Raw genomic sequence first — 50,442 nt, forward strand, 5'->3', positions numbered from 1 at the left:
TCGGCGCCCTCACCGTCCACGCCTTCCCGATGCGGCCCGCGGGCGACGTGCTCGGCGTACTGGCCATCTACCTCCTCCACGCCAATCGACCCGCCGAGTCCGACGAGACCGCACAGTTCCTGGCCGACACGATCGGCGCAGCCCTGTTACGCGACCCAGTTCCCTCCGGTGGTTCGGGCCAAGACGACGGAATGTGGTCGGTCCGCGCCGAGGTCCACCAGGCCACCGGCATGGTCATCGCCCAGTTACACCTGCCGCCCGATGACGCGCTCGCCATCCTGCGCGCCCACGCCTACGCCCACGACACCACACTGGCCGACATCGCTCACCAGGTCGTCACCCGCCAGCTCGACTTCCAAGGAGACTCATGACCAGCCACGCCACCACCCAGGCACCCCTGCCGGATAGGGCGGTCCGTGAACTGGCCGCCGCCACCGCAACCCTCGTCACCGACCACGACATCCTCGGCACCATCACCAACCTCCTCAACGGCTGCGCCGACTCCGTCGGCGCCGCCGCGGCCGGCATCATCATGGCCACCCCCGACAGCGGCCGCCCCGAATTCCTCGCCGCCACCAACCACCGCGCCCAGCACCTCGAGGTCTACCAAGTCCAGACCGACCAAGGCCCCGGCATCGACTGCATCACGACCGGCGGCACCATCACCGTCTCCGGACTACAAAACATCGGTAACCGCTGGCCCACCGTGCACGACGCCTTCCGCACCGCCGGTTTCGACGCGGTCCACGCCGCCCCGATGAACTGGCAGAGCCGCACCCTCGGCGCCGTCAACCTCTTCTTCGACACCAACCACCACCCCGGCGACCAGACAGCCCTGATCGCACAAGCCTTCGCCGACATCGCAAGCCTGGTTATCATCCACACCGGCGACCTACCGCCCACCCACATCACCGCCCAGACCCGCGCAGCCCTGGACGAACGCAGTGTCATCGAACGCGCCAAAGGCGTCATCGCCTACACCGACAATGTGCCCATGGACACTGCCTTCGACTACCTGACCACCCTCGCGCGCGAACAACAACAACCACTGACCGTCGTCGCCACAGCCATCATCGACCAAGCCGCAAAAGGCCCACTCCACCGATAAACCCAGTCAAGACATCTCCTCGGGCTGTCCGCCTCAAAGAGATCGCCCACCACGCCACTTGACTGTCCAGTGAAGGAAACCGTCCCACTTCTATTCATACCTCGAACCGCCAGGCATACCGTGCTGCCCAGGCAACTGATCGATCGCCGGGCTAGCTCCACCGCTACCGGCCCGAGAAGATCGGACGCCAGCTTGGCCACCGTCCCAGTGTTGCTCTAGGCAAGCGTTCTGCGCCAGCGGCAGGCCCGGCGCGAAGCCGTACCGTCCACCGCAGGTCGCTCAAGGTCCCACGGCGCTCAGTCTCCTCTCACTTGAGCCCTCAAGACCTAGGAGGCAGACGGCCGGCGACTTCGGGCGCACCATTCTCCGCGTGTGTTTGGCGAGGCAGCGCTTCTCGGGGTGACCGAAGGCGCGCCGATCCTCACCCTCGAACCCGTCACCCGCGGACCAGCACGGCCGCGCACCGACGCCCGACTTCCTGGCTGCCCTCGAGGACATTCACTACGGCACTCAGCGAAGGTGTAGAGACGAGGTGCACGCGATTTGTCAGGCTCGGGCATGATGTATGCGGTCGGGGCTCTCGCGTCGCGGGAGAGCCACGGTGAGATTCGCTACGCCATGCCCGGGAGTCTTGGTGACGTCTTCTGATTCTGCTGCGCCGCTCGATGCCGACGCCTTCGCGAAACTGGCCGTCGAACTGCACGGTACCGACGGTTTCGATGAGACCGTCGAGGCTGTGGTGCAGTTCGCGCTCCAGGCCGAGAACTGCACCTACGCCGGCGTCGCACTAGCTACTGCAGCCGGCGGTGTCGAGGTGGGCGCTGTGACCGACCCGCTCGTCGAAGCGCTCTACACAGCGCAGATCACCGACGATGACGGGCCGATGCTGACAGCTTTGCGGTCCGGAGCGACCGTCTATATCGCCGACGTCGACGCCGAAGACCGCTGGCCGCGGTGGCGGGCCCAGGTTGCGGAGGGGAAGATCCGCAGCGTGCTGCACGTGCCGATGCGATCCGGTCCGCAGGTGATCGGGGTGCTTTCCCTCTACACCTTGCACCCGGACGCCTTCACTCGGGACGACGAGGCGGTCGCGCACATCCTGGCCCGGCACGCCTCGGTTGCGGTAGCGACCGCGCGGCACGAGGAAACGCTGGCCCGGGCGGTGGATGCCCGCAAACTGGTCGGGCAGGCGATGGGCATCCTGATGGAGCGCTTCGGCCTCAGCGACGATCAGGCCTTCGCCTTGCTGCGGCGCTATTCCCAAGACACCAACACCAAACTGCGCGACGTCGCACAGGAGCTCATCGACACCCGCCGACTCCCGCCGGCACGGGTCATCGAACCGCGGGCGGATGCCTCGGCCTGATGCCCGGCCCCGGGAGTTCTGTGAACAGCCAGTCCACAACTGCTCGACATCCAGCGGCTGCAGGACGGTCGCAGCTGCGTCTTGCAACGGTTCGCTGCTGTCTGAGGGTCGGCGGCGAGTTGGTTGTACCGGGCCGTCCGGCTCAGCCGCTTCAGCGGGCCGGCTGACCGGCGTACGGATCACCGTCAGCTGAGTGCTGCGAAGAGGGGTTGGATCAGGACTGCGTTGGGGTGGCCCAAAGGGACGGCGAGGACTGGCTGGTCGGAGTTGGTCGCGTAGATGTAGATCATGCCGGCGTGTGGCACGGGTGGGTGGACCGAGTTCCAGTCCAGGGACAACTTCGGACGCTTGCAGCTGATGCCATCCTGGTTCACCTTGATGCTGCCGCCGATCGTCACTGTCTCGCCCTGCCTGACCCTGTTGACCAGGTCGGTGAGCAAGCGTGGTTCGACGACCTGCGCCGACAGGTTCACCAGGAACGTCCACCAGTCCGGCAGCTCGTCTCGGCGGCCCGACCGCGAGTCGGTCACCGTGACCGCCGGCGCCGCCTTGTGCGGGTACTTGCCGACCTCGAAGTGCCAGTAGGTCGTGTAGGTGGTCGGGAACATGAAGCGCTTCTCGGTGACCTGCTCGACCCAGTAGCAGACCCACTCGATCTCGTCGAGCGGCATCGACCGCCGGCCGTAACTGATCTGCTGCCCGTCGGCCTGGAGCGAACTCCAGCCGACCTTGGTGTCGAGAACCGGGATCTGGCCGGGCTGCGGTTGCCGGTCGTGCTCGCTCACGTGATGCGCCTTTCAGGTCGGTAGGGGCTGATCGCGCGTGAGACGCGTAGCAATTACGTCTGGTTCCGCTGTACGTGTGGGTGTACCCGCGTCGAGACGGCCCAGGGATGGTCTCACCGCCCAAGCCGGCCGCGCCAGTGCCTCACATGACACCTGTTATCACCAGTTGGGTTAGCAACAGATGCGGGAGACTCGCTCGACAGAAGTTGCGATCGCTGGCCTGCACCGTTCCCACTGATGGTTCGGCTCGCTTCAGCCGCGCGATCCAGCCAGGGTGGATCCATGGCGACAGACAAAATGCCCAGGCACTGGTACGAGGATTACGAGCGTGGCCGGCCCGGCTATCCAGAGCAGGTCGTTGATCTCGCCGACCTCGCGCCGTCGGCAACAGCCCTCGAGCTTGCTGCCGGGACGGGCAAGCTCACCCATCAGCTGGTTTCGAGGATCGCGCACGTGGTGGCCGTCGAACCGGACCCTGGGATGCGTCGCATGCTCGTTGCGGGATGTCCGGGTGTCGAGGCGATCGATGGCACTGCGGAACAGATTCCGTTCGCGGACGACGCCGTCGACGCAGTCTTCGTCGCCCAGGCCTTCCACTGGTTCGACCACGAATCCGCGTTGATGGAGATCGCACGAGTCCTGCGACCGGGCGGAACCCTCGTGGTGGTGTGGAATGTGGCGAACGGATCGGTCGTTCCGTCCATCACGGCTGTCGAGAAGCTTCTCGCCCCCATCTGGCCTCGGGACTACGACTTCCCGCTAGACATGATGAGTGGCGACTGGACACCAGGTGCGTGGAACCTGCCCTTCGCCCAAGAAGCCTTCAGCCAGATCCGCGAGACGCGGCTGGCGAATCCTCAGACCGTCGACCCGCACGGGCTGGTCGCCTTCTTCGGCTCCATGGGCTGGGTCGCGAACCTTCCAGATGAGGAACGGCAACCACTTGTTGACGCCATGAGGTCACACCTCACCGCCACGGAGTATCTGCTGCCCTGGCAGACACGCGTGCAGTGGACGCGGCTCAACAAGCCGCAGTGACCGGAGGCGGTGCGGCTAACTGCGTCGAACGGCAGCCCACAGCCGCTCAGCGATCCCATCGGTCTCGGCCGAGCTACACCCGGCTCAGCAAGCCTCCCGGAGTTCGCACGGTCCGTTCAGCGAGCTGATGCGAGTATTCGGCGTAGCGCTGCTCTCGACTCGAGATCCCTACCCGGGCGAGCAGTTCGAGTGCAACACGTGGGTCCACGGATGGCCAATCCGAGCCCTCCGCGCCACCCGCCGACAAACCGGCCTCACCTGCGCCGAAGTCGCCAACACCCCCCACTGGCCCAAGCCGGCCAGGCGCATTGGGGCGTTGGATAGCCTACGGCCTGGAGGCGTGGTCTGTGATCATTGCGGCGTGAGCGAGCCAGTTTCGAAGGTTGCCGGGCGTCGGCGCGGGCCGCGGCGCGACGCACTCGACAACCGGGATCGCGTCCTGGCGGCGGCCACCATTGCCGTTCGGCGTGAGAGGGCCGCTGTACCGATGGCGACCATCGCGGCGGACGCCGGCGTCGGGACCGTCTATCGCCATTTCCTTCACGCGATGCGCTCCTCGGGTCGATTCGGCGGACCACCTCCCAGTTGCTGCCGCGGGCGGAAAGGTTGCCGACCCGCAGCACGGACATCGGGCTAATGTTTTCGTGTGACCGGGACCGCGTTGGGGGACGACGAGTTCGTGGTGCGCGCCGATCAGTACCGGCCGGAGCTGCTTGCCTATTGCTATCGAATGCTCGGATCGTTGGCCGATGCCGAGGATGCGGTGCAAGAGACTTACGTGCGCGCCTGGCGAGCCTTCGACTCGTTCGAAGAACGGGCGTCGTTGAGGACCTGGTTGTATCGGATCGCGACGAACACCTGCTTGAGCGCCTTGACGCACCACGGCCGGCGGGTGCTGCCGTCCGGGTTGGGGGCTCCGAGTCAGGACTCGTCCGGCCCGCCGAATTCGGTGGATACGAGTGTGACGTGGCTGCAGCCCTTTCCGGATGACCGGTTGCCGGACTCGAGCGATCCGGCCGCGATCGTCGCAGCCAGAGACACCGTGCGGCTCGCGCTCGTCGCCAGCCTGCAGTACCTGCCGCCCCGCCAGCGCGTAGTGCTCATCCTTCGCGAGGTGCTCGCCTGGAGTGCCGCTGAGGTTGCCGAGCTGCTCGACATTTCGGTTGCGGCCGTGAAGAGCGCTCTGCAGCGGGCTCGGGCACGGCTGGACGCTGTGGCGCCGGTCGCGGACCAGGTAGGCGAGCTGACCGAGCCGCAGAAGCGCGAGCTGCTCGACCGCTACGTCGCCGCGTTCGAGACGGCCGATCCGGCAGCACTCGAACGGCTGTTGCGCGCCGACGCCGCGCTCGAGGCGCCTCCGTTGCGTCGGTGGTACTCCGGGATCAGGTACTGCATGCCCTACATGCGACAGCACGTGCTGGGTTCGCCAGGGCACTGGCGGATGCTGCCGGCTAGTGCCAACGGCCAGCCCGCGGTCGCCGCCTACTACCGCGGTGCGGACGGCAGCTATCTCCCTTACGGGATCGTGGTGCTCACGGCAGATGCGGACGGGATTTCACGCATCACCGCGTTCGGCGACGGAGATCTGGTCACAGCATTCGGGTTCCCGGCGGTCCCGCCAGACGCGTAATTCGTCCATTGGTCACGAAGGTCGACCGAAATCTCCTGACTCTGACCGATTCCTTCTGGCCGCGCGGTCGGTCTGTAGTGCGACGGTTGCCGAAGGGTCGGCAACCCCACACAAGGAGGTTCGTCATGCGCAAACTGACTGTTTCGACCCTGGCCTCGCTCGACGGCGTCATCCAGGACCCGGGCGGGTTCGGCGAGACCGACCAAGGCGGCTGGGCAAACCAGTACTTCACCGACCAGGCGCGGCAGGAGGCGCTGGACCGTTTGCTGGCCAGCGACTACTTCCTGCTGGGGCGGACCACCTACGAGCTGATGTACCGGTCCTGGGGCAACGTCAAAGACGGCGGCCCGTACCTCGACCGGACGAACGAGATTCCCAAGCTCGTCGCATCAACAACGCTGACCGGGTCGCTGCCCTGGAACGCGACGGTGATCCACGGCGACGTGGCCGAGGAGATCGCCCAGCTCAAGCAGCAAACCGGTGGGGACATCGAGATGTACGGCAGCTCCACGCTGGTGCAGACGCTGATGAAGCACAACCTGATCGACGAATACCGGGTCGCGGTCCACCCGCTCGTTCTCGGCAGCGGAACGCGACTGTTCCCCGATGGTGGTGTCCCGACCACCCTCCAGCTCAACGATGCACGGAAGCTCGAATCCGGCGTGGTCGAGCTGATCTACCTGCCAGCAGGCCGGCCGGCGTGATTGGCGCAACCGACCCCAAATTGCGTGGACGCAAATTTGCGGACGCGCAGAAATTTGCTAAGGTGCCGTCATGTCCACCATCGACGACGAAGAGGCCGGTCTGCGGACGCGGAAGAAGTTGGAGACGCGGGCCGCATTGAGCGCGGCGGCGCTGCGCCTGGCGCAGGAGCACGGGCTCGACAACGTCCGCGTCGACGACATCGCCGCCGCGGCGAACGTTTCGCCCCGCACCTACAACAACTACTTCTCGAGCCGGGAACAGGCCATCTGCGTCGCCCTCGCGACAGAACGGACGCTGCGTGCCGGCGCGGCACTGCGTGCGATCACGATGGATGACCGCCTCGAGCAGGCTCTGCCCCGGACGATCATCGACGTCTACGGCGAAGAACCCGACACCGCGACCGTCGAGCTGGTGAACTCTGCTCCAGCGCTGCGGCGGGAGTACGTGCAGACGTTGGTTGCCATCGACAACCGACTGGCAGAGGTGATCGCCCCACGCACAGGTTCCGACAGCCTGGCACCACGCGTCATCGCCGCCGCGATCACCAACGCTCTGCGCATTGCCATGGAGGACTGGCTGGCTGCGGAGACGTCGGTCGCCTTGACGGACCTGCTGAGCGGCTGCCTGGCACCGCTCTTCCCAGCACTACATGCACTGGACCACAACCTACCGAAGGGCCGGCGATGACCGAGCGCAAGGCTGACGTTCTTCCCGTTCCGGGCGCGAGTCTGTACTACGAAGTGCGCGGAAGCGGGCCACTGCTGCTGATCTTGGCGGGCGGCGACGGCGGCGCGAACGCATCAGACCTCCTGGTCGAGCAATTGGCCGGCCACTATGCCGTCGTGACGTACGATCGCCGGGGTCTGTCGCGCAGCACCCGACAGGACGAGGCAGATAACCTTGACCTCACGGTGCACGCCGACGACGCCGCCCGCATCCTGGAGTCCCTGACCGATGAGCCCGCCGATGTGCTCGGGTTCAGCATCGGAGCCCTCATCGGGCTTGATCTCGCCGCGCGCTACCCCGCCCGCGTCCGGCGGTTGGTCGCACACGAGCCGCCCCTGACCCAACTACTCCCCGAGGCCGATCGCACCCAGGCAGTCCAAGCACAGCAGGCGATCGAGGACACCTACCGCGACGCCGGCCTGCTTCAGGCAATGCAGCGTTTCGGGGCGATGACCCAACTCAGCTTCGATGACCGCGAACCGGGCGTCGAGCTTCCCCGACCGAGCGCTGACCGGGCGACGAACCTGAACTTCTTCCTCACCCACGATGCGCCCGCGGCACGCCGGTACCGTGCAGATCCCGACCAACTCAAGGCTCTCGCGGGAAAGATCCAGCCTGCCGCCGGAACCACCTCGCGCAACATCTTCCCCCATAAGTGCGCCGTCCGCCTGGCAGAGTTGCTCGGAACTCCGCTCGCCGAGTTCCCAGGCGGACATTCAGGCTTCCTCACGCACCCCCAAGCCTTCGCCACAGTCCTTCGCCGGCACCTCGACAGCCCGGCCGCTTGATCAGCCGACGTGGATGCCGGGGCGGCGGGTGGGGTCGTCTTCGTGCTGGCGGATGATCTCGCGGACGACGGGGGCGGTGTCGCCGCGGCCGAGGATGAGGTAGCGCAGCAGGTGGCTGAGCGGGTTGCCCTCGGACCATTCGAAGTGGCAGTGCGGCCGGACGCCGGTGGTGTCGCGCAAGGTCAGCAGGATCGCGGCGATCGCGTTCGGCGCCGCGGGGCTCTCGGTCCGCAGGATCCGGTAGCCGCCGACCTCGACGCCAACGACGCGCAGTACGTCGCTGAAGGTGGAGGGGTCGACGACATCGATCTCGAGGAACAGCACGTCGGCGTTGCCGGGCACCGGGTCCATCGCGCGCACCTCGGCCTCCTTGGCCGCGTACTCCGCCTCGTCACCGGCCTGGCGGCGATTCGCGATCAGGTTGAGCGCGCCGTCGTTGGCGACCGAGTCGGTGATGAACCGGCGGGCGGTGTCGTCGAACTCGATCCGGTCCGCGCGCAGTTCCGTCGTACGGGCGACCCGGGAGATCAGCGAGACGGTGATGATACCGGCGATGAACAGCCCGGAGATGGCGATCCCGTCGGGCTTCTCCCTGATGTTCTCGACCAGCGCGTAGAGCAGCACCAGCGTCAGCACGGTGAAGGCGATCGTCTGCCGGCGCTGCCGGCGATGCGCGGCCGAGACGGTGACAGCCACGGCCCCGGACACCATCATCGCCAGGATGCCGGTCGCGTAGGCGCCGGCCTGCGCGTCCACGTCGGCACCGAACGCGATCGTGATCGCCACGCTGATCGCGGTGTAGACGATCACGACCGGCCGCACCGCGCGGCCCCATTCCGGTGCCATCCCGTACGCCGGGAGGTAGCGCGGAACGATGTTGATCAGCCCGGCCATCGCCGAGGCGCCGGCGAACCACAAGATCAAGACGCTGCTGATGTCGTAGGCGGTACCGAAGACCTCGCCGAGATGTTCGTGGGCGAGGTAGGCCATCGCGCGACCGCTGGCCGCGCCGCCGGGCTTGAACTCGTCGGCCGGGATGAGCACGGTGGTGATGAAGCTGGTCGCGAGCAGGTAGACGCTCATGATCAAGGCCGCGACGGTCAGCAGCTTCTTGGTGTTGCGGATCCGGTCGGCCAGCCGCTGCTCGGCGTCCTCGCCGTCGGCCGCGACCAGCGGCATCATGCTGACGCCGGTCTCGAACCCGGACAGACCGAGCACCAGTAACGGGAACGCCACGATCGCGGGACCGATCACCCCGCCGACGCCCTCGCGGCCGGCCGTCAACGCGTCGACCCAACTCGACAGCGCCCCACTCGTCGTGGCGACGTCGTACAGGCCGACCGCGACGACGGCGGCATTCAGCACCAGGAAGATCCCGACCAGCGGAATCGCGACACCGACCGCTTCGCTGAAACCGAGCAGGAACACCCCGCCCAGGATCAGCAGAAGCACCACGGTGACGACGACTTCCTGCCCGTGCAGAAACCCCGGTATGTACGGGTTCTCCAGCAGATGCACTGTCGCGTCGGCCGACGACAGCGTGATGGTGATGATCCACGAGGTCGCCACGAAGCCGAGCAGCACCAGGACGAACAGCTTTCCCCGCCAGAACGGCAGCAGGTTCTCCAGCATCGAGATCGAGCCCTGACCGTGCGGGCTCTCCTTCGCCACCCGCCGGTACATCGGCAACATGCCCAGCAGCGTGAGCGCCACGATCAGTAACGTTGCCAACGGCGACAAGGCGCCCGCCGCAAGAGCCGCGATGCCGGGCAGGTAGGACAAGGTCGAGAAGTAGTCCACGCCGGTCAGGCACATCACCTTCCACCAGGCCTGCGGCGACGCGTGATCTTCCGACGCCTCAGGCCCGACCGGCTGCACCCGGTGCCGCAGCAGCCATCCCGTCACGCCTCCGGACGGCGCGCGGGACATACCCGGCCCATCGACACTCGCAGGGACGATCAGCTTCTCAGACGTTGTCACGCCCCACAGGATGCCTGATCCCCCAGGCCACCCCCGAACCACCCACTGTGTGTCGTGCCACCGAAGGCTCACGGCCGCCGCGGAGCTGCCAGTCAGCTGGTGAGGAGGCATTAAAAATGTCTGGTTCGGCTGGGAGACTGGGGCGGTGATTGATCCGACTGCGGCGAGTCCGCATAAGAGCAAGCCCGAGGGGCAGGCGGCCGTGTCGGGGGTGCGGATGCCGGCGGTTCGATGGTTTTCGCCGGTGCAGCTGTTCAGGACGTCGCGAGAGGCGAGCGCCGGTACGGAGTTCGCGAGGTTCGCCGACAAGCGGGAGACGCAGTCCGGCGTACCGCTGGAGTTCTACGACCTGACGGACGGTGTCACCGACGCGTACACCATCGACTACGTCGCGGACACCGGAGACGGCTTCAATGCGACCTTTGCCGTGGCCGCGCAGGTCAATGGACTGTTCGGTGCACCCGAGCCGGCGGACCTCCTCGTTCTCGGCGGCGACGAGGTCTATCCGGTCGCCTCGGTCAGGAACTACGAAGACCGGTTGGTGGCGCCGTTCGACGCGGCCCGCCCAGCGGACGCCTACGGCCAGGCCCAGTTGATCGATGGCGCGTTCGTCGTCGCTCTGCCCGGCAATCATGACTGGTACGACGCGCTGGTGGCGTTTCGCCGGAACTTCTGCGAGTCCTGGATCGGACGACCCGCGGCGTCAGGTCTCGTGCCGACCAAGCCGGGGGCCTGGCGCGACGTCATCTTGAGCAGACAAGCGATCCAGTCGCGCTCGTACTTCGCACTCAAACTGCCGCACGGCTGGTGGCTGTGGGGGATCGACAGTCAGCTGGATTCTCATATCGATGCCGTTCAGCTCGACTACTTCTCCCGCGCCCGGGAACTCATCTCCGAGACCGACCGGGTCATCCTCTGTACGGCGCGACCCAGCTGGCTCGACCATGCCACGAAAGACGATCGGTACTGGACCTCGAACCGTGAGGTCCTGGTCTGGTTCCTCGACCGGATGTTCGGCAACGGGGAGAACCCGGGCAAGCCTGATCGCCGTCACCAGGTGCCCATCATGCTCAGCGGGGACAAGCACCACTATGCCCATTATCAAAGGGAATCCGAGTCGCCCGAGTCACCTGAACACCTGGTCACCTGCGGCGGTGGTGGCGCCTATCTCTCGCCGACCCATCCGTTGGAAGAGTCGCTGCCGGTCGACTGGCAGCTGGCCGCGGGGACGCCGACCGACTACGTGTTGAAGAAGGCGTTCCCCACCGCAGCGGACTCAAGAGAACTGCGGAAGAAGTGGCCGCAGATCCCGTTCCGCAACGGCGGCTGGTGGCCAACCCTGGTGGGTGGTGTTCAGGTCGTCCTCGCCGTCCTCCTCACCCTCGCGATCAGCAAACACAACGCGACAGCATGGGTCTTCTCCGGACTCGTCGCCCTGGTCGTGCTCGGCGCCCTGACCGCATTCAACCGAGGCTTCACCTCACCGTGGCTGCCGACGTACAAGAGATTCGTCCCAGGGATGGTCCATGGCTTCGCGTACGTCGGCGCTGCCGTGGGCTGTGCCTTCATCGTGCGTTCCGTGCTCACCGAATGGTCGTGGGGCCGCGGCCTCGTGGCAGTGATCGCCTACCTGTTCTTCGGCGCACTGGCAGTCTGGGGATTCGCCCTGTACCTGCGCATCGCCGACCACTTCGGATTCCACGAGGACCAGCTCTTCTCCGCCCTGCGCATCGAAGACCGCAAGTCCTACCTGCGGCTGACCATCTCGCCCCCGACCCACCCCGCCACCACAGGCGACCTCCGTATCGACGCGATCGGCATTCCCGCAGTCCACCGCCAGAACCCGGCCGGCCCCCTCCAACCCTCCCCCACCGAACCCATCGAAACCTTCCATTGGCCCACTCGACCGTCACAGCACCCGAGCTGACGGACCATTTCGCGTTTCGGTTCAGGTGAGCCGATGGCGGCCTAGTCTCGCCAGCAGCGGCGGTGCCGAAGGGCGGTGGCGCCTGGGAGGAGTGGGGTGGATGGACATCAATCGGAGGCGGTTGCTGGCGCTGGGGGCCGGGGCGGCGGTTGCGGCGACTGCGGGTGGGGTGGCGACGCCCGCTGTGGGAGCGGTGGACACGAGCGGTGCGGGCGGTGTGCCGTCGGATGCGGCGCTGGCGCGGTCGCTGGGGTTGCGGAGTGAGTACGCGAAAGGACAGCACTACGTCATCGGTGGGCACGGTGAACCCCTGGTGCTGCTGCCGGGCTGGCCGCAGACCTGGTGGGAGTTCCACAAGATCCTGCCTGCGCTGGCGAAGCGGTACACGGTGATCGCGGTCGATCTTCGGGGCATGGGCGGATCCGACAAGCCCGCCGACGGGTACGACAAGAAGACGATGGCGCGCGACGTCCACGAGCTCGTCCAGCACCTGGGCTACGACTCGGTGAACGTCGCCGGCCACGACATCGGCGCGATGGTCGCGCACAGCTTCGCGGTCAACCACCGGGCGGCGACGCGCAAGGTCGTCCTGATGGATGTCGGGCACCCCGACGAGTCCCTCTACCAGCAGCCCTTGCTGGTCAAGCCGGGGCAGGGATTCAGCCTCTGGTGGTTCGCCTTCAACCAGGTCCAGGGCCTGCCGGAGCAGCTGATCACCGGACGTTCGCGGTACCTGGTCGACTACTTCATGGACGCCTTCCCGCCGGACCCATCGATGATCGACGAGCTCTCGCGGCGGATCTACGCCCACGCGTACGCCGGTCCGCAGGCGATCCGTGCCGGCAACGCGTGGTATCAGGCGTTCCACACCGACGTCGTGGACTTCGCCACCTACGACCGCATCACAGCACCGTTCCTCGGGTTGACCTCGGAGTACAGCTACGACTTCATGAAAACCGTCTGGGCCGGCCAGGGCACCGACGTACGGGTCCACAAGGTCCCGGGCACCGGCCACTTCCTCGCCGAGGAGAACCCCCAGGCCGTCATCGCCGAACTAAAAGCCTTCCTGGGCTAACGACGGCCTCAGCACCCTGTGCAGCCCTGGGTCTGGTTCGGGAGAGCCAGATCCAGGATCTGTCATCACCGACCTGTGGTGCCTGCTTCTACGACGTCTCCCGCGCCTGCCGATCCGCCGACTAGACGCGGGCTGCCCGGCGGACAAAGATCAGCGCGAGCACGATGGCCATGACTGCGAGGGCAGTGATGCCGGCCGCGTGGATGCCGTCGACGAACGCGTTGCGGACCTGGTCGAAGAACCGCGGATCCTGCGACGCCTGGCCGAAGCCGTCGACCCAGCTGCCCTCCGCATGGCCGGCCGAGGCGGACAGCCGCGCGCGGTACACGACGGTCGCCAGGCTGCCCATGATCACCAGGCCGGTAGCGATGCCGATCTCGTTGGCGGTCTGGGCGAGCGACGCGGCCGAGCCGGCCTGTTCCTGGGGTGCATGGGAAATGATGTCGTTCATCAGGAACGGGAACGCGGCCCCGATGCCGGCCGTACTCAGGACGGCCCCACAGACGATGAAGGCCACCCCGGACCTGCTCGGCGGCAGGATCGCGAGCGGCACGAAGCCGGCGGCCATGATCACCAGACTGCCCTGGACGACGCGCATCGGCGGGATCCGCCGGCCGAGCCAAGGCCCGGTGTTCGAGGCGATGATCATCGCGATCGTCGACGGAATCAGCCACAAGGCGGACTGCAACGGCGTGAAACCCAGCGCCGACTGGAGGTAGAAGGCCGCGAAGATCGAGGTTCCGCCCATCAGCAGTGCGGTCAGGAAGAGCACGATCATCGCGCGACTCACGCTGGGTCGCCGGAGCAGGGTCAGATCGACCAGCGGGTGCTCGAGCGTGCGCTGACGGCGTACGAAGATCGCGCCCAGGGCGACGCCGATCGCGGCGAGGCCGACCGCCTGCCAGAGTTGCGCGCCATTGACCGCCCACTTCAGCGCGCCGGCGATGGTGAGAATCGAGGCGAGGCAGAGCGCGGCGCTGCGCAGATCCAGCGGCGCGGTGACCTGGGTCTGCGACTCCGGCAGTAGTCGCGGCGCGGCGAGTAGCGTCACCAGCATCACCGGTACGCCGAGCAGGAACACCGAGCCCCACCACCAGTACTGCAACATCACGCCACCGATCAGCGGCGCGACCGCCATCCCCGCGAGGAAGCAGGTCATGTAGACGCCCATCGCGGAGATCCGTGCCTTCGGGTCGGCGAAGAGCTGGCCGATCAGCGCCATCGAGGCCGGCATGATCGCCGCGCCCGCGACCCCCATCACCGCCCGGGCGACGATCACCATCCACGGCTCGGTCGAGAAGGCCGCGGCCGCCGACGCGAGCGCGAACACCGCGGCGCAGGCGACGATCAGCCGGCGCCGGCCGATCCGGTCGCCGACCGCGCCCATCGTGATCATCGTGCCGCCGACCATGAACCCGTAGATGTCGTTCATCCACAGCAGCTCGGTCGGCGACGGGCGCAGCGCGGCGGACATCTGGGGCAGCGCGACGCCGAGCACGCTGATGTCGATCGCGATCAGCAGCGACGGCAGCGACAACAAGGCCAGCGCGAGCCGCGCCCGGCGCGCCGGCGCCCCCTGGCCGACGGACCCGTCGAGCACCCCGGTCATGCGCCGACGCCGTACTGCGAGACGACGACCTGGCCATCGAGGACGGTCGTCTGAATGTGCTGGAGGTTGTTGCGGTGCTCCGGGTGGGCGAACAAGGGCCGCCCGCCGCCGAGCACGACCGGGTGGACGGCGATATGGAACTCGTCGATCAGCCCGAGCTCGGCCAGCGCGCCGGCCAGCGCCGACCCGCCGGTGAGCAGCAGGTCCGCACCGGGCTCGGCCTTCAGGTCGGCGACCTCCTGCGCGAGATCCTTGCCGATCACCCGGCTGGTCCACTCGTCACCGGCGTAACTGTGCGAGACCACAATCTTCGGCGTCGCCCGCCAGAACGGCGCGAACGCGGTGGTGTGCGGGTCGTCGCTGATCGACTCGGCGTTCGGCCAGAAACCGACCATCATCTCCCAGACCGGCCGGCCGAACAGCAACGTGTCGACCCGCTGGTCCAGAGCCTCCGAGTACGCCGAAAGCTCCGGACCCATCCGCGGCCAGTCGAACTCCCCGTTCGGCCCGTCGATGAAGCCGTCGACCGAGGCATGGACCCAGTACACGATCTTGCGCATGCTCTTTCTCCTTCAGTGCGAGTGTGGTGGTCACCCATCGGTCGGACCCGATCGCCACTTCTTGACATCGCACTTCAGTCTTTCTGCCCGCGCCCGCCGCCTGCCAGATCCAAATGTGGACACTCCCCGAGGACCAATGTCATCGGGGAGTGTGCGGGCCGGGTCAGTTCAGGCGGCCGACGGCGACCTTCGCGATCGACTCCATCGTCTGGCCGGCCGGGCCCCAGGTACCGGTGACCTCGATGATGCCGAAGTTGGTGCCCTTGGAGAAGACGATCGCGCCGCCGCTGGCCCGGGTCTCGCTGCCGCGATACGACAGCGCCCAGGTCGCCGTACCGGAACCGACCGGCGAGGAGCTGGTCTTGCCGTAGTGGAAGTCCCACGGCGACGAGCTGCCCTGGCAGCCGCGGATTCCGCTGTCGAGCAGCGTCTTGGCGTAGGCCTTGGCCTGGGCCGGCGTCTCCGCCTGGGCGACCGACTCGTAGAGCGCCACGTTCTTGTTCTTCCGGCTCGTCCAGGCGGCCGTGAACGGCTTCTTGGCCCCGGGCAGTACGGCGGTCCACGGGTTGCCCTCGCCGAGGCAGCCGGAGAAGTCCTCGTCGCGGTTCAGCGTAACGGTCGCTGTGTCCAGGGTCACCTGGATCGCGCTCAGGTCCTCGCTCTGGATCAACTGGCTCGAGCCCAGGGCGACGAAGGTGTCACCCGGATCGGCCGTCGCGATGCTCGGCCGCCAGCCGAGGCCGATAGAGGCCACGGAGGCCGCGAGCGCGCCGGCCATGACGGTAGCGGCAAAGGTACGAAGAACTCTGCTGGACATCTTGAGGACCCCTTCTCTGGTCGTGCTGGTGAGCACGGCTTGTTTGTCGTCACCACCAGAGAGGGGACGGGTCGCGGTTTTGTTGGATGCGACTTTTTTCAGTCGAGCCGGCCGGCCGCCGTGCGGCTCAGGCCGGCCAGCTGCTGGGAGGCGTTGCCGCCGGCAACCACGCACGCGGGCTCGTCGCCGGCGCTCGCGCAGAAGTTGATCTCGAACACGCCGACGTGGATGCCGCGCCGCATGACCGCGATCCCACCGTCGATCTTTTCGCCGCTGGGTGCCTTGCCGGTCGTGTTCAGGCTGCCGTCGACGCTGCCGAGCCAGCTGACAGTGGTCACCGGGTCGAGGTTCTCCTGGTGCGTCGGGCCGTAGACCCAGTGCCCCGGCTCCTTCTTCTGGCAGGCCTCGAGCTTGCGGAGAACCTTGGTGTAGCTCTCCGCGGCCTCCTCTTCGCTTTTAGCAGCGATCACCTGCTGATAGGCGACGATTTTCTCGGCCTCCCACGCTCGCTGGACCGGCGGACCGCTCACCGCGACGTTGTCCAGCGTCTCCATATTGTCGCAACCCACCAGTTCCAGCCGGACGTCCGGCGGCCGCTGGGTCACCGTCAGGCCGACCTTGCGGAAGTCGGCGTCGGTCAGCATGTTCGCCGCCACAACCGGGCCCCCGTCGGGCGCGCTGGAGGTGTGCGGAGAGCTTGGCCGGGGAGTTGTCTTCAGCGTGGTCGGCGTCGGGCCGGGCTTGCCGCCACCGTCATGGCCGCCGCGGTCGGGCAGCACGAAGGCGCCCACCAGCGTGCCGAGCGCGGCCGCGGCGCTGAGCACGGAGACCGCCAGCCTGGTCTTCACGAGAACCTCGCCCCGTCCACCCGTAGTCGCGGCTCCATGAACTTGCGGGCCCGGTGGATCCGGTCCTTCACGGTGCCCATCCGGGTCTTGGTCAGGTCGGCGATCTCCTGGTAACTCAGCTCACCGAGGTCGCGCAGGATGAATGACTCCACCAGAGCAGGATGACTCTGCTCCAGCTCATCCAGCGCATCGAGCAGGTCGAGCCGGGTGCCGGCGATCACGCTGGTGGTCCGCGGGTCGGGCGACTCGGGAACGGCGCTCACCCCGCTCAGCGCATCGGCCCGGTCCCGGAGCGAGCGATAGGTGGACCGGGCGGAGTTGGACGCGATCACGGTCACCCACCCGAGGAAGGACCCACGTCCGGCGTACGACGTGAGCTTGCGGCTGATGATCAACAGGGCATCCTGAGCGGCGTCCTCGGCGTCGGCGTGGTGCGGGAGGAACTTGGTGCACCGGCGTAACACCACCGGCCGGACCCGGAGCAGCACCTCGTCCAGAGCCGCCTGGTCGCCGCCCTTGGCCGCCTCCACCAGGTTCTCCAGAGCATCGTCGTCCTGCATCACTATGTAGGTCTCCACTCTTCCGCTGACTGACCGGCAACTTGGTACATCATTAGCCATGATGAGACACATCGGGCGCTATCGCTTGGACCGCAGCGTCGGCTCCGGCGCCTTCGCGACCGTGTGGAAGGGGTACGACCCCGAGCTCGAGACGACCGTCGCGGTGAAGGTGCTGGCCGACAACTGGGTGCTGCACGCCGACGTCCGGGAGCGTTTTCTGAGCGAGGCGCGGGTGCTGCGCCGGATCGAGAGCAGGCGGGTGATCCGGGTCCACGACGTCGGCGTGGACAACAACCGGCCGTACTTCGTGATGGACTACATCAACGGCGGTACGCTCGCCGACCGGGTCGGGAAACTGGAGCCGGACGAGGCGGTGCGGCTCGCGGCCGAGGCGGCGGAGGCTGTCCACGTCCTCCACGAGGCGGGTTTCATCCACCGCGACATCAAGCCCAGCAACCTGCTGCTCGACGAGACCACCGAGCCGGTCCGCGTCCTGGTCGCCGACCTGGGCAGCGCGAAACGCCTCGCCGACGCCAGCGGCTACACGGTCACCGCCGGTACGCCGGCCTACATGGCCCCCGAACAGGTCGGCGGCCTCGGCGACTTCGACGCCCGCGCCGACGTCTACTCCCTCGGCGTCCTCACCTGGGAACTCCTGTCCGGCGATCGCCCGGAAACCACCTCGCACCGACGTCGGCCGCGCAAGCCGGCCGAGATCACCGGCATCCCTCCGCGAGTGGCCGAGCTCCTCAACAGCGCCATCGACCACGACCCCGCCCAGCGCCCTCGTGACGCCCAGACCTTCGCCCAGGCGCTGATCGCAGCAAATGCGGAGACCGGCCGCGTACGCCGTACCGGGTGGTCGGCCTCGCTGGTCTGGACCACCTCGCTCGTCGTCTTCGCACTCGCAACGATCATCGCCTGGCTGAAGATCTGACCACGTCCCCGGCGCCAGGAGTTCCGGACCCGACTAGCTGTTCCAGACCTCGAAGGATGAGATCTGACCGGCGATCCAGCCGGTGTTGGCGGTGATGTTGAGGCGGAAGTAGCGCTGGGTCGTCGGGGTGAAGGTGATGGTCACCGTGTTGTTGTTGCCGGGGGCAAAGGAGTAGCCGGCGGACCCGACGACGGTGCTGAAGGTCGTGCCATTGGTGCTGCCGAGAACGGACAGGGTCTGAGTGCGCTGTCCCCACCCGGCCGGCAGTTGCAGGACGATCCGGCCGGCGCTCTGAGCGGAGCCGAGATCGACCTGGAGCCACTGTGGGAAGGCGTTGTTCGCGCTCTCCCAGTACGTTGCCTGGTTGCCATCGGTCGCATTGCTCGACTGGTAGACATCGTTGTGGCTCGACTCGCCGGTGGCCTTACCTGCGGCGAGGTTGGTGTTGGGCGTATTGCCGCCGGTGCCGCTCGAGTACACCTCGAACTCCGAGACCTGTCCCGCAGGCCAGCCACTGTTGCCGGTGATGTTGACCCGCAGATAGCGAGCGTTCGTCGTCGGAACGGTGATGTTCACGACGTTGGCCGGTGAGGTGAACGTGTAGGTCGCGGACGCTACCGGCGTACCGAAGTTCGATCCGTCGGTGCTTGCCTGGACCGACAATGTCTGGGTGCGCGTGCCCCAGGCCGACGAAGGCGGTAGCTTCAGCGTCACCTTGCCGACGCTGCGCGCGGCTCCGAGGTCGACCTGCAGCCACTGCGGGAAGGCGTTGTTGGCGCTCTCCCAATAGGTGTTCGCATCGCCGTCCGTTGCCGTGCTCGCGGCCTGCGTGCCGTTGACCTGGCTGCTCGCCGTTGCAGGCTTGCCGAGGGCAAGGTTCGTATCGGTCCCGATCCCGTTGCCTGACAGGGAGATCGAGGTCGGGCTGTTGTTGGCGTTGCTCGTCAAAGTGACGCCGCCGGCACGTGCTCCCGAAGCGGTCGGCCGGAAGGTGACGGTGACCGTGCAGGACGCGCCGACTGCCAGAGTCGTGCAGTTGTTGGCCTGGCTGAAGTCGCCCGAGGTGGACACGCCGGAGACGGAGGCTGACGCCGTACCGGAGTTGGTCACCGTAACCGCTTGGGTCGCCGAGGAGCTTCCCACCAGCGTGTCCGCGAAGGACAGATTGCTCGGGTTCGGGTTGAGGATCGGCCCGGGGGCGACGCCGGTGCCCGAGAGCGCGACCGTGCTGGTGACTCCGGCTGCGGTGACTGTCAGGTTGCCGTTCCGGCCACCGGCTGCGGTCGGGCTGAAGGTCACGTTGATCGTGCACGAGGCGCCGGCCGCGATGCTGGTGCCGCAGTTGTTGGTCTGGCTGTAGTCACCGGTGACCGCGACCGAGCTGACCGGTGCCGCGGCGGTACCGCTGTTCGTGACGGTGACAGGCTGGGCGGAACTCGCTGCGCCGGTTGCCACGGAGCCGAAGCTCAGTGCGGTCGGGCTGACCGAGATCTGCGAACCGTTGTCCGGCAGGTACGGCGGGAACGCGGGCGAGGTGATGTTCTGGCACTGCCCGGGAGCGAAGATGCCCGAGTTGCCGCCGCCATCGGTCAGTGTGAAGCCGACGCCGCAGTTGTAGATGGGTCCGGGCGCCTGTGTGCCGGTGGCCGTGCTGTTGGTGATGGTCGCCGAGCCACCGACCTGCTCCTGGACCACCCAGGTCCCGGTGTTCTGGATCGTCGCGTTGTTGATGTGCACGTTGGCGATGTTCGAGCCCGAGACGAACTGGATCGCCTCGAACGGGCTCTGCTGGATCAGCAGGTTGTCGACGTTCGTCAGGCCGGTCATCGCACCGTCGCGCGCGTCGAACCACAGTGCTCCGACGCCGAAGTTCCAGTTCGGGTCCAGTCCCCCGGATCGGATGATCGTGTTGCGTAGTACGTCCGTGCGGCCGAGCATCGTCGAGCCGAACCGCTGTGCGACGTGGATCCCGCCGCCCTGGGTGAGGCCGGCGTCGATCACCCGGTTGTCGGTGACGAAGTTGTCGTGCCCGCCGTAGATGGCGATGCCGTTGGCAAGGATCGGGTACTGCACGGTGTTGTGGTCGAACGAGTCGTTGACGTCGGCGTTCTGCTCGGCCCAGGTGGCCAGGCCGTCGTCACCGAGGTTGCGCAGATCGCTGTTGGTGACCTTGGAATTGGTGACGCCGTTGTGGAAGTTCACCCCGTCGGCCGTCACGTTGCGGATCCGCATCCCGCTGAAGACCAGGTTGGTGAACGGGCCGTCCATCCAGGCGCCGACCTTCTCGTGCTCGATCCACACCCGGTCGACGGTGGAGTTGTTCAGCGCGCCGCCGATGCCGTTCACCTGGGCGCCGTCGTTGCGCTCCTGGACGTCACCGAAGATGGCGAAGTCCGACAGGTGTACGCCGCTGCTCGCGTTCGGCGCGTAGTTGCCGTAGAAGCCCGGCGCGGCACCGACGACGGTCGAGCGCCACATGCCCGCGCCCTTGAAGGTGATGTTGTTCAGGATCAGGTGACCCGGGATCTTGAACGTTCCCGCCGGGATCCACACGGTGCCACCCGGACCGGCCGCGGCCATCGCCGAGTTGAACGCGTTGGTGGAATCCGCGGCACCCGTCGGGTCCGCGCCCTGACTCGTCACCGAGACCGAACCGGCCGGCTGGGAGAGCGCACCCGCGACGTTCTCGAAATCCGCGAAATCGATCGTGTACGACGAAGCGGTGTCCTCCGCGTCGACCTGCAACCGGAACTTGGTGCCGGCCGGGTAGGTGGTCGAGAACAACCGGTGTGCCTCGTCGTAGAAGTGGTGCGGGTTGCTCCCCGGCGAGTTGGTGAACGGATAGCCGCCGTAGTACCAGCTGTACGCGTTCGTCAGGGTGACGTTGGGCTGCTTGGTGCCGTTGACGTAAAGCGACAGTGGCGCGGTGTAGACGGAGCCGCCGCCGGTGTCCGGGATGCTGTAGCGGAAGACGATCGAGTTGGTCGCGGCGGGCGTCGTGAACTCAACGAACTTGCCGGTCCCCTGCAGCGTTACCGCCTTCCGGTACGACGCCTCCGCAGCCAGCGTGTTGTACGCCGCACTCGGCCCGATCACGGTCCCATTGGTCGACGAGTTCTCAGCCTGTACTTCGACGTACGGCAAGGTGGCTCCGACTCCACCGGACGCCACAGCCCACGCCGGCGCGGCAGCAACAACTGTGATTCCAGCGGCGACCAGCGCACCGCAGAGGGCCCCGACGCGAGCCCTCCCACTCCAGTTGCTCAATCGGGACATGGGCGGCTCTCTTTCGACGGGGGCGTGGCGAGACCGTAACGCCACGGACACATCGACGCAATATCTCAATCAATCTTTGCAAGAAACAGACCTCGCCCAATGCCTGGGATCGGGAACCTAGGATCTGAGCGTGATCGATGAGCTGCTGGACGACTTCATCCGGGCCGATCGGGACGACGGGCTCGGCGTCTACGGGATCTGCGTGTACCGGGAGGGGGAGCCGCTGGTCGAACGACGGACCCGGTCCGACGACCGGGTGAACCTGTACTCGGTCTCGAAGGCCTTCACCTCGGTGGCGCTGGGGATGGCCGAGGCGGAGGGCCGGCTCGGCCTCGACGACCGGCTCCTCGATCACTTCCCCGAGCTCCGGACGATCGCCGCCGACGGGGTCGAACAGGTGACGCTACGGCAGCTGGTCACGATGACCAGCGGGACGAGCCACGAGTGGTTCGCCGAAGTCCGGATCGACGCGGCGGACCTGCTGCACGAGATCGTTGCCGCGCCCCTCGCCGCGGAGCCCGGAACCACCTTCTCCTACACAGGTTCCGGCCCGTACGCCGTCGGCCGCGTCATCGCGCGGGCCACCGGTGCGAACCTGCGCGACTACCTCCTACCGCGGCTCTTCGCCCCGCTGGATCTCCACAACCCCGCCTGGCACACCTGCCCGAACGGCTACCCGTTCGCCGAGAGCGACCTCTTCCTCCGCACCCACGAACTCGCCCGCTTCGCCCGACTCCTCCTGCAGGAAGGCGAATGGGAGGGCCGGCAACTGGTCCCAGCAGATTACGTACGCCGGATGACGTCCGACCCGGTCGACACCAGCACCGTCACCTACGGCGGCTCCCGCTGGACCCACGGCTACGGCCTCGGCGTCTGGATCGACGAGAACGACACCTACCGCATGGACGGCCGCTACGGCCAGTACGCCCTCATCAACCCCACCACCCGCACCGCCATCACCGTCACCGCCCACTCCGAAGACGATCCCAAACTCCTGGAAGCCCTCCACACCCACGTACTCAACCGCCTGAGTTAGCGTTCGCGGGTGGACGTTCAAGTGATCGAGGGTCGCCTGCTCGAAGTACCGACGCCGGATGCGACCGGAATGGACCGGCGGGCTTTCGGCGAATTCATTTCTCCGCGCGGCGAGCTCGCGTCCTATGCCATCGGCTGGACCACGGGCCAGGATCAGCACATCGGCCGGATCTCGATCGGCATCGGCGCCGGCAACCCGGGCGGCGCAACCTTCCACGCGGTGATCTTCGACAACGGCAGCGAGTATGCGTTCAGCCTGATCGACGAGCCCTTCGAGCGAGTGCCCGAAGGCGGTCCGGACCTCACCGCCGCGCAGGCTCGGGCGCACGACACCCTGCCGTTCATCTGGTGGGTGGCGGACAACGCGATGTTCCAGGACCGTCGAGCGCTGTGGCTGAGGCACTGGCTGGTGGGGACCACCTGCATCCAGACCCCGGAAGTCTTCGAGCGGCGCGAGCCCATCCTCCTGGTCACCTACGACGACGATGACGGACTCTGGCAGCTCATCGGCAGCACGGGCGCGGAGGACGAAGGCAAGCTCGGCCACCTGAGCCACGCGATCGACGAGGACCAGACCCTGCTCGACGTCCTCGACCTCTCCCCCGGCGAGACGGCCACCCGCGAACACCCAGGCGGCCCCTGGACCCGGCACATGCCTGGCTGAGGTGCTACACCCGGAGGACGATCTTGCCTCGCCGCGCCGGTGGGCCTCCTGCGCGGCGGCCTCTTCGACATCGAGGACGGAGACGAGGAAGCCGCCGTCCTTCAGCACCTGCACCGGAACGGAGGCTGGTGTCGCCCGCGCGATCGGGTCGAAGACCACATCGACCGGGACCTGGGCTCGCCGTCCAACGTCTGGACTACGCCCGCCGGCTCCTCGAGGACACCGACTGCCGGTCGACCCAGATCGCCGAACGCACCGGCCTCGGCAGCGGAACCAATCTCCGTCACCAGCTCCGCGACAGCGCGGTCGCCGACTTGGCCCAGTTCTGGTGGAGGTTGTCGAGGTAGGACTGGGCCTGGGAGCCCGGCTTTGCACCGTTGGCAAAGGCGCGCATGTTGCGGGCGCCCGCGTTGTAGCCGAGGGCAAGCAATTCGTCCTTCCTGAACTTTCCCGTACCGCGAGGCAGGCGCGCGGCGAGATCGTGGAGATGCCAGGCAGCCGCCTCGATCGCGAGCTCCGGATGGTCGGGCAACTCGTCCCAGCTCCGCCGGGCGAACGAGCGGCCGCGCTTCGCTTCGTCGAAGGCCGCCCTGTGCATGTTGGCGATCCCGAAGGCCGCGTCCGGCTTGATGTGCTGCCAGGAGCGTTCCAGTTGCGGGTTATGCGGCTTGTAGTCCTCGTTGTACAAGATTGCCATCAGCAACTGAGGGCTGATCCCTGCTCGCCCGGCCGACCGACGAACCTGCCCGGCGAACTGCGCCGGGTCATAGTTCTCGAACCAGTCAGCCTCCGGCGAAGGCTTGGGGATCGACGGCGTCACCGAGACCTGCGGTTGCACCGCCGGCTTCGGCAAGTCAGCGGTCGAGTCACTGGAGTCGCCACCGCGCGCAGCCCACGCCGCCACGATCACGGCACCCGCCGCGACCCACCACCAGCCCTTGCTCACACCAGAACGATACGGCCCGCGCCGGCCGAGGTCTGGACACGCTCCGCCCGGATGTGGTCACATACCGTCTGCACGAAGTTTCCATCGTTGTAGATCCGCCCCTCCAAGGATCGGAGTTCTATCGTGCAAAAGACCATCGCGCTCACCCTCGCTGCCTGCGCCGTGGCGGCCGGCACCGTCGCCCTGCCCGCCGCCGCCAGACCTGACCGGCAGACAATCGTCGCGGGCAACGCCAGATTCCAGGTGCTCTCGCCGACCTTGATCCGGACCGAGTACGCCGGTGACGGACGGTTCCAGGACGCCGCGACCTTCAACGCCGTCGGCCGAAACGCCTTCACTCCGACGCCGTTCACCTCCTCGACCACCAACGGCGTACTGACCATCCGGACCAGCGCGGCAACGCTGACCTATCGCCTGGGCTCTGGTCCGTTCGACGCCGGCAACCTCGGCATCAGCCTGAACGCCGGACCCGCGAAGGTCGCTGCCGCCCCCTGGCATCGGCTGACCTGCACGGTCGGTGCCTTGTGCGAAGCCGAAGACATCACCGCGGACGGCCTAGGCACGGCGACCGACCACAACGGCTTCACCGGCGGTGGATTCCTCGCCGGCTTCGAGACCACCGGCGCCCAGGCCAGCGCGAACGTGGACGCCACGAAAGCAGGCACCTACACATTCGCCGCCCGCTATGCCAACGGCACCGGTGGCGACGGCAAACACGAAGTACGGACCCTCAGTTTGTCTGTCGATGGCGGTCCGCCCCAGAGCATCACCCTCGCCCCGACCAACGACTGGGATTCCTGGGCGCTCGCCTCCGCACCGCTCGCGCTCGGCGCCGGCCATCATCTCGTGAAGATCAGCCGGTCGGCGACCGACTCGGGCAACATCAACCTCGACAGCTTCGCCGTCCTGGAGGCGAACACTGCCTACCCACCCGCGTCCGCGCGCGCCTACGGCGACTGCGCCTTCGGGGTCAGTTGCGAAGCCGAGGCCGGTCTCCCCGGCGGCTCGGCGACGCTGGCAAGCGACCATCCGTCGTACGCCGGGCGTGGTTTCGTCGCCGAGCTCAACGAGGGCGCGAGCCTCACCCAGCGCATCGTCGGTGTCCCCGCCGACGGCACCTACGACCTATTTCTGCGCTATGCGAACGGCGTCGGCGGCGACGGCCGTCACGAAACGCGAACCGCCGCTGTCACCGCCGCCGGCGTCACCCGTACTGCGTCCTTCCCGGCGACCGCCGACTGGAACGCCTGGGCGACCACGTCGGTCCCGGTCGATCTCAAAGCGGGCACCAACGACGTCGTCGTCAGCTGCCCCGGTACGACGAGTTGCCACGTGAACCTCGACACGATCGGAACCGGAGGCCCCGCACCGCAACCACATCTCGCGCTCGGCGGCTATCGCCGTGGCCTCGATGGTGTCAACGGCGACAACGGCTCCCCGTCCACCACCGAAGGCCTCCTGCACCAGGACGGCTGGTATCTCCTGGACGACACCACCTCAGCGCTCTACAACGGCGGCCGGGTCACCCAGCGCCCGACGCACGGCGCGAACCCTTACCAGGATGGCTATGTCTTTGCCTTCGGCCACAATTACAAGGCGGGACTCGGTGACCTGGCGACGTTGACCGGACCACCCGAACTGCTACCGCGATGGGCCTACGGTGTCTGGTACTCGGAGTACTTCGATCGCACCGCCGCCGACTACCGCGACACGATCCTGCCGCAGTTCCGCGCGAACGGCGTACCGCTGGATGTGCTCGTCACCGACACCGACTTCAAGGCGCCGGACACCTGGAACGGCTGGGAGTTCGACCGGACGAAGTTCCCCGACCCGGCGGCGTTCTTCGCCTGGTCCAAGTCGCAAGGTCTGCACAACAACCTCAACATCCATCCCAGCATCATGGGGTCCGACCCACAGTTCGCCCAGGCGCAGGCGACCGCGAAGGGCAAGCTGACCAAGTCCGGTTGCGGCACCGACTGCTACGTCTTCGACTGGGGCGACCCGGACCAGCTCAAGGCGTACCTCGATCTGCACCGCGAGATGATGCGACAAGGCAACGACTTCTGGTGGCTCGACTGGTGTTGCGACAGCTCACGTTCCAGCCTGTCCGGTGTCACGCCGGATGCATGGATCAACCAGCAGTACGCCGATCTGGCCGCGCCGGCCATAGGTCGCGGGTTCGCCATCTCGCGGGCCTATGGTTCGCTGCAGGCCGGCGGTTACGGCGGGCCGATCGGGCTGGCTACGGGTCCCTGGGCGGACAAGCGCAGTACGTTGCACTTCACCGGCGACACGTCCTCGACCTGGGGCACACTCCGGATGGAGGTCGGCATCACCCCGGCCGAGTCGGTGGCGACCGGCATGTCGGCGATCAGCCACGACATCGGCGGTCACAACGACACCACCGGGCTGCCCGGCAGCGAGATCTACACCTCCGGTGGCCAGCAGCGCCGGACATTCAAGCTGCCCGACGACATGTACGCCCGCTGGGTCCAGCTCGGCACGTTCCAGCCGATCGACCGGCTGCACAGCAACCACAGCGACCGGCTGCCGTGGCAATACGGTACGGCGGCCGCGCAGTCGGCGACCCGTTTCCTCAACCTGCGCGAGAACCTGGTGCCCTACACGTACACCCTCGCCCAGCAGGCGGCGACAACCGGCGTACCGGTAGTTCGTCCGACCTATCTGGAGTATCCGGAAGAGGCTGCCGCCTACACCGCCGCTGGCAACGAGTACTTCTACGGCCCCGATCTCCTGGTTGCTCCGGTGACGACGCCGGGGACGCAGGCGACCACCACAGTCTGGTTCCCGCCCGGCCAGTGGACGGACTACTTCACCGGCAAGACGTACGCCGGTGGAACGACCCAGCAGGTCACCAGCTCCCTGGACACCATGCCGGTCTTCCTGCGTTCGGGCGGCATCATGACCACCCGCACGGCCAACGTGACCAACGACGTACAGAACCCACTCACAAAGGTCACCGCGACCGTAGCCACCGGCGGCAACGGCCGTTTCACCCTCTACGAGGACAACGGCTCGACGACCGACAAGTCGCAGAGCGCGAGGACGAGGCTCACATACACCGAGAACCATGGCGAGCACACCTTGTCCATCGGCCCGTCACAAGGCCGGTTCCCTGGCCAGGTGAGCGCACGGGAATGGACCGTCAAGTTCCTCGGCGTACCGACGGCACCGGCAAAGGTCAGTGCCGATCACCAGGACACCCACAACTGGTCCTGGGACGCCGCCACCCAGACCCTCACCGTGAAGGTCGCCTCCGCCAACCATCGGATCTCGTTCTGAGAGTCAGTCGAAGGGACCCGAGCCGGGTTCGGTGCGACCACTGCCGAACAGGTCGGACCCGTCGGTGGTCCGGCGCGGCTCGGGGATCCGGTCGGCGTACCGCTTGACGCGGGCGATCGCGAGCAGGATGGGAAGCGCGACGAGCCCAACAATGAGCAGCAGTACGCCGGGGACCCGGTAGTCGGGATCGCGCACCAGCAAGATCCCGGCGACCGCCGAGCCTGCCGCCACCGCACCCCACGGGCCGAGAGTCCAACGCCGCGCCATCCCCGCGACCGCCACCCAACCTGCTACTACGGCGACCACGGCCGCCACCGTCGACGCCGCACTCCCGTCGAGCATCGCCGCAGCCACCAGGGCCGCGGCGAGGACGAGGAGCGCAAGCCAGACAGGAACCCTTGGCGCTGGTCGCGAATCGCGCAGTTCAGTCACGGCGCCCCACATTACAAGGCTCCCGGTGCGCCGCCTACCCGACAGCCAACCCCAAGCGAAACCCTTTCGGCCTCCGCCAAACAGCACCCCGCCTCGCCCCCATCCGGGAAAAAGTAGGACCATGAGAATCGGACAATGCAAGACCGTGGCGCTCGTCGGACTACTGATGAGCGTTCTGGCCGCAGGTGTGATGACGCCGGCCACTGCAGCACCCATCAACAGTGGGTACGGCGAGCAGCAGGCCGGTGGAATCTCGCCGGCTGTGGTCGCCGCCGCACCGACAACCTCACCGGCCGCTGCCCAGCGATTCCAGGTACCGGCCGGATGGTTCGAAGAGTGCCCGACCGGCTACGTCTGCGCGACGGTTCCGTACGGCAGCGGTTCTTACGTCTTCAGATTTCTCCACTACGCCACCTACACCCTGTACAACTGGAACGGCGTTGGCGTCGTCGACAACAGGCAGACCGGTGGTGCGGCCGCCCGTCTCCTGGGCAGCAACGGCGGCCAGCTCATCTGTAAGACCCCGCCGGTCCGCGACACCGTCAATTGGGGCCCGATCTACTACATCCAACTGACCGCAAGCACCTGCTGAGTCGCTAGGTCAGTGTCACCACCGTGCCCTCCGTTCGAGCCTCCTCGGCGGCCCAGACGACCCGATGCGTAGCGAGACTTGCGGCGGCGTCCGTTGGCAACAAGCTCGGATCGCCGGTGGCGACCGCGCGCAGGAAGCTGGCGGTGAGCTCCTGGTCGCCACCCCCATGACCATCGCCGTCAGCCTCCGGTACGGCGAGCAGCTCTTCCTCACCGGTGCGGAAGTCGACCAGCCGGATCGTGCTGCCGTCGCCGTCCAGGAAGCCATGCGTGCCGAGGAGTCGGGTGCGGCGATGCTCCATCGGCGTGAACGCGCTCATCGTGAACGAGCAGGTACCCCCGTCGGGGAACTCCAGGTTCACCACCTGATGGTCGACCACATCGTTGTCGCACGCATACACGCAGCGCCCGTACGGACCGGTTCGGAGTGCTTCGAGGACGCCCGCCTCGGTGCGCTCGTTCGTCACCGCACCCAGCGGCCAGAAGTGCTGATCGGGATCGGCCAACGCTCCGAGATAGAGGCGCTTGGCCGAGTAGGGACAGCTCGCGTTGAGGGGACAGTCGACACACCGCGCTGCCGCCCGCGGCGGTCGCTCGGAGGCCTTGAAATGCGTGAGGCTGCCGAACGAACTGACCCGCGCCGGCATCGCGCCGAACAGATGCACGAGCCAGTCGAGATCGTGACAGGCCTTGGTGAGCAGCATCGGCGCCGAGGTGTCCGAGCGCCGCCAGTTCCCGCGGACGAAGGAATGCGCCTGATGCCACCAGCCGACCGGTTCCAGGTGCTGTACGTTCACCAGCCTCCCGATCCGGCCGGACTCGAGGAGCTCCTTCAGCATCCGCGTGTACGGCGTGTATCTCAGCACATGGCAGACCGCCAGGATGATCCCGTTGCGGTGCGCGGCAGCGGTGATCGCCCGGGCATCCTCCTCGGTCGTCGCCATCGGCTTCTCCAGCAACAGGTGATAGCCGAGATCAGCCAGCCGTACGGCGGGTGCCGTGTGCAACTGGTCCTGCGTCGCCACGATCGCCGCATCCCCAAGTCTCCCGGCAGCGGCGAGGTCGGCCCAGTCGGCGTACCGGTGTTCGCTCGGTACGCCGAACTCGTCGCCGAGCGCCGAGCGCCGGACCGGATCCGGCTCGGCGATCGCGACCACCCGCGCACCCCCGTCGCCGACCGCACCCCGGGCGTACAGCTGCCCCCGCAGACCGCCGCCCACCAGGGCTAGAGTCACGCCAGTCATGGATTCCTTCCCGCGCCTACGATAGGTAATTATCCAGGAGTCCATCATTATTGGCAGCGATGTCGAAGAACCTCAAGGGGGCGGCGATGACCGAGGAGCAGAGCGGCGGTGACCTGTCCCGGCTGCGCCAGCTCAACGCGATGGCCGTGATCCGGATTCTGCGCTCCGATCAGCCACTGACGCTGACCGAGCTGGCCAAGCGGACCGGTCTGTCCCGCGCCTCCACCGAGGACGTGGTTCGTGAACTGGCCGGCCGCGGCTGGGTCGCCGAGCTCGAACCGGCGACCGGCACCCTCGGCCGGCCCGCCCGCCGCTACCGGTTCGCCGCCGATGCCGGCCGGGTGCTCGGCATCGACATCGGCGGCCATACGATCCGCGCCCTGGTCGCCGATCTCGACGGTGAGGTGACGAGCTCGGCTGTGCTGAACGTGACGCCGCAGCTCGGCCGCCTGCAGCGGTTGGCCGTCCTCGACGACTGTGTCGCCGCCGCACTGACAAAGGCCGGAACAACGCCCGATCAGATCTGGTCGACCGGCGTCGCCACCACCGGTCTGGTCGACGGCACCGGCAAGGTGATGCTGTCGGATTCGCTGGCGGAGTGGACCGGTGTCGACTTGGCCGGCCACCTGAAACGCCAGGTCGCCGGGGACGTCCGGGTCGAGAACGACAGCAAGCTGGCCGCGCTGGCCGAGTCGTGGCGCGGGGTCGCCCGGCACGCCAAGGACGTGGTGTTCCTGCTGGCCGGCCTGCGCACCGGTACCGGCCTGATCATCGACGGCAAGCTGCATCGCGGTTTCGCCAACGCCTCCGGCGAGATCGGCGCCCTGCCCGCGGTCGGCTGGCAGCGCGCGCCGGAGCATCTGCGCGCCTGGGCCGGCACCCAGGAGGACAAGTTCGGCGACGTCTTCCTGGCGGCGCGCGACGGTGATCGCGAGGCCGTCCGGGCGGTCCGGAAGTACACCCGCGACGTGGCGGTCGGCGTCTCCGCGCTGATCCTGACGCTCGATCCCGAGCTGCTCGTGATCGGCGGCGGCTTCTCCCGGTCGGCCGACGTGGTGGTCGAGCCACTGCGCCGCGAACTCGACCGGTGGTGCCTGCGCACGCCGGAGATCCGGGTCTCGACGTTCGGTGACGAGGGGGTCGCGTTCGGCGCGGTCCGGCTCGCGCTCGAACAGGTCGAGGCCATGATTGCCCGGAACTGACCAGTTCTGAGCAGATTTGCGCATCGATTTCCGCTGAACCCTTGACATCATTTCCATGGACTCCATGATTAATCCCATTCACTGCGGGACGTTCAGGAGGAACCGGGATGAGGATGGCGAAGGTGCTGAGCGCAGCACTGCTGACAGGTCTGCTGGCCGTGGCGGGGTGTTCGGGCGGCGACGACAAGGCGGCGTCCGACCCGAACGCGAAGGTCACGCTGTCGTACGGCGTCTGGGACGCCAACCAGAAACCGGTGATGGAGTCGCTCGCGGCCGAGTTCACCAAGACCCACCCCAACATCACCGTCCAGGTCCAGCTCACCCCGTGGGCGGACTACTGGACCAAGCTCAAGGCCGCCGCGACCGGCGGGGCGGCACCGGACGTGTTCTGGATGAACGGCCCGAACTTCCAGCTCTACGCCTCGAACAAGGTGATCGCACCGATGCCGGGCGACGCGGACCTGTCGGTCTACCCCAAGCCGCTGACCGACCTGTACACCTTCGAGGGCAAGCCGTACGGACTTCCGAAGGACATGGACACCGTCGCGGTCTGGTACAACAAGAAACTCTTCGACGCGAAGAAACTGCCCTACCCGAAGGACGACTGGACCTGGGCCGACTTCCAGGACACCGCCGCGAAACTCACCGATCCGGCCAAGGGCGTCTACGGCACCGCGGCCCAGCTGGGCAGCTTCCAGGAGTACCAGTACGACACGATCGCCCAGGCCGGCGGCTACGTGATCTCACCGGACGGCAAGAAGTCCGGGTACAGCGACCCGAAGACGATCGCCGGCCTGAAGTTCTGGACCGACCTGATCGAGAAGAAGAACTCCCCCGACCTGAAGACGATGACCGACACCACGCCGATCCAGCTCTTCGAGGCCGGCAAGATCGCGATGTACTGGGGCGGTTCGTGGAACGTCTCGGAGTTCACCGCGAACAGCTACACCAAGGGCAAGGTCGACGTCGCCCCGCTGCCCAAGGGTGAGAAGCAGGCCACCATCATCCACGGGGTCGCCAACGTGGTTTCGACCAAGACCGCGCACCCCGACCAGGCCTGGGAGTTCGTCCGGTACCTGGGCTCGAAGGACGCGGCGGAGCTCCTCGGCCAGAAGGGTCCCATCCCGGCGTACGACGGAACGCAGACCGCGTGGGTCAAGGCGCATCCCGAGCTGAAGCTCCAGACCTTCCTCGACTCCGTCAGCTACTCGGTGCCGTTCCCGGTCTCGAAGAACACCGCCGCCTGGAACGAAGCCGAACTCACCTACCTCACCAAAGCGTGGACCGGTGCGGAGCCGATCGACAAGGCCGCCACTGAGCTCGCCGATGCCATGAATACGCTGCTGGCGAAGGAATGACGGCGACGATGACCCCACCGCAGCATTCCGCGACCGCGGATGCGCGGCGTGGAGCGGAGCGTGGGGGGTGGTGGAGGAGGGGCCGGGCGCTCGGGCGGCGGCGAGGCCCCGGCCGCCTCAAGGAGGCCTTGTGGGGTTACGCCTTCATCGCCCCCACCGGGTTGGGGATCGCGGTCTTCTACCTGTGGCCGGTGCTGCAGACCGCGTACTTCTCGCTCACCGAATGGGGCGCGTTCGGTGGGCACACCTGGACGGGGATCGACAACTACCGCCGGCTGGTCGACGATCCGGAGGTCGGCAGGGCGCTCGTCAACACGCTGACCTACACGGGTCTCGGCCTGCTCAGCATCCCGCTCGCGATCGGCTTCGCAGTCCTGCTCAATCGCAAGGGCATGCGGTTCGTCGGCCTCTACCGCACGTTGTTCTTCCTCCCGGTCGTCACGATGCCGGTGGCGATCGCGATGGTCTGGCGGTGGCTCTACAACGGCGACTACGGCCTGATCAACTACCTGCTCTCGCTGATCGGCATCGACGGGCCGAACTGGGTCGCCGACCCGGCGACCGCGCTCTACGCGCTCGTCGTGGTCGGCATCTGGAGCAGCGTCGGCTACAACCTGATCATCTTCCTGGCCGGCCTCCAGGCGATCCCCAAGGAGTACTACGACGCTGCCGCCATCGATGGGGCCAGTCCCGCTCGCCAGTTCTTCCACGTCACGCTGCCGTTGCTCTCGCCGACCGCGTTCTTCGTTTCGGTCGTGTCGGTGATCGGCTCGCTGCAACTGTTCGACCTGGTCTACGTGATGGCGGGCTCCGGCGCCGGTGCGCGGGCGAACCCGGCGTTCCCCCGGCTGGAGACCGTCGTGCAGTTGTTCTACGACCGAGCCTTCGTCACCAACGACCGTGGCTACGCGGCCGCGATCGTGATGATGCTGCTGCTCATCATCGTCGTCCTGACCGCCCTGCAGTTCCGGTTCCAGAAGAGGTGGGTGCACTATGCGTAAGAAGAACACTGGCGTGCACACCATCCTGGTCGCCTCGGCGCTCGCGATGGTCGCGCCGTTCGTCTGGCAGATCATCACCTCGCTGAAGTCGTTGAGCAATGCAACGAAGGTCCCGCCGTCGCTGCTGCCCGAAGGCCGCTGGGACAACTACAGCAAGGTCTTCGACGTACTCCCTTTCGGTCACCAGTTCCTCAACACCGTGCTGATGGCCGGGCTGCGGACGATCGGCCAGGTGCTGTTCTGCTCGATGGCCGCCTACGCCTTCGCCCGACTACGGTTCCCCGGCCGTAACGTCCTGTTCGGGATCCTGCTGTCGGTGTTGATGGTGCCGCCGCAGCTGTTCATCATTCCGCAGTACCAGATCATGTCGTCGCTCGGCTGGCTCAACTCCCTGCAGGCGTTGGTGGTTCCGGGGTTGTTCAGCGCATTCGGCGTCTTCCTGCTCCGCCAGTTCTTCCTCGGCCTGCCCAGAGAACTCGAGGAAGCCGCAGCCATCGACGGCGCCGGCCCCGTCCGCATCTACTGGTCGATCGTGCTCCCACTCGCGCGGCCCGGCTTGGTCGCGCTGGCTCTCCTCGTTCTTCTCTGGTCCTGGAACGACCTGTTCTGGCCGCTGGTGGTCAACACCGACCCCGGCAAGATGACGCTGTCCGCCGGTCTCGCCTCCCTCCAAGGACAGTTCCAGACCGACTACCCCGTCCTGATGGCAGGCTCCCTGCTCGCCTCCCTCCCCATCATCGCCATCTTCACCCTGCTCCAACGCCAGTTCATCCAAGGCATCGCAACATCCGGCATCAAAGGCTGACTCCAGGAGGCTCCCGCCCATGAGAACCCTGAAACTACTGGCCGGCGTCGCAGCCGGCACCCTCGCCGCCGCACTCGCGATCGTGTCACCCGCCTACGCCACCATCAGTGGGCCCTCGGCAACCAACGACGCGACCACCGTCACCTATCAGTTCACGTTCACCGGCGCCCCGCAGTACGCGCGCACCTATATCGACACCGACCGGAACACCGCCACCGGCTACGCGCAGGGCGGAATCGGGGCCGACTACCTGCTGGAGAACAACAGCCTGTACCACCACAACGGCGGTGGCTGGAGTTGGACGCTGGTCACGACCGTGACGTACTCCGCCACCGGCGGCGTCGCCCGCTGGACCGTGAACCGCGCCGACATCGGCGAGACCGCGACCCCGAACGACGCCGATCTCGTCTTCCAGGTCGAGAGCCCACTGGAGACCTCTTCGAAGCTCACCCACGTCTACAGCGGTGGCGGTGGCGGCTCTGGCTCGCAGGTGAACTACACGGCCGCGACCGACAACTTCGCGAACCCGGAGCGAGGGCTGTACCACCACACGGGAGACTGCGACAAGACCGACTTCTCGCTTGCGACCTTGCAGAGTTATCGCACCAGCCAGGGGATCTCGCTAGTGATGTGCGTGTTCTACCTTGCAGAGTTCAAGAACTCAGCCATCTCGCAGGCCGCTTTGGATCAGCTCCAGCAACAGCTCACGACGGTTCGCGCTGCTGGATTGAAGATGATCCTGCGCTTCGCCTACACGACCTCGACGACCGGTGACGACGCGCCGCTGTCCCGGGTGCAGTCGCACCTCGACCAGCTCGCGCCGTACCTGAGCAGCAACAAGGACGTCATCGCCGTCATGCAGTCAGGGTTCATCGGCGCCTGGGGCGAGTGGTACTACACGCAGAACTTCGGCAACGCCGGCACCGTGACCTCGACCGACTGGGCCAACCGCAAGGCGGTCGTCGACAAGATCCTCAGCGTGCTCCCGTCGGACCGGATGGTCCAGCTCCGGACTCCGAAGATGAAGCGGACGATGTACTCGACCAGCCCGGTCGCCCCCGGTTCGGCGTACAACGGCTCGGCACTGTCCAGGCTCGGCCACCACAACGACTGTTTCCTGGCCAGCCCGGACGACTTCGGCACCTACGAGAACACCTCGGTGGAGTATCCCTACCTGCAGTCGGACACCACGTACGTCGCGATGGGCGGCGAAACCTGCGGCGTGAATGCTCCCCGCTCGACCTGTCCCACCGCACAGACCGAGCTCGCGCAATTCCACTGGTCCTTCATCAACACCGACTACGAACCCAACGTGCTGAGCTCCTGGAACGCCGGCGGCTGCCTGGCCGACATCACCAAGCGCCTCGGCTACCGCTTCACCTTGCAGAACGGCACCTACCCGACGACCGCCACCAGAGGCGGCAGCCTGCCGATCACGATCAACCTGCAGAACACCGGCTACGCCACCCCGTACAACCCCCACAACGTTGAGCTCGTACTGCGTAACACGTCCACCGGCGCGCTCACCCGACTCGCTGTGAACACCGACCCTCGCAAGTGGACGCCCGGCGCGACAGCGACGATCTCGCAAACGCTCACCGTGCCGTCCAACCTCGCGACCGGCTCCTACGCGCTGCTGCTCAACCTGCCCGATCCGCAGCTGTCCACCCGCCCCGAGTACTCCGTGCGCTTCGCCAACCAGTCCACCTGGGAGTCGACGACGGGCATGAACTCGCTCCTCCGCACCATCACCGTCAGCTAGGCGAAGGAATCCACCATGAGACGGCTCATCGCTGCCATCGCAGTGCTCGGTCTTGCGCTGCCGACCCAAGCTGCCGTTGCCAGTAGCAACGGAATGCAGACCACCCACACCCACAGCTACACCGCATCCGACGACGTGATCGCCAACCCGGAGCGCGGCTTCTACCACCACACCGAGACGCACTACTACGCGGACGGCTCGGGTTACACGCCCCTCGATGCCACGACGCTGCGCAACTTCCGGACCCAGGAAGACATCACGCAGATCCTCCGGGTCTTCTACCTGGAGAAGTTCGCCGGCCAGGACGTCCTCGACAAGGCCTACCTGGACAAGGTCCGGGCCGACTTCCGGACCATCCGGGCCGCCGGAGTGAAGGCGATCGTCCGCTTCGCCTACGCCCTTCCCGGTGACGGCTGGCCACCGCCCACGCCGTACGGCGACGCGCCGCTGCCCCGGGTGCTCAAGCACATCAAACAGCTGACACCGATCCTGCGGGAGAACTCCGACGTCATCGAACTCGTCCAGGAGGGCTTCATCGGGTTGTGGGGCGAGGGGTACTACACCGACTACTTCTCCGATCCCACCGATCCGAGCATCGTCACCGATCAGAACTGGGCCGACCGCAAGGCCGTCACCGACGCGCTGCTCCGTGCGCTCCCCCGCGACCGGATGATCCAGGTGCGCACGCCGTACATGAAGCAACGCACGTACGGCGTACCGACCGGCACCGCCGGTGGGCTCGACGCGGCGCACGCGTACGACGGGTCGCCGGTGGCCCGGATCGGGCATCACAACGACTGTTTCCTGGCGAGTCCGGACGACTTCGGCACCTATCTCAGCGATCCGATCGAGCTCGACAAGGACTTCGTCGCGCAGGACAGCAAGTACCTGCCGCAGGGTGGCGAGACGTGTGCCGTGAATTCGCCCCGGTCGGACTGGCCGTCGGCGTCGGAGGAGATGGCGAGGATGCACTTCTCGTTCCTCAACACCGACTACAACCACGATGTGTTGAACACCTGGGGTTCCGAGATCACCACGGCGAAGAAGCAGCTCGGCTATCGCTTCAGTCTGGTGAAGGGGACGTTCAGTGGTAGTGCTCGCCCGCGCGGCAACGTCTCGGTCAACCTGGATATCCGCAACAGCGGCTGGGCCGCGCCGTTCAACCCGCGGAAGGTCGAGTTGGTCTTCCAAGGCGCCAAGCACAGCTACAAAGTCACGCTTCCCGTTGATCCGCGCCGATGGGCACCCGGTACTACGACCTCCCTTGCGCTCCAGGTGCGGGCACCCGCCGTACCGGGTCACTACCGCCTGCTGCTCAACGTTTCGGACGGGGCGCCGCGGTTGCAGGGGAATCCGGCCTATTCGATCCAGTTCGCCAACACCGGCACCTGGCAGCCCGCGACCGGTTACAACGATCTCGGTCAGGTCGTGACGGTCAAGTAGACCTTATTGAGCGGCCCCGTCTGCGATCCGGAAGACGGGACCATAGCTGCCGTCGGCGGCGGCTTTCAGCACCGTCTTGCCGCCGCCGATGGTCAGCTTCACGGCAGTGTTGTTGCCCAGCCTGGCTGCCTTGCCGGTCAGCGAGACGTCGTTGAGGACGATGTCGCCCTTGGGGTTGCCGAGGACGACGACGTACAGGTTGTTGCCTTTGGCAGTGAAGACGACCTTGTCGCCGGCGGCCGTTGTCGTCGCGGACCTGGTCCATGGGCGGCTGCCGTCCATCGCCTCGCGGTTGGTTCGCAGCCAGGCGCCAACCCCGGTGAGGCGGCTGAGTTGCGCCGGGACGATCTCGCCCTCGCCGCCGCTCGGGCCGACGTTGAGCAGGAAGGCGCCGTTGTTCGCCGCCGCCTTGCCGAGTGAGGCGATCAGGTCGGGCGTCTTGGCGTAGTCGGCCTCGGTCTCCGCCCGGTTGTAGCCGAACGATCCGCCGATCCCGCGATCCTGCTGCCAGAACTTGGTCTGGATGCTGTCGAAGTCGGTGTACTCCGGTGTCCGGAAGTCGCTGTGCGGCACGTCGGCCGGCGTACTGATGCCATCGGCAACGTCCTTGTTCTTGAACAACGGCTTCATCAGGGTGTCGAATCCCCAGCGCATCGGCTTCGGGCTCATCACCTGGCTCCCGAACGACGCCGTCCGCCAGCGATCGTCGACGACTCCCTCCGGAACCGTGTTGTAGTAGTCCGCGATGAGCGAGTAGAGCCGCTTCGAACCGGTCGGCCAGGAGATGTCGTTCCAGAGGATGTCCGGCTTGTACCTGGTGATCAACTCGTGCACCTGGTCGATAACGTATCGGCGGTAGTCCTCGCCGTAATGCAAGTAGGAGTAGTCGCCGAGTGTCTGCACAATCTTCTTCTGGAACGTCCAGTCGACGCCGCCGGAGTAGTAGACCCCGAACTTCAGTCCCTGCTTGCGTACGGCGGCAGCCAACTCTCCCATCAGGTCCCGCTTGGAGTGGAAGTCAGGCGCATGCGGATTCCGTACTGCGGTAGGCCACATCGAGTACCCATCCGCGTACTTCGCCGTCACCACGACGTACGAAGCACCCGCCGACTTGAACTGCTTGGCCCACTCGTCCGGGTTCCACTTGGTGAGCCCGGCCTCGAAGGTCTTGGCGAAGTCTGCGTACGACGCGTCGCCGTAGTGCTCCCGGTGGAACTTCGCGGTCGGCGACGTCGGGTCCTTCATCGCATTCGCGTAATCCTCGGCGTACGGGTTCCGCGTCATCGCATGGTTGTACTGCGTCTCCAACAGCTGGTTGAACGTCGTCCCAGTCGGCGCATACCCCGGCACGGAGTACAACCCCCAATGGATCATCACCCCGAACTTCGCATCCTGAAACCACTTCGGCAGCGGATGCTTGTTCAACGACTTCAGCTCCGCCGTATACGGCCCGGACGTAGTCATCTCCGCCTTCCGCCCGTCCTGCCACGCCCAGATCTTGGTCCCGGCCAGGAAGACCAGAACCAGCACCAGGGCTAGTACGACGAGTCCGCCGAACGCCCGGCGAATCCGGTGCCGCTTCTTCTTCGGGGACAGCTTGGGCTGGATCAGTTCGGTCGACATACCCCCAGCCTTACGCCTCCACCTCACCTCCCGAGTCCACCAACAGAATCAACACGCCAACTAAAGGTGGACCCCCGTGTGACCCTCGCACTGCTGGGCGGCGTGGATGCAACCACTGTCACGCAGGGATTGCAAGGTGGGGCCGCCGCTGGTGGGCAGAAGATCGGCGCAACCGTCGTAACCGTGGGCAGGCGCGGTGTGCCATGCCGCTACCACGCAGGGAGTGCGGGGTTGGCAGGCGTGGAACGCCCTGCCGGTACCCTGGAAAGGGTGCGGAGGCAGGCGGAAACGGGGATTCTTGCTGCTTTGATCACGCCCGGCTCCCGGGCGGCGCCTGGCTACGACCGGCCCACCCCGCGGGATCGGGTCGTGGATGTCACCTTTGTGGTGGTCGGATTCCTGCTTGGCGCGCTCGGGCTTGGGGACGTGGCGAGTACGGCGAGGTTCGACCCGCCGGGGTGGCTGATCCTGGCGACCTGGATCGCGTCGGCGCTTTCGCTGGCCGTGCGGCGCAAGTGGCCGGTCGGGTTGGCGGTCGTGCTGATTGTGCTGTCGGTGTTCTTCCCGCCTGTCGGTGGTCCGAGCGTGCTGGCGCTGTTCAGTGCCGCGGTACATCGCCGATCGGAGGTCAGCCTGGCGCTCTGCGGAGCAGGTGTTGCCTCCGGCATCGTTCAGTTCTGGATCTATCCCCCGTCCGGCGAAGCGTCGTACTGGATTGCCGTCGGCATCACCGCGTTGGGCTGCCTGGCGCTCACCGCCTGGGGCATCGTCGTCCGCACCCGCCGCGAACTGATGGCCTCCCTCACCGAACGCGCCGTCCGCGCCGAAACCGAGCAAAAGCTACGAGTCGAGCAAGGACAACGCCAGGAACGCGAACGGATCGCCCGAGAAATGCACGACGCCCTCGGCCACCGCTTGTCGCTGCTCTCGGTCCACGCCGGCGCCGTCGAGTTCCGCCCCGAGATGCCCGCCGCCGAACTCTCCCGCGCAGCCGGCGTGATCCGCACCAGCGCCCGAGAGGCCGTCGAAGACCTCCGCGCAATCGTCGGCGTCCTCCGCTCCCACCACACCGTCGAAGGCCCACGCCGAGGAATCGCCGAGCTCAACGACCTGATCACCGAGTCCCGCGCAGCCGGCATGACCCTAGAAGTTGCCGTCGCTCTCGACCTCACCACGGTCCCCGACTCCGTAGGCCGCCACGCTTACCGCATCATCCAAGAAGCCCTCACCAACGCCCGCAAACACGCCCCCACCCAACCCGTCAACGCCGCAGTAGGCGGACAACCCGGCACAGGCCTAACCATCGAGGTCACCAACCCGCTGGCCACAGGCGCATCCCCCGGACCGCACGGCGCAGGCGGCTCGGGCGGCTTGGGCGGCTCCCGCGACTCGAGTGGGCCGGGGTCTCAGGTCGGCCTGATCGGCCTCGCCGAGCGCGCTTCGCTGGCAGACGGTCGATTCGAGCACGGCGTGACGCCAAGCGGCGAGTTCCGTCTCTCCGCCTGGCTCCCCTGGCCGAAGGACGCACGATGACCGTTCGGCTTTTGGTGGTGGACGATGATCCGTTGGTGCGCGCTGGGTTGGCGGCGATGTTGGGTGGTACGGCTGAGTTGGAGTTGGTGGGGCAGGCGGGTGATGGGCGGGAGGCGGTTGACGCCGTACGGGATGTTCGGCCGGACGTCGTATTGATGGATATCGGGATGCCTGTGCTGGACGGTGTTGCGGCTACTGCGGCGATCCGGCGGCGTGATGATCCGCCGGCGGTGATCATGTTGACTACGTTTGGGTCCGAGGAATATCTGCTCAAAGCATTGCGCGCCGGCGCATCTGGTTATCTGCTGAAGGATGCTGCCCCAGTGGAGATCGTCGACGCGGTACTGCGGGTTGCTGCCGACGAGTCGGTGTTGTCGGCGCAGTCGACGCGTCAGCTGATGGATTACGTGAGCTCGACCGATCGTGACGGTCGCCGGGAAGCAGCCGTCACGACCTTGAGCGTGCTGACCGGCCGGGAACGCGACGTCGCGCTAGCTGTTGCCCAGGGCAAGAGCAATGCCGAGATCGCCGACGAGCTCGATCTCGGCCTTGCCACCGTCAAGACCCATCTGACGCGCGCGCTACGGAAGCTCGACCTGAACAGCCGCGTGCAACTCGCCATCCTGGCCCACGACGCGGACCTCGTCTAACTCAGTTTGAGGTAATCCACGTTGAACCCACCGGTTTCACAGAACAGCGTGACGAGCTGATCCCCAGCAGGCAACGTCACCTGCGCATGCACCGACTGGTAGTTCGCCCAGCCGCCCGTATCCGGCACCGACACCTTCGCCAGCACATTCCCGGCAGCATCGCGCAGTGAAATCGCATCGGTCGCTACCGCACCCGTCCCGTTCGCGACGCGAAGCTCCACGTCGTACGTCGCAGACTGCGTGACATCCACCCGGTACTGCAGCCAATTCCCGGCAGCCGTCCAGCCGACGTTCTTGCCGCCGCTGGCCGATGGGTTGCTCTCGATGAAGTTCGCACCACCGTCGGTCCAGCCGTGCTGAGCGACGTACGACTCCGCCTCGACCTTCTCCCCGATCGGAGTGCCATGCGGCGTGACTGTCACGTGCACAGTGACTTCAGCGTGTGCCGCCCCATCGGTGACCCGGAACTTCAGATCCTGGCTTGCGGCCGAGGTCGGGTGCAGCGTCACCAGTCCGGTCCGCGCGTCGAGGCTGACACCGTCCGGAAGGTCGATCGCGTAGTACGAGAGCTTGTCGCGATCGCGGTCGGTTGCCGACAGTTGCACGTACGACGTGGCGTACTGATCCGCGACCACGTCGCCTACAGGCCGGACTACCGGCGCGTGGTTGCCGTGTGCCGACGGGACGTCGCCCTGCCAGCGGTAGGTCGCATAGGAGTTCGCGGGAACCGTCGCGGTGAACGACTTGCCGGCCAGGACGACCTTGACCGTCTTCGGCGTGGCATTGCTGTTGCCGAGGATCGCGACGAAGTGGTCGCCGCGGTCCTTGTAGACGACGTTGCTGATGCCGTTCGTGGTCGCGCTCGACTCGACCCGGACGTCGTCGGGCGTGAGGTACTTGGCGAACTGGCCCATCGCATAGAGCTCATCGCGCACGGTGAAGGTCTTGGTCGTGGTGTCGACCTTCACCAGCCGGTTCGGCCACTTGGTGGTGCGGGCGACCTCGTCCCAGTCGAGGTTGTTGTCCCGCGCGGGCGTCCAGTGCAGCGTGCCGCCGTCCTGGTCGGTGGTCTGCGCCCACATCACGTACGACGAGGCGTCGAGCCGGAAGTAGTTCAGGATCGTGGCCGGGTTGAGGTCACTCGTCTCGGTCATGTGCACCGGCTTGCCGGTCTGCTCGTACGCGTCCCGCATGACCTTCGGGTCACCCCAGTACGGGTGGAAGGCGATCGCATCCGCCGCCTTGGCAGCGTTCGGGTCGTCGAGGATCCGGTAGTAGTTCTTCGTCTCGGTGCTGTTCGGGTCGCGCCAGTCGTAGAAGTTGAAGTCGTGCACGTAGAGCTGGGTGTTCAGGTGCGCGCGCTTCACCTCGCGCTTGATCGCGATCGCCAGCTTCTGCTGCTGCTCGACACTGATGTCCATCGCGGGGTAGACCACGTCGATACCGGGCTCGTTCAGCAGGGTCAGGGCGTCGACCTTGATCCCGTACTTCGCGTAGGCCTGCACGTACTTCACGTAGTACCGGGCGAACACCTCGATGGCGTCGTCGCGGAGCTTGCCGACCTGGTAGTACGACGTGGTGCTGCCGGGCTTCAGCGCGACCTCGCCGAGGAACTTGTTGTTGGTCTTCATCCAGGCCGGAGCACTCCACGCGGAGGCGAAGAAGGTCGCCCGCGGGTTGTAGCGCTGGATCAGCTTGACCGTGTCGACGATGTGCAGGTCGACGTCCCGCTTGATCGAGAAGTACTTGAGGTTCCAGTCCTCCACGCCGGCCGGCGGTTCGTCGTACGACCAGAACGGCAGGTGCTCGATCAGGTCCGGGCTGCCGATGGTCAGCCGGAAGCGGTCGAACCCGGCACCGGTCCTCGGGTCGACCAGCAGCTTGATCGCCTTGTCCCGCTCAGCCGGCGTGAGCTTCCAGAGGTTGGAGACGCTGGTCTCGTCCAGCGAGAAGCCAATACCGCTGTAGCGCTGCCGCAGCGTGCTCGGGTCGATGACGACGGTGGCGTCACCAGCGCCACCGTCATCCGGTACGACGTGCGTCGTCGGCAGCGGCTGCCACTGCTGGGCCGAGCCACTGGAGTACGTACCGGTGACGGCACCGTGGTCCGGCCGACTGACCGTCGTCGGCCCAGCGGGCGCCGGCCTGGCGGTGGCGGCCAGGCCCCCGCTCGCCGCGAGCAGGCTGCCTGCCGCGAGCATGCCAACCGCCGCGGCAGCGTTGACTATGACGGAACGGGATCGCCTCACGAGTCCTCCTCGACATCAGCGGGAATGCGCTTGCGGCCGACAGCCTAGACATAATTCACCCCTTTATCTATGCCTTGAAGTATCTGTCGATCCGGCGACCCGGTGTCCTGGTGCGTTGTAGATGCGCCAAGGGGAAGCGAAGTTATCGATAGGCGCGGGCCTGGAGCTCGAACAACTCTGCGTAGCGACCGCCGGTGGCGAGGAGGTCCTCGTGGCTGCCGATCTCCTCGACCCGGCCCTGGTGCATCACGACGATGAGGTCGGCCATCCGGACGGTGGAGAAGCGGTGCGAGACCAAGACGGTGATGCCGCCGGTCTCGGCAGCAGCGATCTTGGCCGCGGCGGCGTACTGCTCGTAGAGGCGGTGCTCGGCTTCCGGGTCCAGCGCGGCAGTCGGCTCGTCGAGCAGCAACAGCAGGGGTCGTTCGCGCATGAACGCTCGGGCCAGGGCGAGGCGCTGCCACTGGCCGCCGGACAGTTCGACGCCGTCGGTGAACTTCTTGCCCAGTTGGGTGTCCAGGCCCTTCGGCAACCCGGCGACGACCGACGTCGCGTCACCCCGCGCGACTGCTCGTCGTACGGCGTCCTCGTCCGCCGCGCGTTCGACGTCGCCGATCCCGACCACCTCGCGCGCGAGCAGCTCGAACTTGACGAAGTCCTGGAATCCGGCGGAGAGCTGCGCTCGCCAAGCCTCCGGCGTGATCGAAGCGAGGTCGGTCCCGTCGACGAGCACCTGCCCGGTCGTCGGGTCGTACATCCGCGCGAGCAGCTTCACCAGCGTCGTCTTGCCGGCACCGTTCTCGCCGACCAACGCGATCGCCGAGCCCGCCGGCAGACTAAGACTGACATCGCTGAGGACAGCGGAATCGCTTCCAGGGTAGGAGAATCCGACGTTCTTCAGCTCGATGCCGGAGGTCAGCCGCGGCGGCGCCGGCGTCTTGCTCGCCTTCCACGAGTTGTTCTTCGCGTACTCCCGCAGCCAGTCGAAGCGGCCGAAGCTCCGTACGACTTCGCCGACCCAGTACACGTTCTGCGCGATCCCGCCGGTCATCTGATCGACCTGCGGCGCCAGCAACAAGACCAGTACGACGTCGCCCGCCGTCGCGTCACCGGCCCGCGCCCGGCCGACCACCCAGACCACCGCGCCGGCGTACGCGAGACCGAACACCAGGCGCACCGCTCCGTCGACCTTGCCACCCCAGCGCGCCGCGTCGACCCGGCGCCGGAATCGCTCGGTCTGCAAGAAGAAGATCTTGTCCAGCAGCACCTGCGCGAGACCGAAGACCCGCAACTCGAGGGCGGTCCGCGGGTCCTTCGCCACGTCGATGAGCCGCCCGACCAGCCGTTCCTGGGGCTGCGAGTCTTCCCAGGCCTTCTGCTGCCGCGTGCTGCTCAAGTACGCCGACCAGATCCGTGCCGTGCCGAGCAATGGCAGCAACAGCAGCAGCGGATGGACCGACCCGAGCAGCCCGAGCACCGTCACGGTGTTGGCCACTGTCCCGATCAGCCAGAGCAGCACCTCGGCGCCCACGCCCATCCGCCATGCGCGTTCCCGGACCAGCTCGAGCCGGTCGGAGACATCAGGTCGCTCGTGATGCGACAGACCCGGGATCCTCGTCGTCAGATCCAGCAGATCGGCGTGCACCCGGCCTTCCATCCGCTCCTGTGCAGTGCTCTGCAGCGGGAAGCCGACCACATCGGCGACGAACGAGACCGCCAGACCGGCGACGATGATCGCGATGCCGAGCCCGATCGTGTCCCGCTGTCCGGTCGCCAGACCGTCGACGAGCCGACTCACGCCGTACGTCTGCGTCGGTGCCGTGACCGCTCGCGCCGCGACCAGCACGGCCGACGCCACCATCAGCGACGGTGCGGCCCAGAACGACGTAGACAACCACAGGCCGATGATCCGAAGACTACGCATCGCTGGCCGCCTCCTCCGCCCTCACGTATCGCTCAGCCTGCAGCCGGAACAGGGCGGCGTACGTCCCGTCCTGTTCCAGCAACTGCTCGTGGGTTCCGTCCTCCACGATCCGCCCGCCTTCGAGTACGCAGATGCGGTTGGCATTGCGGACGACCGAGAAGCGGTGCGAAATGATCAGCGACGCCACCCCCGACGTCAGCTCCAGATATCGCTCGACCAGCTCGGCCTCGGCCCGTACGTCCAACGCGGCCGCAGGCTCGTCCAGTACGAGCACCCCGGCCCCGGCCTGTACTGCGAACAGCGCCCGCGCCAGGGCGACGCGTTGCCACTCACCTCCGGACAAGTCGACGCCACCATCGAAGGTCTTGTCGAGAATCGTGTCCCAGCCGCCCGGCAATCGGCGTACCACGTCGTCGATGCCCGACTCGCGGGCGACCTTGGCGAGTGCGGCCTTGTCGTTGATCCTTTCGACGGCACCAAACACGACGTTGTCTGTCACCGACAAGGGGAAGCGCAGGAAGTCCTGCACGATCGCGGCGACGCGGCGTTGCCAGGCTGCGAGATCGAGCTCCGCCAGATCGACACCATCGACCGTGATCCGTCCGGTGGTCGGTCGATAGGCTCCGCCGAGCAGCTTGACGAGGGTCGACTTGCCGACTCCGTTGACGCCGACCAGCGCGAGTGCCTCGTGCGCGCGGATCGTCAGGTCGAGATCACGGAGGACGTCGATCTCGGAACCCGGGTACCGGAAGCTGACCTGCTCGAACCGGATCTCGCGGGCCGGCATGGTCTCGACGCGACGCCTGGTCGTCGCGGCCACCTCGCTCGTCGCGCTCGGCCCGGTCGTCGCGCTCGGCCCGGTCGTCGCGCTCGGCCCGGTCGTCGCGGTCCGCCCGGTCGTCGCGCTCCGCTCGGTCATCGTGGTCGGCTCCGGATGCCGCTCGGCGATCGTGCGGGGCAGTTGCTCCATCGCCCGGAACGCCGAGAGACCGCGGCGGACCTGCGCCACGCCGTACCCGTTCATCGACATCCCGACGGCGAGGATGGCCGGCACGGTGGTGGCGACCTGGGTCAGCGGCAGGTCGCCGTCGAGCGCGGCGCGGCCGACCAGCACGATGGCGAGGCCGTTCGCGAGGAGACGCACCAGGCCGACGAGGATGGACCAGTAGACATTCGCTCGTCGCTTCGCCCAGACGGCGCGGATGCCGGCGGTCCATTCGCTGGCATACCGGCGTACGAGCCAATCGTGGAGACCGAAGACGCGGAGCTCCTTGGGCGCATCCCGCATGCCGAGGTCGAACAGGTATCCGGCGCGCCGCTGCTCCTCGGTGTTTCCCCACCACACGTCGATCTCGCGCTCGACCATCTTGCCGGTGAACAGCTCGAGCCCGATCGTGACCACGCAGAGCGGGACGGCGACGAGCCAGGAGAACATCACGCCGACGATGACTGTGGAGCCCAGCAGGGTGACCCGGCTCGCGAGCACATGCGGGAACTGGGACAGGCCCTGCGCCAGATGGAATCCACCCTTGCCTTTGGCCCGCTCCTGCAGGTCCAGTACTTCGGTGTCCTCGAGGTGCTCGACCCGGCGCGGCCGGAGCAACGGCTCTGTAATGCCCACGCCGATCTCGCGGTTGACCGCAGCATCCATGGTCAGCGAAGCGACCTGCTGAACCGCGGGCGTGAGACTGTCCACGACGAACACCACCAGCAGCGCGGCGAGCAGCCACCCGAACGTGGTCAGCGACATCGCACCAGGCGCATCGTTGATCACGTCCGGAACAGCACCGACGACCTGCCCGGTCAGCAGCGTAACCGCCATGCCCAGCAGGGATCCCAGCATAGCCAGACCCATGGTCAGAGCTGTGCTGCGAGGCGAAGCCCGCAAGGCATACCGGAACAGAGTCAACACCTGACAGACCGTAGCTGCGCCCACCGACAAAACGCATCCGAGTTTCGCCGTAGCCTGCTTCCATGACCGACGAACCCTTGCAGGGCGGCCGAATGAGCCCCGGTGTGGCCCGCCGCGGCGAGACCGTACGACGTCCGACGGGTCCGTGGTCGCCGGCAGTTCATGCCTATCTGAGGCATCTCGAGAAGGTCGGGTTCGCCGGTGCGCCACGCGTGCTGGGGGTCGAGGGCGACACCGAGGTACTGAGCTATGTCGCGGGCGAGGTGCCGTCGGATCCCAACTGGGAACCCGGCAAGGGAAATCTGCTACCAGCGGAGATTCGGTCCGATGAGTGTCTTGCCGCGACGGCCGTGCTGCTTCGCGAACTGCACGAGGCCGGTGCGGGGTTCTCTTCACGCGAGTCGGACTACCAGTTTCACCCGCATCCCTTGCGTCCCGGCGAGGTGATGACGCATGGCGATCTCGGACCGTGGAACACCGTCTACCGCGACGGATTGCCAGTGGCGTTCATCGACTGGGACGCGTGTCAGCCGGTCGATCGCGTTGTGGATGTTGCTACCGCGGCCTGGGCGTATCTACCTCTCGACACCGACCAGGCGCTCACCGAAACCGGCTTCGATCCACTGCCCGACCTGGGCCACCGTCTCCGATTGTTCGTCGATGCGTATGGCGGGCTGGACCGTGCTTCGGTGCTGCCTGCGCTTGTCCAGGCGAAGCTGCGGGCTGCCGCGAATGTCTTCTACTGGGGTCTTGGTGCCGAGGACTCAGCTGTCTCGCTGGAGTTCTATGCCGCTGAGCTGCGGTGGTTGGAGAGCCGTTCGGCGGAGTTGGCGCGGGCGTTAGAGAGGTAGCGGGCGGTTCTCGACGATGCTCTTCATGACGAGGGTGGAGGTGAGGCGGCGTACGCCGGGAAGGGTCGCCAGGCGCTCGTCGTACAGGCGCTGGAAGTCGGGGAGATCGCGAGTGATGACCCGTCAGCCGGAACCCGTCCAGCCGCCGCCCTGTTGGTGAGCCGGATCTCGGGCATTGTGGTGGCCGTTCTCGGCGTAGCTCTAGTGGCCGAACAACTGATGCGCTAGACGGGGAGACCTATGGAAGAGCAGGCGACCATCGAAGTGCAGGATCGTGTCAGATCCAGCTTCGAACGGCAGGGATTGATGGAGCATCTCGGTGCCCGCCTCACCTACATCGCACCCGGCCGTGTCCACATCCAGTTGCCGAGCCGTACTGAGGTGACCCAGCAGCACGGCTACTTCCACGCCGGCGCCACTAGCGCGATCGCCGACAGCGCCGGTGGGTACGCGGCTTTCACCCTGTTCCCCGAGGATTCCTCGGTCCTCACCGTCGAATACAAGATCAACCTCCTGGCCCCTGCCGAAGGCGACTATCTGGAAGCCGTCGGCACCGTACTGCGCTCCGGCCGTACCCTGACCGTCTGCAATCTGGAGGTCTTCGCAGCCACCCCCACCCAGCGCATCCTCATCGCCACCGGCCAGCAAACCGTCATCCGGATAGAGACGCGCCCCGAACGCTGAAGTCACCGCGACCGATGACGAACTGCCGATAGAAACTCGGCACGCCCAGGAATATCTCGTCCTCGCCCCGACCGGTCTCGATCATGCCGAGCGAGGTGAGGATCCGGATCGAAGCCTCATTTGCGTCGACAGCCTCGGCCCAGATCTCGTCCAGCTTCAGCTCCCCGAAGCCGTGCTCAAGTCCCCGCCGAGCCACTGTCCCGCCCAAACCCTGGCCCCATCGCGCGGACGGGCCGACGACGTACCCGAGTTCGCGTCTGCGCTCTTCGTCTCCCGCGAAGTCGACGTACCCGACGACCTGCTCCCCGGCAACCGCCGCAAGTCGCAGATGGTCTGGTTTCGGTTGGGTGATCAGCTTCCGCCAATGCTCCTCCGCCACAACGGCATCCGCCGTCCACCCGGCATGCTCACAGAAGAGATTGTCCAGCGCCCAGGCCGCGCAGGTCGGTACGTCCGAGAGAGCCAGCGGCCGCAGAATTACCTCGCTGGCCAACGTCTCCACGGCGAAAGCCTAACCACAACTGATGCGGTACGCCGGGGCGAGTTGGTCGCGGAGGCACTTTGCCGTTCCGTCCAGATCCGGACGACGAACTGGGAGCACCCGGGCCGTGACTCTGGGGGCGGATAGGTTGGATGGATGGTGCATGAGGGTGGGGGTTCGCAGCCGCCGCAGGACGGGGCTCCGCAGTACGGGGTTCCGCAGGACGGAGGTCCGCAGTACGGGGTTCCGCAGTACGGGCCGCCGAAGCGGAGTCGTGGGCCGTTGGTGTTGGTGGCGGTGCTCGGGGTGACGTTGGTCGCGGTACTGGCGATCGGTGCTGTGGTGCTGCTGCGTAACGGCGATTCGAAAACCGACAGCGCGCCGAAGAGTGCAGGGGTGGTCGAGTTCCGGCGAGTGGTGAAGACCGAGCAGGGGCTATGCGCGACGCCCGCAGAGCAAGGCGTTGCTTGCGATTCGGACGGCAACCGCTACACCCTCGGCAAGGTCGAGGTCGACGGCAGCCACGTGCGCTCGGTGAAGGCCGAGTCGCAGGACGACCGGTGGTATCTGCTGCTGAGCTTCGACGACGAAGGCAAGAAGTTGTTCAGCGCCCTCACCTCCGAACTCGCCCAGAAAACACCCCCGGACAACCAGATCGCGATCGTCGTCAACGGCTCGGTCGTCACCGCCCCCACCGTCCAGTCGGCCATCACCGACGGCCAGGTCCAGATCTCCGGCACCTTCACCAAGGAAGCCGCAGAAAAACTAGCCACCCAGATCACCGGCTGACCCCACATCCGACCGCACGTCTCCCCGCTCGGCGGCGAATCCACCGATGGGTCGAAAGATGCCGCTGGGCCGAACCATGCGAACTACCCGGAGGAGTCCGGTGGTGGGTCGTAGATGACGGGGTTGTTGCGGTAGCTGCGACCGGTGGGGCTGGTCCAGGTCCAGCTGCCGTCGGGGTTGGCGGCGATCTCCCAGCCGCCTTCGTGCTTGAGGCGGTGATGATGC

General features: G+C 66.7%; 43 protein-coding genes. 26 read left to right on the plus strand and 17 right to left on the minus strand.

Annotation, left to right across the window (positions count from 1 at the left end; all coding sequences use genetic code 11):
- The 3 genes from ABZ004_RS38345 to ABZ004_RS38355 form a co-directional block, all read left to right on the plus strand.
- Window positions 1–371 (plus strand): ANTAR domain-containing protein (locus ABZ004_RS38345; RefSeq protein ID WP_355686893.1); only part of this gene is annotated, 371 nt, incomplete at its 5' end.
- Entirely contained in the window at window positions 368–1,108 is a 741-nt protein-coding gene (locus ABZ004_RS38350) for an ANTAR domain-containing protein (protein ID WP_355686895.1), read from the plus strand. The genes ABZ004_RS38345 and ABZ004_RS38350, both read left to right, overlap by 4 nt.
- 634 nt (window positions 1,109–1,742) lie before the next feature.
- Window positions 1,743–2,474, plus strand: coding sequence for a GAF and ANTAR domain-containing protein (locus tag ABZ004_RS38355; protein WP_355686897.1), 732 nt, complete (start codon window positions 1,743–1,745; stop codon window positions 2,472–2,474).
- A 185-nt stretch (window positions 2,475–2,659) separates the two neighbouring features.
- Here ABZ004_RS38355 and ABZ004_RS38360 read toward each other — a convergent pair whose 3' ends face one another.
- Complete coding sequence (locus ABZ004_RS38360) at window positions 2,660–3,259, minus strand: hypothetical protein (RefSeq protein WP_355686899.1); 600 nt, start codon at window positions 3,257–3,259, stop codon at window positions 2,660–2,662.
- 282 nt (window positions 3,260–3,541) lie between these two features.
- Here ABZ004_RS38360 and ABZ004_RS38365 point away from each other — a divergent pair, with 282 nt between their 5' ends.
- The 5 genes from ABZ004_RS38365 to ABZ004_RS38385 all read left to right on the plus strand — a co-directional run bounded on the left by ABZ004_RS38365 (window position 3,542) and on the right by ABZ004_RS38385 (window position 8,146).
- Entirely contained in the window at window positions 3,542–4,297 is a 756-nt protein-coding gene (locus ABZ004_RS38365; protein ID WP_355686901.1) for a methyltransferase domain-containing protein, read from the plus strand.
- Window positions 4,298–4,943: 646 nt separating this feature from the next.
- A complete protein-coding gene (locus tag ABZ004_RS38370) occupies window positions 4,944–5,927 on the plus strand; it encodes a sigma-70 family RNA polymerase sigma factor (protein ID WP_355686902.1) in 984 nt (327 codons plus the stop codon).
- A 125-nt stretch (window positions 5,928–6,052) separates the two neighbouring features.
- Window positions 6,053–6,631: a dihydrofolate reductase family protein gene (locus ABZ004_RS38375; protein WP_355686904.1), complete on the plus strand. Its 579-nt coding sequence runs from the start codon at window positions 6,053–6,055 to the stop codon at window positions 6,629–6,631.
- Window positions 6,632–6,701: 70 nt separating this feature from the next.
- Window positions 6,702–7,319, plus strand: a complete 618-nt coding sequence (locus tag ABZ004_RS38380; protein WP_355686906.1) for a TetR family transcriptional regulator — start codon at window positions 6,702–6,704, stop codon at window positions 7,317–7,319.
- Window positions 7,316–8,146, plus strand: a complete 831-nt coding sequence (locus tag ABZ004_RS38385) for an alpha/beta fold hydrolase (RefSeq protein WP_355686907.1) — start codon at window positions 7,316–7,318, stop codon at window positions 8,144–8,146. The genes ABZ004_RS38380 and ABZ004_RS38385 overlap by 4 nt, the downstream gene beginning before the upstream one ends.
- On the opposite strand, the gene ABZ004_RS38390 is transcribed toward ABZ004_RS38385, so the two are convergent.
- The gene (locus tag ABZ004_RS38390; protein WP_355686909.1) at window positions 8,147–10,126 is read right to left on the minus strand and encodes an amino acid transporter; all 1,980 of its coding nucleotides are present in this window, start codon (window positions 10,124–10,126) and stop codon (window positions 8,147–8,149) included.
- A 244-nt stretch (window positions 10,127–10,370) separates the two neighbouring features.
- Between ABZ004_RS38390 and ABZ004_RS38395 the strand changes: the two genes are divergently transcribed.
- Together ABZ004_RS38395 and ABZ004_RS38400 are read left to right on the plus strand one after the other, a co-directional pair.
- Window positions 10,371–12,053, plus strand: a complete 1,683-nt coding sequence (locus ABZ004_RS38395) for a hypothetical protein (protein WP_355686910.1) — start codon at window positions 10,371–10,373, stop codon at window positions 12,051–12,053.
- 100 nt (window positions 12,054–12,153) lie between these two features.
- Entirely contained in the window at window positions 12,154–13,128 is a 975-nt protein-coding gene (locus ABZ004_RS38400) for an alpha/beta hydrolase (RefSeq protein WP_355686912.1), read from the plus strand.
- A gap of 121 nt (window positions 13,129–13,249) precedes the next feature.
- Here ABZ004_RS38400 and ABZ004_RS38405 read toward each other — a convergent pair whose 3' ends face one another.
- From ABZ004_RS38405 to ABZ004_RS38425, 5 genes are all read right to left on the minus strand, one after another.
- Entirely contained in the window at window positions 13,250–14,737 is a 1,488-nt protein-coding gene (locus ABZ004_RS38405; RefSeq protein WP_355686914.1) for an MFS transporter, read from the minus strand.
- Entirely contained in the window at window positions 14,734–15,297 is a 564-nt protein-coding gene (locus tag ABZ004_RS38410; protein WP_355686916.1) for a dihydrofolate reductase family protein, read from the minus strand. The genes ABZ004_RS38405 and ABZ004_RS38410 overlap by 4 nt, the downstream gene beginning before the upstream one ends.
- 163 nt (window positions 15,298–15,460) lie before the next feature.
- A complete protein-coding gene (locus tag ABZ004_RS38415; protein WP_355686917.1) occupies window positions 15,461–16,114 on the minus strand; it encodes a hypothetical protein in 654 nt (217 codons plus the stop codon).
- A 98-nt stretch (window positions 16,115–16,212) separates the two neighbouring features.
- Window positions 16,213–16,962 carry a hypothetical protein gene (locus ABZ004_RS38420; RefSeq protein WP_355686919.1) on the minus strand — a complete coding sequence of 250 codons (750 nt, stop codon included), beginning with the start codon at window positions 16,960–16,962 and terminating at the stop codon, window positions 16,213–16,215.
- Window positions 16,959–17,540, minus strand: coding sequence for an RNA polymerase sigma factor (locus ABZ004_RS38425; protein WP_355686921.1), 582 nt, complete (start codon window positions 17,538–17,540; stop codon window positions 16,959–16,961). The genes ABZ004_RS38420 and ABZ004_RS38425 overlap by 4 nt, the downstream gene beginning before the upstream one ends.
- Before the next feature lie 43 nt (window positions 17,541–17,583).
- Between ABZ004_RS38425 and ABZ004_RS38430 the strand changes: the two genes are divergently transcribed.
- Window positions 17,584–18,459 carry a serine/threonine-protein kinase gene (locus ABZ004_RS38430; protein ID WP_355686923.1) on the plus strand — a complete coding sequence of 292 codons (876 nt, stop codon included), beginning with the start codon at window positions 17,584–17,586 and terminating at the stop codon, window positions 18,457–18,459.
- A 33-nt stretch (window positions 18,460–18,492) separates the two neighbouring features.
- Here ABZ004_RS38430 and ABZ004_RS38435 read toward each other — a convergent pair whose 3' ends face one another.
- On the minus strand, window positions 18,493–21,735 hold the full coding sequence (locus tag ABZ004_RS38435) for a discoidin domain-containing protein (RefSeq protein ID WP_355686925.1): 3,243 nt from the start codon (window positions 21,733–21,735) through the stop codon (window positions 18,493–18,495).
- Between the two features lie 130 nt (window positions 21,736–21,865).
- Here ABZ004_RS38435 and ABZ004_RS38440 point away from each other — a divergent pair, with 130 nt between their 5' ends.
- Together ABZ004_RS38440 and ABZ004_RS38445 are read left to right on the plus strand one after the other, a co-directional pair.
- Window positions 21,866–22,771: a serine hydrolase gene (locus tag ABZ004_RS38440; RefSeq protein WP_355686927.1), complete on the plus strand. Its 906-nt coding sequence runs from the start codon at window positions 21,866–21,868 to the stop codon at window positions 22,769–22,771.
- Window positions 22,772–22,780: 9 nt separating this feature from the next.
- On the plus strand, window positions 22,781–23,434 hold the full coding sequence (locus ABZ004_RS38445; RefSeq protein WP_355686928.1) for a hypothetical protein: 654 nt from the start codon (window positions 22,781–22,783) through the stop codon (window positions 23,432–23,434).
- A 283-nt stretch (window positions 23,435–23,717) separates the two neighbouring features.
- On the opposite strand, the gene ABZ004_RS38450 is transcribed toward ABZ004_RS38445, so the two are convergent.
- Window positions 23,718–24,380, minus strand: coding sequence for a transglycosylase SLT domain-containing protein (locus tag ABZ004_RS38450; protein WP_355686930.1), 663 nt, complete (start codon window positions 24,378–24,380; stop codon window positions 23,718–23,720).
- Window positions 24,381–24,503: 123 nt separating this feature from the next.
- Between ABZ004_RS38450 and ABZ004_RS38455 the strand changes: the two genes are divergently transcribed.
- Entirely contained in the window at window positions 24,504–27,683 is a 3,180-nt protein-coding gene (locus ABZ004_RS38455; RefSeq protein WP_355686932.1) for a TIM-barrel domain-containing protein, read from the plus strand.
- Between the two features lie 3 nt (window positions 27,684–27,686).
- Here the strand turns inward: ABZ004_RS38455 and ABZ004_RS38460 are convergent, their stop codons facing one another.
- Window positions 27,687–28,115 carry a hypothetical protein gene (locus tag ABZ004_RS38460; protein WP_355686934.1) on the minus strand — a complete coding sequence of 143 codons (429 nt, stop codon included), beginning with the start codon at window positions 28,113–28,115 and terminating at the stop codon, window positions 27,687–27,689.
- A gap of 121 nt (window positions 28,116–28,236) precedes the next feature.
- Here ABZ004_RS38460 and ABZ004_RS38465 point away from each other — a divergent pair, with 121 nt between their 5' ends.
- Window positions 28,237–28,707, plus strand: coding sequence for a hypothetical protein (locus ABZ004_RS38465; protein WP_355686936.1), 471 nt, complete (start codon window positions 28,237–28,239; stop codon window positions 28,705–28,707).
- Window positions 28,708–28,711: 4 nt separating this feature from the next.
- Here the strand turns inward: ABZ004_RS38465 and ABZ004_RS38470 are convergent, their stop codons facing one another.
- Complete coding sequence (locus ABZ004_RS38470; protein WP_355686938.1) at window positions 28,712–29,950, minus strand: Gfo/Idh/MocA family oxidoreductase; 1,239 nt, start codon at window positions 29,948–29,950, stop codon at window positions 28,712–28,714.
- Between the two features lie 59 nt (window positions 29,951–30,009).
- On the opposite strand from ABZ004_RS38470, the gene ABZ004_RS38475 reads away from it, so the two are divergent.
- The 6 genes from ABZ004_RS38475 (at window position 30,010) to ABZ004_RS38500 (ending at window position 37,521) form a co-directional block, all read left to right on the plus strand.
- The gene (locus tag ABZ004_RS38475; RefSeq protein ID WP_355686940.1) at window positions 30,010–31,152 is read left to right on the plus strand and encodes an ROK family protein; all 1,143 of its coding nucleotides are present in this window, start codon (window positions 30,010–30,012) and stop codon (window positions 31,150–31,152) included.
- Between the two features lie 107 nt (window positions 31,153–31,259).
- Complete coding sequence (locus ABZ004_RS38480; protein WP_355686942.1) at window positions 31,260–32,510, plus strand: sugar ABC transporter substrate-binding protein; 1,251 nt, start codon at window positions 31,260–31,262, stop codon at window positions 32,508–32,510.
- A gap of 8 nt (window positions 32,511–32,518) precedes the next feature.
- Complete coding sequence (locus ABZ004_RS38485; protein WP_355686944.1) at window positions 32,519–33,511, plus strand: sugar ABC transporter permease; 993 nt, start codon at window positions 32,519–32,521, stop codon at window positions 33,509–33,511.
- The gene (locus tag ABZ004_RS38490; protein WP_355686946.1) at window positions 33,504–34,316 is read left to right on the plus strand and encodes a carbohydrate ABC transporter permease; all 813 of its coding nucleotides are present in this window, start codon (window positions 33,504–33,506) and stop codon (window positions 34,314–34,316) included. Before ABZ004_RS38485 ends, ABZ004_RS38490 begins: the two co-directional genes overlap by 8 nt.
- Before the next feature lie 19 nt (window positions 34,317–34,335).
- Complete coding sequence (locus ABZ004_RS38495) at window positions 34,336–36,078, plus strand: DUF4832 domain-containing protein (protein WP_355686948.1); 1,743 nt, start codon at window positions 34,336–34,338, stop codon at window positions 36,076–36,078.
- A 15-nt stretch (window positions 36,079–36,093) separates the two neighbouring features.
- Window positions 36,094–37,521: a DUF4832 domain-containing protein gene (locus tag ABZ004_RS38500; protein ID WP_355686950.1), complete on the plus strand. Its 1,428-nt coding sequence runs from the start codon at window positions 36,094–36,096 to the stop codon at window positions 37,519–37,521.
- Between the two features lie 3 nt (window positions 37,522–37,524).
- On the opposite strand, the gene ABZ004_RS38505 is transcribed toward ABZ004_RS38500, so the two are convergent.
- Entirely contained in the window at window positions 37,525–39,144 is a 1,620-nt protein-coding gene (locus ABZ004_RS38505) for an alpha-L-fucosidase (RefSeq protein WP_355686951.1), read from the minus strand.
- Between the two features lie 270 nt (window positions 39,145–39,414).
- On the opposite strand from ABZ004_RS38505, the gene ABZ004_RS38510 reads away from it, so the two are divergent.
- The gene (locus ABZ004_RS38510; RefSeq protein WP_355686952.1) at window positions 39,415–40,677 is read left to right on the plus strand and encodes a histidine kinase; all 1,263 of its coding nucleotides are present in this window, start codon (window positions 39,415–39,417) and stop codon (window positions 40,675–40,677) included.
- Window positions 40,674–41,327 carry a response regulator transcription factor gene (locus ABZ004_RS38515; protein ID WP_355686954.1) on the plus strand — a complete coding sequence of 218 codons (654 nt, stop codon included), beginning with the start codon at window positions 40,674–40,676 and terminating at the stop codon, window positions 41,325–41,327. Before ABZ004_RS38510 ends, ABZ004_RS38515 begins: the two co-directional genes overlap by 4 nt.
- Here the strand turns inward: ABZ004_RS38515 and ABZ004_RS38520 are convergent.
- From ABZ004_RS38520 to ABZ004_RS38530, 3 genes are all read right to left on the minus strand, one after another.
- Window positions 41,324–43,576 carry a carbohydrate-binding protein gene (locus ABZ004_RS38520; protein ID WP_355686956.1) on the minus strand — a complete coding sequence of 751 codons (2,253 nt, stop codon included), beginning with the start codon at window positions 43,574–43,576 and terminating at the stop codon, window positions 41,324–41,326. The two genes, ABZ004_RS38515 and ABZ004_RS38520, sit on opposite strands and share 4 nt — an antisense overlap.
- A gap of 142 nt (window positions 43,577–43,718) precedes the next feature.
- Window positions 43,719–45,500: an ABC transporter ATP-binding protein gene (locus ABZ004_RS38525; protein ID WP_355686957.1), complete on the minus strand. Its 1,782-nt coding sequence runs from the start codon at window positions 45,498–45,500 to the stop codon at window positions 43,719–43,721.
- Window positions 45,493–47,322 (minus strand): ABC transporter ATP-binding protein, encoded by a 1,830-nt coding sequence (locus tag ABZ004_RS38530; RefSeq protein ID WP_355686959.1) that lies wholly within the window; start codon window positions 47,320–47,322, stop codon window positions 45,493–45,495. Before ABZ004_RS38530 ends, ABZ004_RS38525 begins: the two co-directional genes overlap by 8 nt.
- 152 nt (window positions 47,323–47,474) lie before the next feature.
- On the opposite strand from ABZ004_RS38530, the gene ABZ004_RS38535 reads away from it, so the two are divergent.
- Window positions 47,475–48,263, plus strand: a complete 789-nt coding sequence (locus ABZ004_RS38535) for a phosphotransferase (protein WP_355686961.1) — start codon at window positions 47,475–47,477, stop codon at window positions 48,261–48,263.
- Here ABZ004_RS38535 and ABZ004_RS38540 read toward each other — a convergent pair.
- Complete coding sequence (locus tag ABZ004_RS38540; protein ID WP_355686967.1) at window positions 48,252–48,380, minus strand: Lrp/AsnC ligand binding domain-containing protein; 129 nt, start codon at window positions 48,378–48,380, stop codon at window positions 48,252–48,254. The two genes, ABZ004_RS38535 and ABZ004_RS38540, sit on opposite strands and share 12 nt — an antisense overlap.
- A gap of 123 nt (window positions 48,381–48,503) precedes the next feature.
- Between ABZ004_RS38540 and ABZ004_RS38545 the strand changes: the two genes are divergently transcribed.
- Window positions 48,504–48,947 carry a PaaI family thioesterase gene (locus tag ABZ004_RS38545; protein WP_355686963.1) on the plus strand — a complete coding sequence of 148 codons (444 nt, stop codon included), beginning with the start codon at window positions 48,504–48,506 and terminating at the stop codon, window positions 48,945–48,947.
- Here the strand turns inward: ABZ004_RS38545 and ABZ004_RS38550 are convergent.
- Window positions 48,916–49,449 carry a GNAT family N-acetyltransferase gene (locus ABZ004_RS38550; RefSeq protein ID WP_355686964.1) on the minus strand — a complete coding sequence of 178 codons (534 nt, stop codon included), beginning with the start codon at window positions 49,447–49,449 and terminating at the stop codon, window positions 48,916–48,918. The genes ABZ004_RS38545 and ABZ004_RS38550 overlap by 32 nt on opposite strands.
- A gap of 135 nt (window positions 49,450–49,584) precedes the next feature.
- On the opposite strand from ABZ004_RS38550, the gene ABZ004_RS38555 reads away from it, so the two are divergent.
- Window positions 49,585–50,217, plus strand: a complete 633-nt coding sequence (locus ABZ004_RS38555; RefSeq protein ID WP_355686966.1) for a hypothetical protein — start codon at window positions 49,585–49,587, stop codon at window positions 50,215–50,217.
- Window positions 50,218–50,442: the final 225 nt, after the last annotated feature.

The sequence above is a fragment of the Kribbella sp. NPDC006257 genome, from assembly GCF_040613535.1.
Classification (GTDB): Bacteria; Actinomycetota; Actinomycetes; order Propionibacteriales; family Kribbellaceae; genus Kribbella.

Coding starts and splice junctions, on each gene's coding strand:
- ABZ004_RS38350 (WP_355686895.1), top strand. CDS start 368: ATGACCAGCCACGCCACCACCCAGGCACCCCTGCCGGATAGGGCGGTC.
- ABZ004_RS38365 (WP_355686901.1), top strand. CDS start 3,542: ATGGCGACAGACAAAATGCCCAGGCACTGGTACGAGGATTACGAGCGT.
- ABZ004_RS38375 (WP_355686904.1), top strand. CDS start 6,053: ATGCGCAAACTGACTGTTTCGACCCTGGCCTCGCTCGACGGCGTCATC.
- ABZ004_RS38380 (WP_355686906.1), top strand. CDS start 6,702: ATGTCCACCATCGACGACGAAGAGGCCGGTCTGCGGACGCGGAAGAAG.
- ABZ004_RS38385 (WP_355686907.1), top strand. CDS start 7,316: ATGACCGAGCGCAAGGCTGACGTTCTTCCCGTTCCGGGCGCGAGTCTG.
- ABZ004_RS38400 (WP_355686912.1), top strand. CDS start 12,154: ATGGACATCAATCGGAGGCGGTTGCTGGCGCTGGGGGCCGGGGCGGCG.
- ABZ004_RS38405 (WP_355686914.1), bottom strand. CDS start 14,737: ATGACCGGGGTGCTCGACGGGTCCGTCGGCCAGGGGGCGCCGGCGCGC.
- ABZ004_RS38410 (WP_355686916.1), bottom strand. CDS start 15,297: ATGCGCAAGATCGTGTACTGGGTCCATGCCTCGGTCGACGGCTTCATC.
- ABZ004_RS38415 (WP_355686917.1), bottom strand. CDS start 16,114: ATGTCCAGCAGAGTTCTTCGTACCTTTGCCGCTACCGTCATGGCCGGC.
- ABZ004_RS38430 (WP_355686923.1), top strand. CDS start 17,584: ATGAGACACATCGGGCGCTATCGCTTGGACCGCAGCGTCGGCTCCGGC.
- ABZ004_RS38435 (WP_355686925.1), bottom strand. CDS start 21,735: ATGTCCCGATTGAGCAACTGGAGTGGGAGGGCTCGCGTCGGGGCCCTC.
- ABZ004_RS38465 (WP_355686936.1), top strand. CDS start 28,237: ATGAGAATCGGACAATGCAAGACCGTGGCGCTCGTCGGACTACTGATG.
- ABZ004_RS38470 (WP_355686938.1), bottom strand. CDS start 29,950: ATGACTGGCGTGACTCTAGCCCTGGTGGGCGGCGGTCTGCGGGGGCAG.
- ABZ004_RS38475 (WP_355686940.1), top strand. CDS start 30,010: ATGTCGAAGAACCTCAAGGGGGCGGCGATGACCGAGGAGCAGAGCGGC.
- ABZ004_RS38480 (WP_355686942.1), top strand. CDS start 31,260: ATGAGGATGGCGAAGGTGCTGAGCGCAGCACTGCTGACAGGTCTGCTG.
- ABZ004_RS38485 (WP_355686944.1), top strand. CDS start 32,519: ATGACCCCACCGCAGCATTCCGCGACCGCGGATGCGCGGCGTGGAGCG.
- ABZ004_RS38490 (WP_355686946.1), top strand. CDS start 33,504: ATGCGTAAGAAGAACACTGGCGTGCACACCATCCTGGTCGCCTCGGCG.
- ABZ004_RS38495 (WP_355686948.1), top strand. CDS start 34,336: ATGAGAACCCTGAAACTACTGGCCGGCGTCGCAGCCGGCACCCTCGCC.
- ABZ004_RS38500 (WP_355686950.1), top strand. CDS start 36,094: ATGAGACGGCTCATCGCTGCCATCGCAGTGCTCGGTCTTGCGCTGCCG.
- ABZ004_RS38505 (WP_355686951.1), bottom strand. CDS start 39,144: ATGTCGACCGAACTGATCCAGCCCAAGCTGTCCCCGAAGAAGAAGCGG.
- ABZ004_RS38515 (WP_355686954.1), top strand. CDS start 40,674: ATGACCGTTCGGCTTTTGGTGGTGGACGATGATCCGTTGGTGCGCGCT.
- ABZ004_RS38525 (WP_355686957.1), bottom strand. CDS start 45,500: ATGCGTAGTCTTCGGATCATCGGCCTGTGGTTGTCTACGTCGTTCTGG.
- ABZ004_RS38530 (WP_355686959.1), bottom strand. CDS start 47,322: ATGGCGGTTACGCTGCTGACCGGGCAGGTCGTCGGTGCTGTTCCGGAC.
- ABZ004_RS38535 (WP_355686961.1), top strand. CDS start 47,475: ATGACCGACGAACCCTTGCAGGGCGGCCGAATGAGCCCCGGTGTGGCC.
- ABZ004_RS38545 (WP_355686963.1), top strand. CDS start 48,504: ATGGAAGAGCAGGCGACCATCGAAGTGCAGGATCGTGTCAGATCCAGC.
- ABZ004_RS38555 (WP_355686966.1), top strand. CDS start 49,585: ATGGTGCATGAGGGTGGGGGTTCGCAGCCGCCGCAGGACGGGGCTCCG.